The following is a 56,835-nucleotide window of genomic DNA, read 5'->3' as shown; positions in this document are numbered from 1 at the left end:
CCAGGGGGTTGTCGTCGCCGGAGTCACCGCCGCCGCAGGCCGACAGGGCCAGCGCGGCCGCGAGGCCGACGACCGCGCCACGGATCAGTTTCTTCATTGCGTTTTCCTCTGTTTCGGTGGTCAGGAGGAACGGGCGGTGCCGAGCAGGCCCGGCGAGACGACGAGGCGGCGCAGGCCCGCGAAGATCAGCTGGACGATCAGCGCGAGCAGCACCACCAGAACGGTGCCCCCGACGACGAGCTGGTAGTCGTTGCGGGCCAGCCCGTCGATGATGTAGCGGCCGAGGCCGCCGAAACCGGGGTAGGCGGCGATGGTCGCGGTGGCGACGACCTGGATCGCGGACGTGCGCAGCCCCAGCAGGATCAGCGGCAGCGCCATCGGCAGCTCCGCCCGCCACAGCACGCCCCAGCCGGACATGCCCATGCCGCGGGCGGCGTCCTTGGCGTCGGCGTCCACGCCGCGGACGCCCTCGAAGGTGTTGACCAGGATCGGCGGGACGGCCAGCGCGACCAGCGCGACCAGCACCGGCGTGATGCTGTAGTCGATCACGACGATGAACAGCACCAGGCCGAAGGTGGGGATCGCCCGCGCGACGTTGGCGACGCTGACCGCGAGGAAGCCGCCGCGGCCGGTGTGCCCGACGAGCAGGCCGAGGGCGAGGCCGATCACGGCGGCGGCGAACAGCGCCACCCCCGTGTAGTAGAGGTGCTCCAGCGTCCGGTGCGGGATGCCGTCGTCGCCCTCCCACTGGGAGGAGGCGGTCAGCCACGTCCAGAACAGATCGATCTGGTTCCAGAGGTCGTTCATGCTGCCTCCCCGTGGGGGGACGACCCCCCACACCCCCCGCGCTCGCTTCGCTCGTTCATGAGACCTTCCCCCGCACCCGCGCCCATGGGGTGAGCAGCCGCTGGACGGTGACCAGGATCGCGTCGGTGACGAGCGCCAGCAGCACGATCAGGACGGTGGCGGCGATGATCTGCGTCGGGAACGACAGCTGGTAGCCGCGGATGATGTCGTAGCCGAGCCCGCCCTGGCCGATCAGCTGCCCGACCGCGACGAGGCTGATGGACGAGACCGCGGCGACGCGCGTCCCAGCGATGACGATGGGCACGGCGATCGGCAGCTCGACCCGCAGCAGGCGGCGCAGCGGGCCGAACCCCATGGCCGTCGCGGCCTGCCGGACGGGGTCGGACACCGAGGCCAGCCCGTCCACCACGTTCGGGACGAGCACCGACAGGCTGTACAGCGTCAGCGGGATCATGACGGTGGACGCGGTGAGCCCGGTGTACTGGATGAAGATCATGAACAGCGCCAGCGACGGGATCGCGTAGAACACGTTCGCGATGGTCAGCGCGGGCGGGTAGAGCCAGCCCCAGCGGCGGCACAGCACCCCCACCGGCAGCGCGATGAGCAGCCCGAACAGCACCGGCAGCAGCGCGAGCCGCAGGTGGACGAGGGCGTGCTCGCCGAGCGAGTCGGTGTTGCGGGCGATCCAGTCCCAGTCGAACTCCATCAGCCACCGTCCTCGGCGGCCTCGGCAGGACGCGGGTCGGCGCCGGCGCGGGCGATGGCGGTGCTCAGGTCCTGCTGGTCGGCGACGCCCGCGAGGCGGCCCTCGGCGTCCACCCCGACGGCGCGGCCGGACGGCGACAGGATCGCGGCGTCGAGCGCGGCCCGGACCGAGTCGCCCGCGACGTCGAAGGTGTGCCCGATCGGCGCGAGGGACGCGTCGCCGACGACCCCGGACGCGGGCAGGCCGGCCGCGGCGGCCCAGCCGAGCGGGCGCCGGTCGGCGTCCACGACCAGGACCCATCCGCCGGCGGCGTCGCGGGCCCGCTCGATGGGGGCGTCGGCGGGCAGGACGTCCCGTTCGCTCAGCGGCGCCGAGGAGGCGGGGATGAACGACAGCCGCCGGATGCCGCGGTCGTGGCCGATGAACCCGGCGACGAAGTCGTCCGCGGGACGGGCCAGCAGCGTCTCGGGGCTGTCCACCTGGACGAGCTTGCCGCCGGTCTGGAACACCGCGATGCGGTCGCCGAGCTTGATGGCCTCGTCGATGTCGTGGGTGACGAACACGATGGTCTTGTGCAGTTCGTCCTGGAGGCGCAGGAACTCGTCCTGGAGTTCGGCGCGGACGACGGGGTCGACGGCGCTGAACGGCTCGTCCATCAGCATGATCGGCGGGTCGGCGGCGAGGGCCCGCGCGACGCCGACGCGCTGCTGCTGGCCGCCGGACAGCTGGAACGGGTACCGCCGCGCCATCGAGTGCTCGAGCCCGACCCGCTCCATCAGCTCGTGGGCCCGCGTCCGCGCCTCCTTCTTGTTCCAGCGCAGCAGGTGCGGGACGGTCGCGATGTTGTCCTCGATGGTGCGGTGCGGGAACAGCCCGGCGTGCTGGATCACGTAGCCGATGCCGCGCCGCAGCCGGGCGGGCTTGTGCTCGCGGACGTCCTGCCCGTCGATGAGGACGCGGCCGGACGTGGGCTCCACCATCCGGTTGATGGTGCGCAGCGCGGTGGTCTTGCCGCCGCCGGACGTGCCGACGAACACGCTGATGCGGCCGGTGGGGCAGTCGAGGCTGACGTCGTCCAGGGCGACGGTGCCGCCGGGGTAGCGCTTGGTCACGCCCTCAAAGGTGATCAAGGATTCACGTCCTGGTCGGGCGCCCGCGACGCCGATGATCGATTCGGCCTTCTTCCCAACCGTAACCACAGGGTACGGTCGGCGAAGAATCCCAGCTTGTCCTGAACATCGGATGTGGAGCCTACCTACCTGGAATCCGGGGAAAGTAGCCTCGCGGCGTGGAGAACAGCCGAATCGTTATCGACGGCACCGCGCTCACCTGCGCCCAGGTCGTCCGCGCCGCCCGCGAGGATGTGATCATCGCCATAGCCCCCGGCGGCGCCGAACGGGCCCGCGAGGCGTGGCGGGTGGCCGGTGCGGTCGCCGCGTCGCAGCCGGTGTACGGGCGGACGACGGGGGTCGGCGCGAACCGCGTGGTGGACGTGGAGTGGGAGGACGCCGACGCGCACGGCCTGCGGCTCCTGCGCAGCCACGCGGCGGGCGCGGGCCCCCTGGTCGCGCCGGAGATCGTCCGGGCGATGCTGACGGTCCGGCTGAACCAGATCGCGGCGGGCGGCTCGGGTGTCGAGCCGGGCGTGCTGCAGGCCCTCGCGGACGTTCTCAACCTTGGCCTTCTTCCTCCGGTGCCGGTGCACGGGGCGATCGGCACCGGTGACCTCACGGCGCTGGCCTCGACCGCGCTGTGCCTGCTGGGCGAGCGGGCCTGGCTCGCGGAGCCGGACGACGTCCCCGAGCGGGGCCCCGGGTACCGGCTGCGGTCGCCCGACGCGCTGGCCTTCATCAGCTCCAACGCGGCCACGCTCGGGGAGGCGGCGCTCGCGGCGGCCGACCTGCGGGAGATGCTCCGCGCGTCCACCGTCGTCGCGGCGCTGTCGCACTTCGCCGTGCGGGCCTCGGAGGAGCCGTACGCGCAGGCCGTGCAGGACGCGTGCCCGCATCCGGGGCAGCAGGAGGCCGCGGCGGCGATGCGGGCGCTGCTCGCCTTCGACCGGCCCGCGCCCATGCGCATCCAGGACCCGTACGGCTACCGGGCGTTCCCGCAGGTGCACGGCCCCGCGCTGGAGGCCGGCTCCTACGCCGAACAGGTCGTCACCCGCGAGATCAACGCGGCGGCCGAGAACCCGCTCATCGACGTCGCCGGGCGGACGGCCTGGCACAACGGCAACTTCCACACCGGCTACGTCGGCCTGGCCCTGGACTCGGCCCGCGCCGCCCTGTTCCAGACGATGGCCCTCGCCGCCGCCCGACTCGGAACGCTCGCCGAGCCGTCGTTCACCGGCCTGTACCCGTTCCAGGGCGCCACCGAGGCGTCCTCGGGAATCATGATCCTGGAGTACGTGGCGCACTCGTGCCTGGCCGACGTCCGCCGCCTCGCGACCCCGGCGGCCCTCGGCAGCGCGGTCCTGTCGCGCGGCGTCGAGGAGCACGCGGGCTTCTCCACCCAGTCGGCCCGCGCGACGACCGACGCCGTCGCCGCCTACCGGCTGGGACTCGGCTGCGAGCTGGTCGCCGCCGCGCGGGCGCTGCGGATGCAGGGACGCGCGCCGTCGGGCGGCCCGCTCCGGTCGGCGTACGACATGGCCGCCGCCGTGCTCGACCCGCGCGTGGAGGACCGGCCGCTGGACACCGACATCGCCGCCGCCGCCGACCTCCTGCCCGGGCTGGCCCGGCTCCATCCCTGACCCTTATCCCCGCGGCTCGCCCGTCGAGGCGCGCACGCGCAGGGACGGCTCGCGGACCACGCGGCGCTTGCGGGGCTTGCCCTCGATGACGTCCACGATGAGCCGGACGGCGGAGTGCACGATGCCGTCGATGTCCCAGTCGACGGTGGTCAGCGGCGGCGTGAGCAGCGCCGACATCGGATGGTTGTCATAACCGCAGACGGCGACGTCACCGGGGACGGCGAGGCCGAGTTCGCGGGTAGCGGCGTAGACGCCGTAGGCGATGGAGTCGGCGAAGCAGAACACGGCCGAGGGACGGTCGGGAGCGGCGAGTACCCGCATGGCGACCTCGGTGGCGGCGGCGAGCGACTGCGGTACGACGACCACGTCGACGCGCAGGCCGAGACGCTCTGCCTCGGCGTTGACGTGCACGTCGGCGGGACGGTCGGGGGTGCTGGCGCCCGTCGGGGTGAACACGGTGAGGCGCTCGTGCCCGAGGTCGCGCAGATGCTCCAGCGCGAGCGTGACGCCGCGCCGGTTGTCGAACACGACCTCGCCCTGCGCCTGCCCGCCGTGCAGCGCGTCGCCGATGGACACCACCGGGATCGCGGCGGCCAGCTCCGTCCACAGCGCGGCGGACGGGTCGAGCGGCTGGACGATCAGGCCGTCCACCCGCTGGTCGCGCAGCCGGCGGGCGAGGGCCAGCTCCCGCTCGGGTTCGCCGCCGGCGTCCACGATCAGGGCGTAGCGGTCGCGGGCCAGCAGCGCCCGGCCGATGCCGACCGCGAGCGACTGCTGCCAGTAGTCCTCGAGGGAGCCGCACAGCAGGCCGACCTGCGCGGTGCGGCCGCTGGCGAGGGCTCGGGCGATCGGGTGCGCCTCGTAGCCGAGCTCGTCGGCGGCGGCGCGGACCCGCTCCTGGGTCTCCTCGGAGGTCTGGATGCCGCGCAGCGCGTACGACACGGCGGCGGGCGACAACCCCGTCGCCTGCGCCACTTCCCGGATGGTCGCGCGCTTGCGCTTGTCCGACATCTCTCCAACCCTAGAGCCCGCCACCGACAACGCGGCGGACCCCGCTTGACGGGCGCGGCTCTGAACCGGTTCACTGAAGCGGTTAACTGATGCGGTTCAGTGATGCGGTTCAGTAGCCGTGTCCAGCCCGTTCACACAGTGCGGAGATCCCGCGATTCCCACGGATGAACGGTGCCGCGACAACGAGAGAACGGAAAGGAGCGAACCCGTGACATCCGAGGTCCTGCCCCGCGCCGCCTGCTTCGAGACCCTGCCAGGCCGTCCCCTGGACGAGCACGAGCTGCGCGAGCTCGTCGACGACCTGGCGGAGCGGCCGGACCTGTGGCGGCAGCACGTCGCGTTCCCCGGCGGGCGGCGCCACTACGCCTCGCTGTACCGGGACGACCACGTGGACGTGTGGCTGCTCTGCTGGACGCCCCAGAACGACACCGGCTGGCACGACCACGACGTCTCGTCCGGCGCCGTCCGCGTCGTCGCCGGCGCCGTGGAGGAGAACAACCCGCGCATCGGCGGCGAACCCCTGCGGACCGTGGTCGGGGAGGGCCGGTCGTTCTGCTTCGGGCCCGACCACATCCACCGGCTCACCGGCGTGGACGACGCAAGCGTCTCGATCCACGCGTACTCGCCGCCGCTGGAGCGTCTCGGCCAGTACTCCATTGACGAGTCGGGCGTGATGCGCCGCCTGACCGTCGGCTACACCGAGGAACTGCGGCCGCAGGACGACAAGCCCGCAGACGAGCCCGAGGACGGGGAGAGCGGGCCCGCGGCGTCCTGAGGTGGAACCCCCCGGCGGGCCCGACCGGGGGTGTACGGGCCCGCCGGAGGCGGCGCGTCCAGCCGATGCCCGCTCACATCGGCCGAGCGCCCACATCTCCTTCAGCGCGGACCGTCTCGGGAATGTCACACCACCGGTCGGTCAGCGCGCATACGGCCGCCACGACGGCGAAGCAGACCCCTGCCCCTCTGAGGAGTCCCGCCTCGTAGTAGGTGTCCTTCACCACCAGTACGGCCGCATACCCGGCCGCGCCCCCGGCGGACAGCGCCGCGACGGCTTGCGCCGCCCAGAGCACGATTCTTCTCGTCCCGACCCCTGCGAGGGTTTCCCTCAGACTGCACACGGAGGCGACCAGGCACACGACCAGTCCCGCCATTGCCGCGACGACGGGCGCACCGACGTTGGGCCCGTACCGGACGGCCAAGGCCGGGACGAAGAACAGGACCAGCACCCAGCGCAGCCCACCCGCGATGGACGACAACGCGACCCCGGCACCCGCGTCCGACCGCAACCGTGACGCCGTCCAGCGCGCCCCGACGAGAACGCACATCGCGACGATCGCGCCTGGCAGCCGTCCTCCCAGATGACCGAGGTTGTAGAGCAGGGCGGTGTCATAGACGGTCAGCACGAGATGCCCCAAGGCCCAGACTGAGGCGGCGAAGAGAAGCAGTCGCACCGGCGATGTCTCGCCGGCCTCGCTCTCCTCCTGCCCTGCCAGCCACCAGAGCAGCAGTGGTGTCACCACAGCCGAACAGACCCGGATCACGATGTCGTCCATCGTGTAGGGGTTGCGCAGATCCCACTCGACCGCGCAGAAGACGAACGTGTACGAGATCGATGCCGCCCACACCAGCCACGAACGTGCCAGACGCCGGTACAGGCCGCGATCCAGCCACCGCAGAACCGTCACGTACGCGAGCAGCACCAGCGGCAGCTCAAAGAACGCTTGCACCCGCAGGACGGACGGCTCCAGCGACTCCGGCACCGGAAAGCGTTCCGCCACCCCGCGCATGGACGGGCCGTCGGCAAGCGCGAACCATCCCTCGGGCAGATACTTCGCGATGAACGACACATCGCCGTCGTGCACGCGCAGTACGTACACGGTGAACAGCACCTGGTTCACATAGGCGAGCGCGACCACCAAGGCCAGGAACGCCTCTGGACGTGCCCAAGGCCGCCGTCCCGCACCCGGCCCGCGTTCACCTGTGCGCCGCATCAGCCGGGGTGCGATTCCCAGGCTCACCGCCGTTGAGGCTAGTACCGCCGCGTCCACCCCGACCGCCATGACCGACCAACGTAGACGTTTCCGCAGGCGGCCGCATCGGCTCCAGCGACGCGTACAGGCGGCGGCGCATCCAGGCCGCGCCCGGACGTTCGACCAGCCGGTGCACGGCGTAGGCGGCCAGCAGGGACGCGGCGATGACCACCGCGAGCGCCGCCCACCGGTCGATGCCCGGGTACAGCGCGTCCAGCAGTGGCAGCGCGAGCTGCGAATGGACGAGGTACAGCGGATACGTCAGCGCCCCGAGGACGGTCAGCCCGCTCCACCGGAGACGGCGCAGCCGCCCGGTCGCGACGAGGATCACCACCGCGAAGATCCCGGTGATGACGGCGCTGACCACGACCTCGTCGGCCCCGCGGAACACCGTCTCCGCGCGCCAGGCGCCCCAGCGGAGCGCCATCAGGTACGACACGGCCACGTACCCCCACAGCAGCAGCGTCGGCCCGAACCGGTGGATCATGTAGAGCGCCATGCCCGCGATGAAGTACGGGCTCCACGTCGGCACGAGCATCACCTGGAGCAGCTCGTGGTCGGCCTGGTCGGCGAACAGGCCGCCGAACATCCAGGCCGCCATGAAGACGAGGCACGACCGGTACGTGATCCCGATGGCCGCGAGGACGGCGACGAGCACGTAGAAGTGCAGTTCGACCCAGAGCGTCCAGTAGACGGCGTCCACGTTCCGGACGCCGAGCCCGCCCTGCAGCATGGTCAGGTTCGGCACGACCAGGCCGGGGACGCCGTGCCCCTGCCGGAACACCGCGTACACGAACGCGCCGAGCAGCACGCTGACCCAGTACGCGGGCATCAGCCGGACCAGCCGGGAGATCCCGAACTCGCCCGGCCCGCGCCCCCACACGCTCATCAGGATCACGAACCCGCTGATGACGAAGAACAGGTCGACGCCGAGGTAGCCGAACCGGGTGAGCGAGGCGATCTCGGGGAAGACCTCGCGCGCCGGTTCGGGCCAGGGGCCGGCCCCGCCGAACCCGGTGAAGTGGTACAGCACCACCGCCAGCGCGGCCAGGAAGCGCAGGAGGTCGAGTTCACGCAGCCGTTCCCGTCGAGTCACCGCGGAACCCTCTCGGCGGCAGATTGCCCGTCCTGAGCCAGGAGGTTAACGGCGGGTGTAGGCGAGGACGCGATTCCACGTCGGTTCGCCGACGCGCCGCCGTACGGGCGGATCCGGCCCGCCACGCGGGCGCGGACCCGGCCCCGGCAGGCGCGGCGGATCAGTAGTATGCGATGCGTCCCTGAGCCTTTGGCGGCTCCGGATGATTGGTGGTCCTCGATGACATCTCGCCGCGTCCGACGCGGCGCGGCGACTCTCGTCCTGTGCCTGAGCCTGGTGGCGGCCCTGGCCGCGACCGGCTGCTCCCCGCTCGGGGGCTCGGTGCAGCGTTCGGCGGTGGCGGACGCCCCCGGAGAGGGCGGCGAACGGGAGACGCGCGACGCCCCGTCCGTGGTGATGTTCCTCGGCGACAGCTACACGGTCGCCGACGGACGGGCCCGGCCCGAGGCGACGTACGCCTCCGCCACGGCCCGGCTGCTCGGCTGGCAGGTCGTCGTCGGCGGACGGTCCGGTACCGGGTTCGTCACGAAGGGCCGCGGGCGGCAGGCGTTCCTCGCGCTGTTCGAGAGCCAGCTCGGCTGGCGTCCCGCACCCGACATGCTCATCGTGTCCGGCGGCCACAACGACTTCCGCGTCCCGGCGCCGCAGGTCGCCGCCGCCGCGCACGTCATCCTCGAGCGCGCCGGGCAGCGCTGGCCCGGCACCCACATCGTGCTGATGGGCCCGGTCTGGGGGACGGGGACGCCGACGCGGGGCGCGATCGCCGTGCGGGACGCCCTGAAGAACCTGGCCGGGCAGCTCGGCGTCCCGTTCGTCGACCCGATCGGCGAGCGGTGGATCACCGGCGACTCGCTGACCGGCGCCGGCAACGCGCCGCGCTACATCAAGCGGGACCGCACCCATCCGACCCCGGAGGGCCACCGGTACATGGCGACCCGCCTGGCCGGGGACCTGAAGCGGATGGGCCTCGCCCAGCCCGTCCGCAAGAAGTAGCTCCACCGGCGGTGGGGACCGGGGCGGCGGGGACCGGGGCGGCGGGCGTCAGCCGGCGGCGGGGCGGGCGAGGCTGAGGGAGAAGTCGCCCTCCGCGTCCGTCCAGAACTCGGCGAGTTCCATCCCGGCCGCGCCGAGTTCGGACTCCAGCCGTTCCCTCCGGAACTTGGCGGAGACCTCGGTGCGCATCTCCTCACCGGCGTCGAACGACACCTCCAGGTCGAGGCCGCCGACGCGGACGTCCTGGTCGCGGACGGACCGCAGCCGCATCTCGATCCACTCCTCGGCCTCGTTCCAGACGGCGCGGTGCTCGAAGGCGTCCGGGTCGAAGCCGGCGTCCAGTTCCCGGTTGATGACGTGCAGGACGTTGCGGTTGAACTCGGCGGTGACGCCGGCCGCGTCGTCGTAGGCGCGGACGAGCCGGTCCGTGTCCTTGACGAGGTCGGCGCCGAGCAGCAGGAAGTCGCCGTCGGACATGGTGGCGCGGACGCCGCCGAGGAAGCCGACCCGCGCGGCGGGCGCCATGTTGCCGATCGTCCCGCCGAGGAAGGCGATGAGGCGGCGCTCACCGCCCGGCAGCAGGTGCAGGTGCTGCTCGTAGTCGGCGACGACGGTCCGGACGGCCAGGCCCGGATGGTCGGACGCGATGCCCGCCGCCGCCTCCTCCAGGAAGTCGCCGCTCACGTCCACCGGCACGTACGAGCGCAGCGTGCCGGCGAGGGCGTCGAGCAGCAGCCGCGTCTTCTCCCCCGACCCGGCGCCGAGTTCCAGCAGGGTCCGGGCGCCGGTGGCGGCGGCGACCTCGGGCGCCCGCGCGACGAGGATCTCCCGTTCGCGGCGGGTCGGGTAGTACTCCTCCAGCTTCGTGATCTCCTCGAAGAGCGCGCTGCCGCGCTCGTCGTAGAACCATTTGGGCGGCAGGGTCTTGGGCGTGCCGGTGAGTCCCTCCCGGACGTCCTGGCGGAGCGTCTTGGCGAGGTCGTCTGCGGTCAGGAACCGGTCCACGTGGTTCTCTCCTTCGGAGGGGAATCGGTGTTCACAGGGACGTGACGGAGACGCCGGCGGTGAGACCGGCGGTGACGAGTGAGCGGTCGGGGACGGCCCGCCAGGCGGCGTCGCCGTCGAGCGGCTCGGACGCGATCCGGATCTCGTCCGCGTCCTCGCGGACGAACAGGGAGTCGCCCCAGGTCGTGGCGGCCAGGGACGTGCCGTCGGAGGCGAGCAGGTTGTAGCGGCCGGGGGCGAGCGCGGTGATCGCCTCGACGACGGCGGCGAGGCCGTCGCCCAGGGGCAGCCCGTCCCGCCAGTGCCGGACGGCGAGGGCGAACAGCGGCGCGGAGTCGACGGGGGCGCGGGCGTCCGGTACCCCGGCGACGTCGCCGGCCAGTTCGCGGAGTTTGCCTTCGACGCCGCCGAAGTCGTCGATCTTCCCGTTGTGGCTGAACAGCCAGGCCCCGGCGCGGAACGGCTGGGCGCAGGACTCGTCCACGGGGAAACCGGCGGTCGCCGACCGGATCGCCGCGATCGCGCACGACGCCCGGACGGCCCCGGCGACCTCGCGGAACGACTCGTCGGTCCAGATGGGCTGGGCGCGCCGGAACCGGACGGCCTCGCCGTCCTGGTACCAGCCGGCGCCGTACCCGTCGGCGTTGAGGATGCACCCCTGCGTCATGCGCGGCGCGTACGACTGGGTCTCCAGGGAGTGCTCACCGTCGTAGATGAGCGAGTGCAGCGTCCGTTCGGGCCCCAGGTAGCCGAGATGGCGGCACATTCAGCGCGCCTCCCCTGTGAGGGAGCGCGCGCAGCGGAACCCGGAGAAGATCTGCCGCCTGATGGGGTAGTCCCAGTTGCGGAACGATCCGCGTACGGCGAGCGGGTGCGTCGCCCAGGAGCCGCCTCTCAGCACCTTGTACTCGGGGCCGAAGAAGACCTCCGAGTACTCCTTGTAGGGGAAGGAACGGAAGCCGGGGTAGCCGTGGAAGTCGGACGACGTCCACTCCCACACGTCCCCAAGGAGACGCCTGACCCCGTACGCGGACGCGCCCGCCGCGTAGGAGCCCGTCTCGGCCGGGCGGAGCGTGCGCTGCCCGAGGTTGGCGCGTCCCTCTTCGTAGGCCTCGCCCCACGGGTAGCGGCGTGACCGCCCGGCCGCCGGGTCCCAGCGGGCGGCCTTCTCCCACTCGGCCTCGGTCGGCAGTCTCTTGCCGGCCCATCGCGCGTACGCGTCCGCTTCGTACCAGCACACGTGCTGGACGGGCTCGCCGGGCGGGACGGGTTCGGTTCGCCCGAACCGGCGGCGCAGCCATTGGCCGCCCTGCCGCACCCAGAACGCGGGGGCGCGTTTCCCACCGCTGTTGCGCCATTCCCATCCGGCGGGGTCCCACCAGCGGGGATCGTCGTATCCGCCGGCTTCCATGAAGGCGATGTAGGCGGCGTTGGTCACCGGCTCGACGTCGATGTAGTACGCGGGCAGATCAACAACGTGCACGGGACGTTCGTTGTCGTACGCCCATGGGTCGTCCGAGGTGCCCATTCGGAATGGACCTGCCTCGATCAGGACCTCGTCCATCCCGCGGCCCTGGGAAATCCCGCGGCCCTGGGAAGGGGCCTTCTGAAGCGGCTCGGCGGCGGGGTCGAGGAGCGCGGGGGCGCCCTTGCGCAGCTGGTGCGTGGCCAGCATGGTCTCGTCGTGCATGTGCTCGTGCTGGACGACCATCCCGTACACGAACCCACCGGACGTGAGCGGATCCGCCGTGTCGAACCGCACCGACGACAGCGAGTCGAGCACCTTGGCCCGCACCGTGCCGATGTAGGAGCGGGCGTCCTCCGGCGGCAGGAGCGGCAGTGACGGCCGTTCGGCGCGTGGATGCTCGAACGCGTCGTACAGGCCGTCGATCTCGGGTCGCATCGCCTCCGCACCCGCCGCCGCGCGCAGCAGCCACAGTTCCTCGTAGTTGCCGACGTGCGCGAGGTCCCACACGAGCGGCGACATCAGCGGCGAGACCTGGCCGGTGAGGTCGTCCCCGGCCAGGACGTCGGTGGTGAGGCCGAAGCTGCGGTCCCGTACCGCGCCGAGTTCGCCGGCGATCAGCTCTTTGAGCGCGTCCTCATCGCCGGCGGCGACGTGGCCGGCGTACAGGTCGGCCGCGCCCGGGGGGGTCATCGGGGCCATGTCGGGTCCTCCTCGGACAGCGGTAGGGGGAAGTCCGGTGAATCTGGGGCGGGGTCGTCGGCGGGGGTGCGTCCCCGTTCGACGTACCGGCGCGCGTACTCCTCGACCAGCGGGACGAGGCCGGACGCGCCGAGCCGCGGCAGCGCGTCCAGCGCCGCGGCGAAGCAGGCCCGTGCCGCGGCGGCCAGGGGCGGGTCCGACAGCCCGCGCAGGGCGGCCTCCGCCCACCGGTGCGCCACCGGCTCGGCCGCGGCCTCCGCGGCGCGCGACGCGGCCGGGTCGTCCAGCAGCGCGGTGGCGACGGCGACGGGGACGGGCCAGTACGGGCCGGGCAGCGCGTCGATCATGCGCAGTTCGAGCCAGCCGCGCGGCCGGACCGGGGGGAACAGGGTGGACAGGTGGTAGGACAGGTCGTCCTCGCCGGGCTCGCCCTTGTTCAGCCACTCCAGGAACGACATCCCGGGGTCGGACACCCATTCGCCCTCGGCGGTGTGGACGAGCATGACCTGGGCGTCCAGCGCGTACCGCGTCCACGCCTCGGCGGGGTCGGCGTCCACGCCGTCGCGCAGGACGGGGAGGGTGCGGCAGGGGTCGAGTTCAGTCCAGATGCCCTGCCGGGACGAGCGCATCCCGGTGCGGCGTCCGGCGCGCAGCGGCGAGTTCGCGAACGCCGCGACCAGCACCGGGCCGAGCGCGTGAACGAGCCGCCAGCGGCGGAACGCGTCGGTGTGGTCTGCGCCGATGTCCAGGTTGACCTGGACTGACGCCGTGGAGCACATCATGGCCAAGCCCGCGTCGGTGAAGCCGCCCGCGAAGAAGTAGTCGCGCATGCAGGCGTAGCGGGGATGGTCTGCCTGGAAGCGCGGCCTCCGTACGGGGTCGACGCCGTGGCCGACGAGGGCGAGCCCGTCCGGCGAAAGGGCGTCCCGGACGTGCGCGATGTCCCGGTCGAGCGCCGAATGCAGTGCGCCGAGCCCGTCGAACGGCGCGGAGCTGAGCTCCAGCTGCCCGCCCGGCTCGTAGGTCACCCTGCTGCCGCCGGACGGCGGGCCGGCGTCGTCGACGAGCGCGCGCACCCGGTCGCCGGGGACATGGGCGGCGGGGTCGGCCGCGTCGATCACGAACCACTCGGTCTCCGCGCCGACCGTCCCGGGTGGGCCGGTCTTGAAGCAGACACCGCGAATGTGCTGGTAGACGTCGTCCACGGTCAGCCGGGTCACGGCTCACTCCTCACCTTTTCATCGGCGGGTGCCAACCTTCCCTGCTGAACCGCATCAGAAATCCGGCGAATTTCGTGAACTTCCTTAAATCTCCGTGAACGTCACTGTCAGCAGGGCTCTCCGTTACCTTCCGTGCTACTCGACGCATCGCCTAATCTCGGACTTCTCAGGCATTGACCGGAGGCGCTAGAGTCCGTCAACCAGCGGTATGCACTATTTGTACGTACCGTGGCGACGATCGGGAGGTCACATGCGCGGGGACATGGGTTCGCTCTACGACGCGCACGCCGACCGCCTGTACGCGTACTGCTGGTCGCTCGTCGGCGACCAGCTCGCGGCGGCCGCCGTGGGGGACACCTTCACCGCGGCCGTCCACCAGCCGCCGCGCGGCGACCGGGTCCTGTGGCTGCACTCGCTCTCCCGGTCGGCCTGCGCCGAGCGCGGCGCCTTCACCGGCAACCTCGGTGGACGGGGCGGCCTCCTGTTCGCCGATCCCGACCCGCTGCTGCGCGCCGCCGGGGCCCTGCGCTCCGACCACCGCGAGGTGCTGCTGCTGTGGGCGGGCGACTGGCTCGAACCCCACGACATCGCCCGCGTCCTCGGCATCGCGCCGGACACCGTCCTCCAGCTGCTCGACGCGGCGCGGACCCGGCTGGAACGATCCGTCCTCGACATCCTGATGCGCGGGGCGGCCGAGGCGCGCCTCGACCTCATCACCGCGTTCGAGAAGAAGCGGCTGCCGCAGCTGCTCGCCCGGCGGGCACCGGCCCGCGCGCCCGGCTGGCTGCGCGACCAGGTCCTCGCGGCCTGCGAGGACGAGGCCGTCCGGCCGCTGCCGAGCGTCATCTCCCCGAGCCCGCTCGTCGTCATCGGCGCGGACGGACCGCGTTCCGGCCGCTCCGGGCGCTCGGGCCGGGACGGCGACCGGGTGCGGCGCGGGCTGTCCGGCGGCATCTCCAAGGGCCTCGGCGCCGCCGCCGGCGTCGCCGCGTCCGCCGCGGCGGTCATCGGCCTGCTCGCCAGCTGGCCGTCGGCCAAGGGCGGCGGCGGGGCCGCCTCGCTGGTGCCGACGGCGAGCACCGGCCAGACGAACCCGGCGTCCGCGACGAGCGGTCCCGCCCCGCAGCACCCGCTGCCCGGCCTCAGCGGCACCGAGCGGGCGACGGGCAGCGCGCCCGGCACCCCGCGGGACCCGGCCACGGACGACGGCGACCCGGCACGGCAGGGCGCCGGAACCCCGGGCGCAGCCGCTCCCGCCCCGGCACCGCCGGCGGCGTCCCCGGCCGGCACGCCCACACGGGAGACGAGCCCGGCGCCGCCGGCCACGCCGCCGCAGCCGGACCGCCCGTCCACCCCGCCGACCGGCGAGTCTCCGACCACTCCCCCGGACACGCCGGGCGACCCGGCGACCCCGCCGCCCGGCGACGGCACCGCCGACCCGACCACGCCGCCGCCGGACACCCCGTCCGAGCCGCCCGCGGACGACCCGGGCACGCCGAGCCCCAGCCCGACGACCAACCCGGCGCCGTCCCCGAGCGGGAACTGACCGGCCCGCACACCCCGGCGGCGCATCAGGCCGCCGCGGCGCCTTCGACCGGGGAGGTGCCGCGCCGGACGAGCAGGGCCGCGAGGACCGCGACGACGGCGACCGCTCCGGCGACGGTCAGCGAGTTCTGGAAACCGTCCATGAACGCGAGGTGGCTTCCGGTGGTGATGGCCTCGGCGGCCGGGGCCGGTGTGCCCGGCGGGACCGGCGCGACGCCCTGCGAGACGATCCCGCCCTGGCCCGCGAGCTGCTGGGCGGCGGCGCCGGGGACGCCCGCGTCCGTCAGACGGCCGAACAGCACGTCGCCGACCTTGGTGGACAGCAGCACGCCCAGGACGGAGGTGCCGAGGACGCCGCCGAGCTGCGCGGCGGTCTGCTGGAGCCCTCCCGCGACCCCGGCGAGATGGGCCGGCGCGTTGCCGACGATGGCCTCGGTCCCGGCGACGATGACGAACCCGAACGCCATGCCGAGCAGCACGAACCACGGCCACAGCTCGACGTAGGGGGCCTCCACCCCGATGCGCGACAGGCCGAACAGCGCGGCCGCGGTGAAGCCCATCCCGAGGGCGAGCGGCACCCTCGGCCCGAACCGGCTGGTCAGCACCCCCGCCAGCGGTGAGGAGACGATGAACACGGCGGTCATCGGCAGCATCCGCACGCCGGCGTCCACCGGGCTCATGCCGTGCACCTGCTGCAGGTAGAGGGTGATGAAGAAGATCGTCCCGAACATCCCGAAGAAGCCGAGGACGATGAGCCCGGTCGCCGCCGACAGCGACACCGAGCGGAACAGCCCGAGCGGGAGCAGCGGACGCTCGACGCGCAACTCGTTCCGGATGAACCCGGCGAACAGCACGACGGACACGGCGAACGACACCAGCGGGACGGCGTCCCCGAACCCGGACTCGCCGGCCTTGATGAGCCCCCAGACCAGGGCGAACAGCGCACCGGTGAGCAGCGCGACGCCGGGCAGGTCGAAGGAGCCGGTGGCCTCCTCGTCCCGCGATTCGCGGATCACCCACAGGCCGACGGCGAGGGCGACCAGGCCGAGGGGGGCGTTGAGGAAGAAGACCGACTCCCAGCTGACGTTCTCGACCAGCAGCCCGGCGACGATCGGGCCGCCCGCGATGGAGATGCCGACGGTGGAGCCCCAGACGCCGATCGCGGTGTTGAGCCGGTCGGCCGGGAACGTGTTGCGCAGGATGGCGAGGCTCGCGGGCTGGAGCAGCGCCCCCGCGAAGCCCTGCACGACCCGCCAGAAGATGACCATGCCGAGACCGCCGGAGAGTCCGATCATGACCGACGCGGCGGCGAACCCGACCACGCCGGCCAGGAACGTCCGCCTGCGCCCGAACCTGTCGGCGATCTTCCCGGCCGGGATCAGGGTGACGGCGAGCGCCAACAGGTAGGCGTTGGTGACCCACTGCAGGCCGGACAGGTTCGCGCCCAGGTCGCGGGCGATCGCGGGGTTGGCGATGGACACGACGGTGGCGTCGAGCCCGACCATCATCACGCCGAGCGCGACCGCCACGAGGGTGAGCCACGGATGCCCGTGCCCGGCTCTCACGGGACGGCCGCGCTCCTTGTCGCGCGGCGGGACGTGGACGGCGCCGGGCTCGAGTGTTCCGGCGCCTGGGGAGTGAGTCATGGATCGACCTCCGGATGGGGAAGACCCAAAAGTGTCATGGCATGACACTTGTCGTCAACCGACTCAGGTCGCGGTACGACATTAGTTACATCAGGACATTGGTCGCCCGCTGTCTCTTGGCGCGGGACGACGAGATGGTTACACTTCGCCCATGACCGCGACCGACCCCGAGACCGGCGCCACCGGCCCCGGGCCCCAGCCCCCGGGCCGGCGCGAACGCAAGAAGCAGCGCACCCGGGACGCGCTCGTCGACGCGGCGTTCACCCTCTTCGCCGAGAAGGGGTTCGACTCCACCACCGTCGAGGAGATCGCCGACGCCGTGGACGTCTCGTCCCGCACGTTCTTCCGCTACTTCGCCTCGAAAGAGGACGTCGCGCTCACCTTCCAGGAGGAGCAGACCCGCGCCGTCCTGGCCTCGCTGACCGAGCGGCCCGCCGATGAGCCGATCATGACGGCGCTGCGCCGGGCCGTCGTCGGCATCGCCCGCGCCTGCGAGGCCGGCGAACTCGGCTTCGACCCCGAGCGCTTCCAGTGCATGCTGTCGATGATGCACGACAGCCCGTCCCTCATGGCGGGCAGCCTGGAGCACGCCCAGAAGAAGCAGGCCCTGCTGATCGAGTTCATCGCCGAGCGGCTCGGCGTCGACCCCGCCGCCGACCTGCGCCCGCACGTCATCGCCGCCGCCACCACCTGCGGCTTCCAGGCCGCCGCCGACGCGATGCGCCGCCACGGAGGCACGTTCGGCTCGCTCTCCGAGACCGTCGACCAGACCTTCGCCATCCTGGAGACCGGCCTCAACCGGCCCCCCTGCTAGACCTCGGGCCTCAGCGGGGCGCGCGGGGCAGGCCGAGGCCGATCATCGCGATCAGCTCGCGCTGGATCTCGTTGACGCCGCCGCCGAACGTCAGCACGAGCGCGCCCTTGGCGAGGCGGTCGGTGGCCTCGATGAACTCCGCGGTCACCGGGTCGCCCGGATCGCCGTACCGGGCGAGGACGTCCCCGACGATCCGGCCGACCTCCTGGACCCGCTCCGAGCCGTAGATCTTGGTGGCGGACGCGTCCGCCGCGCCGAGCCAGCCGAGGTCCTGGTTTGCGGCGACCTGCCAGTTGAGCAGCTCGTTGACGCGCAGGTAGGCGTAGATCCGCGCGACCGCGCGGCGGACGGCGGGCTCCTCGATGAGCGGCCGGCCGTCCCGCCCGGCGGTCGTGCGGGCCCAGCGCTCGAACCGGACATGGGTGTGGCCGATGTTGCCGGCGGGGCCGAGCGTGACCCGCTCGTGGTTGAGCTGGTTGACGATGAGGTCCCAGCCCTTGTTCTCCTCGCCGATCAGCATGTCCGCCGGGACGCGGATGTCCTGGAAGTACGTCGAGTTGGTGTGGTGCCGGCCGTCCATCGTGATGATCGGCGTCCACGAGAACCCCGGGTCCTCGCAGTCGACGATGAGCATCGAGATGCCCTTGTGCTTCTTCGCGTCCGGGTCGGTGCGGGCGGCGAGCCACACGTAGTCGGCGGTGTTCGCCCCCGACGTGAAGATCTTCTGGCCGTTCACGACGTAGTGGTCGCCGTCCCTGACCGCGGTGGTGCGCAGGGCGGCGAGGTCGGTCCCGGCGCCCGGCTCGCTGTAGCCGATCGCGAAATGGCACTCCCCCGCGAGGATGCGCGGGATGAAGAACTCCTTCTGCGCGTCCGTCCCGTACTGCAGGATCGTCGGCGCGACGGAGTTCAGCGTGATGAGCGGGTAGGTGACCTCGGCGCGGGCGATCTCGTTGGCGAAGATCGTCTGCTCGACGGGTCCGTAGCCGCGGCCGCCGTACTCCTTCGGCAGCGCGACGCCGAGCATCCCGTCGCGGCCGAGCCGCCGGCAGTGCTCCATGTAGGCGGTCCCGAACGGGTCCTCCAGGATCGCGGCGCGCTGCTGCCCGTCCAGGCAGCCCTCGAAGTACTCGCGCAGCTCGGCGCGGAGCCTCTTCTGCTCGTCGGTCAGATCGATGAACATCAGGCCTCCTGAGAAACGAGCGCGCCGAGCGAGTCGAGCTGGTGTTCCGCACCGCCGAGCAGGTGCGCGCACTGCTTGCCCCAGGCGAAGTAGCGGTGCAGCGGATAGGTGACGTCCAGGCCGATGCCGCCGTGCAAGTGCTGGCAGGTGTACAGGGCCTGCACGACGGGGTCGCAGGCGTTGTACGCGGCGACGGCGAGGACCTCGTCGGCGTCGGCGTCGCCCTCCGCGAGGCGCCACACGCCGGCCCAGACGGCCACGTCCAGGGCCCGCTTGGCGATGTAGACGTCACCGATCTGCATCGTCACGGCCTGGAACTGCGCGAGGGCGCGCTCGAACTGCTCGCGCGTCTTCACGTACTCCTTGGTCAGCTCCAGCGCGCCCTCGATGACGCCGGACGAGACGGCGACCGCGCCGGCGACCGCGGAGCGGCGCAGGGTGTCCCAGGCGGCGCCGTCCGCCGTTCCGCCGAGCAGGGCGTCCGGCCCGACCCGCACGCCGTCGAGCGCGACGCGCGACAGCGGCTCGGTCGTCGCCGACGGCTGCCTCGTGATCGCCGTGGCGGCGGGCTCGACGAGGAAGACCCCGACGCCCGCGCCCTCGACGCGGGCCGGGACGAGGATGCGGGCCGCCTCCCGCGCGTACGGGACGAACGTCTTCACCCCGTCGAGGACGAAGCCGTCACCGTCCCGGCGCGCCGTCGTGGAGACCTCGCCCGGCGGGCCGACCTCGCGGTACGCGCCGGTCAGGACCGTCTCGCCCTCGGTCAGCGGGCCCAGGAGGGCACACTGACCGGCGGTGCCGTGCCGCCCGATCGGAACGGCCGCCAGCGCGAGCGACGCGTACACGGGGACGGGCGCGACCGTCAGGCCGGCCTGCCGCAGGATGACCGCCAGCTCGACCTGCCCGAGGCCCGCGCCGCCGGCGTCCTCCGGCACGACGACCCCGAGCAGCCCCGCCTGCGCGAGGGCCTTCCAGGTCACCGCGTCGTAGGACGCACCGCTCTTCTCGAAGGCCTCCAGCCGCTCCTGCGTCGCCTCACGCGCGAGCAGGCCCGCCGCGAGGCCGTTGAGCTCCTGCTGGGTCTCGTCCAGGTTGAAGTCCACTCATCCGCTCCCTTCCAGAAGGTGCAGCCGGCCGCGCCGCTCGAACTCCGCCCGGGTGCCGGCCGCGTCCTCCGCGGTCATCCGGCGGTAGGCGAGGTCCGGGACGGCCGTCGTCCGCCCGCGCTTCCAGCAGTGCCGCGACGCTCATCCCGTCACCTCCGAGGACCCGCCCCACGGCGAAAAAGTAGAACAGATTCTAGTCTGTGTCCAGAGGCATGATCGCCCTCGTTCGCGGGCAGATTCGCCTAGCATGCCAGGGTTCATCGACCGGATGACGGGACCCGGCGGGCCACCCGCCCGCCGACGATCAGATAACACGTTCTCGTGAGAGCTGTATCCTTGGTGGGACACGTCGGGCGACCGCGCCCGCACAGAAGGGATCGACCGTGACCGCAGAGCCGACAGTGACCGGGGGCGAGACCCCGGGTCAGCCCGCGGAACAGGCGGCCGGCCGGCCGGGGCAGAGCGTGCGCTCCCGCAGCCAGCACCAGCGGCGCAAGCGTATCGTGCAGGCGGCCGCGGCACTGGCGTCGCGCGGCGGCATCGAGGCGATGCAGATGCGCACCGTCTCCGAGCGCGCCGGGGTCGCCCTCGGCACCCTGTACCGCTACTTCCCGTCCAAGATGGACCTGGTCGTCGCCGTCGTCAGCGAGGAACTCGACCTCCTCGAACGCAGCATCGAGCGCCGCCCTCCCCGCGCCGGCGACGCACCGCAGCGCGCGGTGGAGGTGCTGATGCGCGCCACCCGCGGCCTGATGCGCGAACCGGAGCTGGCGGAGGCGCTGATCCGCTCCCTGCTGCTGTCCGACGTCAAGACCGACTTCGGCGACCGGATGACCGGGCTGCTGCTGCTCGCCGCGTCCGGCCCGCCGCAGGACATCACCGACGACGATCCGCGCCGCCTGGTGGCGCGGGCACTGGCCGGCATCTGGACCATGGAGATGATCGAGATGCTGCGCGGCAACGCGACCGCGGAGGAGATCCAGGCCCGGCTGGAGATCTCCGCCGCCCGCCTGCTCATCGACTCCTGACGGCGGCGGACGGGCGACCCGATCGCCCGTCCGCCCTCCGGGAGGTCAGAGCCGCTGCCCCGCCTCGTCCACGATGCCCGCCTTGAGGCGGACGGTCAGGTTCATCAGGTCGCCCTTCTCCACCGACATGGTCCCGTCGACGTGACGGGTCCTGTGGTCCTTGATCACAACGGACCGTTCACCCAGGTACCCGTAGGTCTCCGCGTCGAGCAGCAGCTCCTGGTGCAGGTAGCCGTCGGTGACACGTCCGAGCCCCAGGGCCAGGCGTCCCGCCGCGTCCACCCGGCCCTCGGCGAGCGTCACGCCGGGAATCTGCTTGATCGCCCGGAACACCGCCGCCTCGGTCCTGGGCGGCAGGACGTTGTTCCGCAGGATCGCGCCGAACATCGAGTACGCGGTCGAGTACCGCCCCTCCTTCGCCGCACCGAGGCCGCCCGTCTGCTTGTAGATCCACTTCAGCAGCGCGTCCGGGTCGGCCGGCAGCGCGGCCAGCGAGGCGTAGTCGGACGGCGGCGTCGTCGGCAGCATCCCGGTGAACCGCAGCCTCCCGTCCTCGATCGTCGCCGACTTCGTGCCGTCGGCACGCTGCCAGTTCCGCGTCACGACGTCCTTGCCGGGGTCCGTGGAGACGGGGCCGTTCGGCTCGCGTCCTCTCCGCACCCGGGACTCGACGTAGATCCACTGGTCGGGCCGGGGCGGCGTGAACGCGCGCGTCTCCGCCGCGCGTGCCGCCCGTTCGAGCGCCTCGGACGCGTTGGCCACCGGGCCCGCCGGGATCCCCGGCACCACGGGGCGCGGGTTGCCGTCCCGGTCGGTGCCGCCCGCGGTCTGGACGACGGTCACACCGACCGCCACGGCGGCGGCCAGCACGCCCACGGCCACGAGCCGGACACCGAACCGCGACGGCCGGAAGCGCCGCCTCCCGCCACCGGACGCGCGTTCGAGCAGGGCCGTCCGGGCGGCGGCGCGGGACGCCTCCGCGGGCGCCTCGGGCTCGGTCCAGGCATCACGCAGAATTTCCAGGTCGTTCATCGGTCGATGTCCTCTCCAAAGGTCGTGGGGTCGGTCTCGCCCAGTACGGCGCGGATCCTCGTCCGGGCCCGGTGCAGCCGGGAGCGCGCCGTTCCCGCCGGGATCCCGAGCGCCTCGCCCGCCTCCCGCACACCGAGCTGAGCCCAGGCGACGAGCAGCAGGACGTCCCGGTCGCCGCGCGGCAGCCCGCCGAGCGCCGCCGCCAGCGGCCCCCGCGCCGCCTGCGCGTCGACCTGCCCGGCGACCCGCTCGTCGTGGCCCTCGGCGGCCTCGGACGCGCCGGCCCGCGCCAGCGCCCGGTACTGGCGCACCTCCGCGCGGTGATGCCGGGAGATGAGGTTGGACGCGATCCCGTACAGCCACGGCCGCGCGTCGTCCCGCGTCAGGTCGTAGCGGTCGCGCCGGTCGAACGCGATGAGGAACGTCTCGGCGGCCACGTCGTCGGCGGGGCCCCGCCCGAGCCGCCGCGCCGCGTAACCGTGGATGGCGCCGTAATGGCGGTCGAAGAGCGCGGCGAAGCACTCCGGCTCGTGCCGGGACCGCCGCAGGATCTCGGCGTCGCCGGTGGTCACCGCGACCATGCCGGTCTTTCTCGGGTCATGTCGTGCCTTCCTGAGCGTTGGTGGGTCACTCCTGGTTCGCCGAACGCCCGCCAGGCGTTCGCGGCGTTCGGGCGAAACGCAATCAACTGTGAAAAGTCAGTCGGGGGCGATTCGTTGTCCTCGGCGTTCAAGCGGTCCAGCATTCCGGGCATCGGGGCGACCATCCCTCACCCCCACCCCCCAGGAGCGCCCACATGGCCCGCAGAAATCTGGTGTTGGGCGTCATGGCCGTTTCCGGCCTGACCGCGTCGCTGGCGACCCCGGCGCACGCGCACACCAGCCCCACCGTCACCGACCGGCCGCAGGTCACCGCCGCACCCGCCGACCGCGCCGCCGGCATCCAGAAGCAACTGCAGATCTCGCTCGGCGCGGCGTTCGGCGGCGCCTGGGTCGAGCACGGCTCCAAGGTCGTCGTCGCGACCACCGACGCCGCGTCCACCGCCACGATCAAGGCGGCCGGCGCGGTGCCCAAGGTGGTGAAGTACGACGCCCGCGACCTCCACTCGGTCCAGACGAAGCTGAACCGGCACGCCCGGTCGGCCCCCAAGGCGGTGACCGCCTGGTACATCGACCCGGAGACCAACCGCGTCGTCGTCCAGGCGTCGTCCAAAGCCGCCGTGAAGCGGTTCGCCAAGGCCGGCGGCGTCGACGCCGGGGCCGTGCGGTACGTCCACTCGACGGCCACGCCGCGTCCGCTCTACGACATCGTCGGCGGCGAACGGTACTGGACGCCCTCGGCGGGCTGCTCGGTGGCGTTCTCGGTCGACGGGGGCTACGTCACCGCCGGCCACTGCGGCGACCAGGGCGAGACGACCAGCGGCGCCAACCGGGTCGCGCAGGGATCGTTCGGCGGCTCCTCGTTCCCCGGCAACGACTACGCGTGGGTCAACACCAACAGCCAGTGGACGCCGACGCCCACCGTCAACAAGTGGGACGGCTCCTACCAGACGATCCACGGCGCCGTGGAGGCACCGGTCGGCTCCGAGGTCTGCCGTTCGGGTTCCACCACCAACACCCGGATCTGGTGCGGCCAGATCCTCCAGCGCGGCGCGACCGTCCGCTACGCGGAGGGAACCGTCACCGGGCTGATCCGCACCGACATCTGCGCCGACCCCGGCGACTCCGGCGGCGCGCTGTTCACCCCGGAGGGGCAGGCGCAGGGCATCACGTCCGGCGGCTCGGGCACCTGCGACGACGGCCAGGGCGGCGGAGACCAGATGTACTTCCAGCCGGTCGGCGAGGTCCTGCAGATCCTCGCCCAGCAGGGCCGCGAACTCGTCACCTCGGGCGGCGGGCCCGGCGACCCCGGACCGGGCGACCCCGGCACCTGCGACGGCCACGAGGACAGCGCGACGGGCTCGCTGAGCTCCGGCGGCAGCGCCTACCAGCCGGACGGCAGCTACTACCGCAGCACCTCCTCCGGAACCCACTCCGCATGCCTCGACGGCCCCGACGGCACCGACTTCGACCTGTACCTCCAGAAGTGGTCCGGCTCGTCCTGGCAGACGGTGGCGCAGTCCATCAGCCCCACTCCCGACGAGAACATCTCCTACAACGGCACCGCGGGCTACTACCGGTACCGGGTCCACGCCTACAGCGGCTCGGGCCAGTACACACTCGGCTTCGACGCTCCGTGACCCCGCCCCCGGCCGCCCTCCCTCATGGGCGGCCGGGGATCCGGTTCCGGCCTGTCACCGTCCTCTCACGCACTAGCCTTGAGCCCGACAGAGCCAGGACGAAGAAGGTGGGCCAGTGACGGAGCAGGAACCGATCCTCAGCGACGGGGTCATCATCGAGTTCATTGATGGCAAGGACGTTCCCGTCCAGCACAAGGACTTCGGTGAGAGGGCCGTCGTCATGCGCGACGCCAAGAACCCCGCGGGGCCGATCCTCTACTTCACCGAGGCCGAGTGGGACGCCTTCATCGCCGGCGTCAAGGACGGCGAGTTCGACGACCTTCTGGAAGAGGACCCCACCGAGGCCCCCTGACGCACGCGAGCGCCCCCGGCACACCACCGGGGGCGCTCGACGTCCCGGCCGCTTCGGCGGTCCGTCAGACCTCGGGGTCAGACCTTGGCCCCCTCCCCGACCCCGGCCGGTGGAGCCGGCACCGTCACCGGCGCCCGGCGACCGGGCATCCACCAGTTGGCCTTGCCGCACAGTTCCATCACCGCCGGGACGAGGACCATCCGGACGATGGACGCGTCGATGAGCACGGCGACGGCCATGCCAAGGCCGCCCTGCTTGACCGCGACGTCGGGGCCGAGCAGGGAGGTCGTGAAGACGGCGATCATGATGGCGGCCGCGGCGGTGATGACCTTGGCGGTCCGCGCCAGCCCGCGGGTGACGGCCATCCGGGTGTCGCCGGTGCGCTCGTACTCCTCGCGGACCCGTGAGATCAGGAAGACCTGGTAGTCCATCGACAGGCCGAACAGGACCGGGAACATCACCATGGGCACCCAGGTCGTGACCGGCATTTCGGCGGGGAAACCGAGGGCCGGGCCGAACCATCCCCACTGCACGACCGCGACGATCACACCGTAGGCGGCGCCGATCGACAGCAGGTTCACCACGGCGGCCTGCAGCGCGATCGTGACGGACCGGACCAGGGCGATCAGCAGGACCATGGCCATCGCGATGACGACCGCGATCATCAGGGGCAGGCGCGAGCCGACGTCCTCGGCGAAGTCGATGGTGCCGGCGTTCGGCCCGCCGAGGTGCACCCCTTCGCCGCCGGGCGCCCCGGGCAGCACGTCGTCGCGGAGATGGTGCACCAGGTCCGCGGTCGCCTCGTCCTGGTATCCGGTCTTCGGGAAGGCCATGAAGGTGGCGGCCCGCCCGTCCTCGCTCACCTGGGGCGGCGTGACGTGGGCGATGCCCTCGGCCCTCCCGACCGCTTCGACGACGGGGCGCAGATCGGCGTCCCTGGAGCCGACCTCGGTGGCGAAGATCAGGGGTGCGCCGTAGCCAGGACCGAACCCCTCCGAGATGATCTCGTACGAGGTGTAGCTGCTCCGGTCGTGCGGCTGGACGCTGGCGTCCGGCTGGCTCAGCCGCATCGACAGCGCGGGCGCCGCCAGCACCAGCAGGACCGCTCCGGCCAGGAGGGCGGCGACCAGCGGCCTGCGCTGCACCACGCCGGCCCAGCGCTCGGCGGGAGTGCGGCGCTCCCGGAACGGGGCGCCGGCGGCCCCGCGCCGGCGCGAGGTGCGGCGCGGCAGCCGCAGCGAGTTGATCCTGTGGCCGGTGAAGCCCAGGAACGCCGGCAGCAGGGTCAGCGCGGCGATCATCGTCACCAGCACGGTCACCGACGTGGCGACGGCCACCCCGGTCATCAGCCGCTGTCCCATCACGATCAGGCCGAGCAGCGCGATCACCACGGTCGTGCCGGCGAACAGCACCGCGCGGCCCGCGGTCGTGATGGCCGTGACCGTGGCGCCCTCGGGGTCGTCGCCGTCCTGCAGGCGGTCCTTGTAGCGGGTCACGATGAACAGTGCGTAGTCGATGCCGACGCCGAGCCCGATCATCGCGGCGAAGACCACGGTGAAGTCCGGCGCGGGCATCACGTACCCGACCAGCTTCATCAGTGCGATGCCGCCGACGATCGACATCAGCGCGGTCACGATCGGCAGGCCCATCGCCACCAGCGACCCGAAGGCGATGAACAGGATCACCGCCGCCGCGAGGATGCCCACGCTCTCCGCCGACCCCTGCGCGGGCGTCTCGGCCTTCTCGGCCTTCTCCCCGCCGAGCCCCAGCGTCACCCCATCACCGGAGGCGTCCTTGACCGTGTCGACCAGGGGCTTGACCTCGGTCTTCTCCGCGTCCCCGTCGGTCAGCGGGATGGTCGTACGGGCGATACGGCGATCGTCGGTCACCAGATCCCCGTTCTGGTACGGCGACGTCACCGGTCCCGTCACGGGTGAGGCGGACAGATCGGCGATGACCTTCTCGATCTTCCGCCGGGCGGCCGGATCGTCGATCCCCCTTTCCGCTTTGATCGCGAGTGTCAGCGTGTCCCCCTGCCGCTCGGGGAAATGCCTCTCGATCAGCTCCTGCGTCTTGGCGGACTCGGAATCCCCGCCGGAGAAGTCATTGTCGGGTGCCGCGCCGTAGCCGAAGCCGGCGAAAGCCACGGCGATCACGCCGGCGATCCAGGTCAGGAGGACCAGGCGGCGGCGCCGGTAGCAGAACCGGGCCAGACCCGCCAGGACTCCCCCCGCGGCCGGAGTCTCGGTTGACATCATCTCGTCCCCAACTCTCTTCTCTTTCACAATGCGTCCTGATATTGCCCGCAGAACACAATTCCGGTCGTCCCCCGGACGCATGCAATTCGCGCTACCGCCAATGCCGCATTCCGTTACCGCGGAAAGCGCAGGCGCCGCGGAAGTACTGCGGTCGCGGTAGCCGGTTCCTCGTCCGCCAGCAGGAGTCGCAACGCGTCGGCACGCGGCTAGGGTGCGCGTATGAGCACAGGACTTTCGGCTGCCTGGGCCAGGTCCGGGCGCTGGGTGATCGCGGTCTGCGTGACGGTGACGCTGCTGGTCACCGCACTGACCGCGGACCACCCCGGCACGGACCTCGACGTACTCGGCTACGCCCTGCTGGTGACGAGCGGCATGGTGCTGGCCGCGGGCCGCCGGGCCCCCGTTCCCGTCCTGGCCGTCACCGGGCTCTGCGCGCTGGGCTACCAGGCGGCCGGTTTCGACGTACCCGCCGTCGCGTACCTGTTCGCGGTGTACGCCGCCGTACGCGCGGGGCACCGCGTCATCACGCTGGCGGCGAGCGTGGCCCTGCTGGCCGCGCTCCCCTTCGCCGCCATGGCGTCACTGGCGGACGGGCCCGCCTCCGACGCGTTCGCCCAGGCCCGGGGCGCCCTCGAAGTGGCCTGGCTGATCGCCGCCGGCGCCGCGGGTGAGGCGCTGCGGCAGGCCGAGCGGCGGGCGGACGAGGCCGAGCGCACCCGCGAGGAGACCGCCCGGCTGCGGGCGTCCGAGGAGCGGCTGCACATCGCGCGGGAACTGCACGATTCGCTCACCCACCAGATCTCGATCATCAAGGTGCAGGCCGGAGTCGCCGTCCACCTGGCCCGCAAACGCGGCGAGCAGGTGCCGGAGGCCCTGCTGGCGATCCAGGAGGCCGGCCGTGAGGCGACCCGGGAACTGCGCGCGACCCTGGACACGCTGCGGGACGACGACAAGACCCCCTCACATGGCCTCGATCACGTCCCCGACCTGGTGGAGCGGGCTCGCTGGACGGGCCTCAACACCACCCTGACGATCGAGGGCCAACGCCACGACGTACCGACCGCGGTGGACCAGACCGCCTACCGGATCGTCCAGGAGTCGCTCACCAACACCGCGCGCCACGCCGCCGCCTCCACGGCGTCGATCCGGATCGACTACCGTCCGGACACCCTCGCCATACGGGTCGACGACGACGGCAAGGCCATGCCGGGCACGGCTCCGGTGCCCGGCGTCGGGCTGCTCGGTATGCGTGAGCGGGTCACCGCCCTGGGCGGCCGCCTGCGCGCCGAACCGCGCAGTGAGGGCGGCTTCAGCGTCCAGGCCGAACTCCCCGTGGGCGGGCCGCGGTGATCCGTGTCCTGCTGGTCGACGACCAGCCGCTCCTCCGCGGCGGATTCCGCGCGCTCCTCGACGCCGAGGACGACATCGAGGTGGTCGCCGAGGCCGCCGACGGCGAGCAGGGCCTGGCCCTCATCAGGGAGCACCTCCCCGACATCGCGCTCATCGACATCCAGATGCCGGTCATGGACGGCATAGAGACGACCCGCCGCATCGCCGCCGACCCCGCTCTGGCCGGCGTCCATGTCGTCATTTTGACCAACTACGGCTTCGACGAGTACGTCTTCAACGCCCTGCGCGCCGGAGCCGCCGGATTCCTGGTGAAAGACATCGAGCCAGAGGACCTCCTCCACTCCGTGCGCGTCGCCGCACGCGGTGACGCCCTGCTCGCACCGTCGATCACCAGAATGCTGATCAGCCGGTACGTCGCGCAGCCGCTCAACACGGGAGCCGGCACAGAACTGAAGGAACTGACCAACCGCGAACGCGAGGCCGTCGCCCTGGCCGCACAGGGTCTGTCCAACGGCCAGATCGCCGACCGCATGGTGATCAGCCCCGTGACCGCGAAGACCCACATCAACCGGGCCATGATCAAACTCCACGCCCGCGACCGCGCCCAGCTGGTCGTCCTCGCCTACGAATCCGGCCTGGTGACTCCCCGGAACTCCTGAACGAGGGGCCACCACGCCCGAACGGCGTCAGTCGAACAACTCAACGGCGGCCCCCGCCGTCACTGCGCGCGTTGCCCACTCGGTGAGTTGCTCCTCGTCCGTGCAGGCCATGATCCGCTCACGCACCTCATCGGACACACTCAGCCCGCGGGCCGCAAGCACGACGAGCACCATCTTCGCTTCGCCCTCGGCCTTGCCCTCGGCCTTGCCCTCGGCCTTGCCGATGGCTTGGTGGCGGAGGAAGAGGTCGCTCTTGAACTCGTAGCCGGTGGCGCTCACCGCGGTCAGTCGAACAACTCGTCGGCGGTGTCGACCGTGATGGCGCGGGCCAGCCACTCGTCCAACTGCTCCTGATCCCGGCAGGACCGAATCCGCTCACGAACCTCATCCGGAACAGTCAGGTCCCGCGCGGCGAGAACCTTTAGCACCGACTCGGCCTCCCCGAGGGCTTGGTGGCGGAGGAAGAGGTCGCTCTTGAACTTGTATTCGGCGGTGCCAGTGGACACGAGTTCCTCCAGGATGCGGCGCGCCAGCCTCGGCAGCGCGCTGACCACAAGGTCAGTGTACAGGTCGGCGTTTTCGTGGTCCGCGTTCTCGATGGTGGCGAGGGCCGCATGGGTGATCTCCAGGGTCTCCCTGGTATGGCTGCTGACGTTGGCCAGCGTGCTGATGATGGCCAGTTCGGGCATCTGGGCCGCCTGCTCGGTCGTGGTGACGAGCGGCTTGGTGCCCGGGCCGATCACCAGGGGCTCCAGGACGAAACCGGGGTGGCCGATCCTGATCGGCTCGCGTGCCCAGTCGGCGACCGAGCGCTTGGGGCAGATGACGATGAGGTAGCACGGGCAGGCGGTTCTGTGGTGGAGCGCGGTGAGGTAGATGGGCCAGGACTTGCGCTTCCGCAGGTCCTTTGCCTGCTGCATTTCCGCGACGACGGCGAGGGTCGTCTTCCCGGAGCCTCCCTCGCAGATCTCTACGACGTTGTCGGCTCGGTAGGTGGTCGGGGCGATCTGGGTGCACTCTTCGGACGCCGATCTGATCATCAGGTCGTCCCCGACCTCGACGTCGAACGCGGTGCGCAGGATCTGGGCTATGACCTCCGGGTTGTCGCGGATGATCTGGATTGGTCCTTCGTGGACTGCGGTGACCATGCACGGGAAGTTATCGAGCCATCACCATTAGATACCTTGACTATCCAATGACTCAAAGTGTGGCTTCCATCACAGTGAGTTATGGATGGGATGGTTGGGTTACGAGGCGGTTTGGGCGGTAGCGGATGAAGGCCGAGGGGTCGAGGGAGAGGGACTCGGCGGCCTTGTTCAGGGAGCGGGCGGTGGTGTTCGGCCAGTGGCCGGTCTTGACGCGCTTCTCCAGGGCCCGGAGGGAGGCCACGTACTCGGACGCCGTGAAGTTGCAGTGGCCGATGCGGTGGACGTAGGCCTGGCGCAGCAGGTGGGTACGGCCGGCCCGGCGGACGGACGTGGCGTACTCCGCCTGGTGCTCGACCGGGACGAGCTGGTCGGAGATGGTGTGGATGTTCAGAGCCGGAACGTCGACGCGGCCGGTCGGCTGGGAGGTGCGGGCCATCCAGGCGAGGGGGCGTGGTTCGACCTTCTTGGCGGCGGTGGCGGTCAGGCGCGAAAGGTCTGCTTTCAGGTTCAGGCCCGCGGTGCGGTAGAGGGCCTTCACCTGGCGTTGGTTGCCGGACTCGTGGAGCAGGCGCGAGTGGTCGAGGCCTTTGTTCCAAGCGCTGTCGCCGCCGGCGGCCAGGTTGATCCAGTAGCGGCCGCCGAAGACGAAGTTGAGGACGCCGCCGGAGGTGAGCCACTGGTACTGCTGGCGTTCCCGGGCGGCGTGATCATGGCGGGGTGGCGGGGCGTCGCCCGAGAACCAGGATGACTGGTTGAGGAACGCGGAGGCCAGGGCGATGCGGGCGCGGCCGGCGGGGGTGTCCTGGGCATCGCTGACGGCCTGGGTGAGCTGGGCTCCGGCGGCCGCGGCCTCGGCGGGCGTCTCGTAGTCGGTCAGCTTGATGTGCTGGTCAGGGGCCAGGAGCGTGGCCACGGTGTGGCCCGCGTTGAGCTGGTAGTTGTTCAGGTCGACACCGCCGGCGACGATGCCGCAGGCGGTGAGGACGCCGTCCACCGCGCGGGTTTCGGCGATCTTGGCGCTGACGAGGCCGCCCATGGACTGGCCGAGGGCGAGCGTGGTGCGCGGGCGGCCGATGATCTCTGAGACGGCCCTGCCGGTGGCGAGCTGGTCTTGGACGGCGCTGCCCAGTGCCCAGAGGGAGCCCGACGGGTCGTAGGACGAGCCGGCGAGGGCGTAGCCGCGGTCGAGGAGGGCCTTGCCCGCGGCTTCGCTCGGGCGGTTCGCCGGGGCGAGGGGGCCGAATCCGTGGCTGAACAGGACGAGGGTCCCGTTCCAGTCGGCCGGGACGTCGGCGATCCAGGTGGAGCCGTCGGGGAGGGTGCCGGTGTAGTGCGCGGGACCGGCGAGCCCGTGGGCGGCGGTCGGTGTCAGGACTGCGGGGGCGGCGAAGACGGCGGCCACGGCGACGGTCGGCAGTCGTTTCATGGTGATCCTCCGGCCTGGGGGCGGGCCCAGAAATGGATACATGTGCCACGAACGTCAGAATTTTGTCGAGCATCGCAGAATGTAGGCAGAATCACTGCGGCAGTCAATGGTCTGCCTAGTATTGGCCTAGCCGACGATGTGCTCCGGGCGGACCGGGATCCGGGGCAGGGGGCGGCCGGTGGCGTCCCTGATCGCGGCGACGATGGCGGGAGTGGACGACAGCGTCGGCGGCTCGCCGGCGCCGCGCAGCCCGTAGGGCGCCGCGGGGTCCGGGTTCTCCAGGATGTCCAGGCGCATCGGCGGCATGTCGAGGATCGTCGGGATCAGGTAGTCGGTGAAGGACGGGTTGCGGACGAGGCCGTCCGACACGACGATCTCCTCCATCACGGCGAGGCCGAGGCCCTGCGCGGAGCCGCCGTGGATCTGCCCCTCCACCCCCGTCCGGTTGATGATCTTGCCGACGTCCTGGACGGCGGCCAGCTCGACGACCTTGACGAGGCCGAGGTCGACGTCCACGTCGACGACGGCGCGGTGGACGCACAGGGCGAGCTGGGTGTGGCTGGTGCCCTGCCCGGTGACGGGGTCCAGCGCCGTCGTGGGCCGGTGGTGGTACTCGCGGGTCTCCTCGATGGCGGCGTCGCCGAGGACGTCCTCGATGGTGCCGAGCACGCCGTCCGAGCGGGAGACGATCTTCCCGCCCGTGGTGGTCAGATCCGTGGTCAGGTCGGTGGAGGTCGCGCGGCCGAAGTGGCGGGCGGCGAGGGCGAGGAGTTCGGCGCGCACCGCTTCGCAGGCCGCCTTGACCGCGCCGCCCGTCATGTACGACTGGCGGGACGCGCTGGACGAGCCGGCGTCGCCGGCCCGGTCGTCCGCCGGGGCGATGGTGACCCGCTGGACGCCCAGTTCCGTCCGCGCGATCTGCGCCTGGACCGTGACGAGGCCCTGCCCGACCTCGGCGGCGGCGGTGTGCACGAGCACGGTCGCCTCGCCGCCGATGACCTCCAGCCGGACGCGGGCGGTGGAGTAGTCGTCGAAGCCCTCGGAGAAGCAGATGTTCTTGATCCCGACGCCGTACCCGACGCCCCGTACGACGCCTTCGCCGCGGGTCGTCTGGGAGACGCCGCCGGGCAGGTTCCTGAGGTCGGACGGGTCGAGCGGCGCCGGCATCGGCATCGCCTCCAGCCGGGCCAGCATCCCGGCGAGCGGAGCGGGCGAATCGATGACCTGCCCGGTCGCGAGCTTCGAGCCCTGGGAGACGGCATTGCGGCGGCGGATCTCGATCGGGCCGATACCGCAGGCGGCGCCGAGCCTGTCCATCATCGACTCGTAGGCGAAGCACGCCTGGACGGCGCCGAACCCGCGCATGGCGCCGCACGGCGGGTTGTTGGTGTAGACACCGTAAGCGTCGATGCTGATGTTCGGGATCTCGTACGGGCCGACGCCGAGTGAGGCCGCGTTGCCGGTGACGTTCTTCGTGGACGAGGTGTACGCGCCGCCGTCGAGGACGATGTCGACGTCGGCGTAGAGGAGCCGTCCGTCCGATGTGGCGCCGTACTCGTACCGCATCTGCGCGGGATGCCGGTGGACGTGCCCGAAGAACGACTCGTACCGGTTGTAGGACATCTTGACGGGCCGCCCGGTGTGCAGGGCGAGCATCCCGGCGTGGATCTGCATCGACAGGTCCTCGCGTCCGCCGAACGCGCCGCCGACGCCCGCGAGCGACATGTGGATCTGGTCCTCGGCCAGGCCGAGGCAGGGCGCGATCTGCTTGAGGTCGTTGTGGATCCACTGGGTGGACACGTAGAGGTCGATGCCGCCGTCCTCGGCCGGGACCGCCAGGCCGGACTCGGGTCCGAGGAACGCCTGGTCCTGGATGCCGACCTCGTACTCGCCCGACACGACGACGTCCGCCTCGGCCTTCGCGGCGGCGACATCGCCGACGCGAACCGGCTGGTGGCGGGTGATGCCGCCGAGGTCCTGGACCTTCAGGCCCTCCGGGTCGGCGATCACGGCGCGCGGATCGGTGATCGGCTCCAGTACCGCGTAGCCGACGGCGATCCTCTCCATGGCGCGCCGCGCCGTCTCCGGATGGTCGGCGGCGACGAGCGCGACCGGCTCGCCCTCGTGCCTGACCTGGTCGATGGCGAGGACGGGCTGGTCCTCGGTGTGGTCGATGCCGAACATCTTGCGGCCCGGCACGTCCTCGTGGGTGAGGACGGCGCGGACGCCCGGCATCGCGAGCGCGGGCCCGATGTCGATCGACGTGATCAGCGCCCGGGGGTGCGGGCTGCGCAGGGTGGCGCCCCACAGCATCCCGTCCATCCACAGGTCGGACGCGTACGCGAACTCGCCGGCGACCTTGAGCGTCCCGTCCGGCCGCGGCGCGCTCTCCCCGACGCCGCCGAGCCCGGGGGCGGCGACGTGACCCGGAGTCCTCACCGGTGACGTCATCGGAGCACCTCCTCCGCGAGGCGCATCAGGCGGCGGTGGGCGTCGGCGCCGCGCCGCCCGGCCTCGTCCTGCGGGACGGTGACGAGGGAGTCGCCGTCCACGACCGTCCGGCCGCCGACGAGGAGGCGCTGGAGCGGCGGGGTCGTCCCGAACGCGAACGCGACGACGGGGTCGTCGACGGCCGCGTGGAAGCCGTCCACCCGCCACAGCGCGACGTCGGCGAGCTTGCCGGGTTCGAGGGTGCCGATCTCGCCGGCGCGGCCGAGGCAGCGGGCGCCGCCGAGCGTCGCCATCTCCAGGGCCTGCCGGGCGGTCAGCGCGGTCGGCCCGGACCGGGCGCGCTGCATGTAGATCGCCTGCCGGATCTCCCCGGCGAGGGGGACGAGTTCCGCCGACGCCGACCCGTCCACGCCGAGGCCGACGGCCGCGCCCTCCTCCAGGAGGCGGGACACGCGGGCGATCCCGGCGCCGAGGCGCGCGTTGGAACTGGGGCAGTGCGCGGTGCCGGTGCGGGTCTCGGCGAGCCGTTTGATGTCGGTGTCGTGCAGGTGGACGCAGTGCGCGAGCCACACGTCGGGGCCGAGCCAGCCGATCGAGTCCATGTACTCGGTCGGCGTCATGCCGAACTGCTCCGTCGTGTGCTCTTCCTCGTCCAGCGTCTCGGCGAGGTGGGTGTGCAGCCGGACGCCCTTGGCCCGCGCCAGTTCCGCCGACCTGACCAGCAGTTCCCTGGTGACGGTGAACGGGGAGCAGGGCGCGACGGCGACCCGCAGCATGGAGCCGGGCGACGGGTCGTGGTAGCGGTCGATGGCGGCCTCGGTCTCGGCGAGGACCGTGTCGAGGTCTTCGACGACCTCGTCCGGCGGGAGCCCGCCCTGCGACTCGCCCCGGTCCATCGACCCCCGGCACGGGTGGAAGCGGACGCCCATCTCGGCCGCCGCCTCCACTTCGGCGGCGAACAGGTCGCCGCGCCCCTTCGGGAACAGGTAGTGGTGGTCGGTGGACGTGGTGCAGCCCGACTTGGCGAGCCACCCGAGGCCAGCGCTCGCCGCCCCGGCCACGACTTCGGCGTCCATCTTCGACCACGGCCTGTAGAGCGTGGTCAGCCACTCGAACAGGGTGTTGTCGACGGCAAGTCCCTGGCTGGCCCACTGGAAGAGGTGGTGGTGCGTGTTGACCAGGCCGGGGGTGGCGAGGCATCCGGTGCCGTCGATCCGTTCGGCGTCCCCGCCGGCAGACGGGGCGGGGCCGGGGCCGACGGCCGTGATCCGGTCGCCGTCGACCACGATGTGGCCGCCCGGGTGCTCGTCGCCGGAGACGGTGACGACGTGGGCGTTCTCGATGACGATCGTCATTTCGCGGCCGCCTTCCGCTCGGCGGCGAGGCGCACCGCGTCCAGGATCTTCTCGTAGCCGGTGCAGCGGCACAGGTTGCCGGCGAGCGCCTCGCGGATCTCGGCGTCGGCCGGCGCGGGGTTCCGCTCGATCAGGTCGTGCGCCTGGACGATCAGGCCGGGCGTGCAGAACCCGCACTGGACGGCGCCGGTCTCGGCGAACGCCTCCTGGACGGGGTCGAGCCGCTCGTCACCGGGCTGCCCCTCGGCGAGACCCTCCACGGTGCGGACGTCGCGTCCTTCCGCCTGCCCGGCCGCGACCAGGCACGCGCAGGCGGGCACACCGTCCAGGTAGACGGTGCAGGAGCCGCATTCGCCCTGTTCGCAGGCGTTCTTGGAGCCGGGGAGGCCCATCCGCTCCCGCAGCATGTAGAGCAGGCTCTCGCCCTCCCAGACGTCGTCCACGGTCTCCATGGATCCGTTGACGGTGACGTTCACGCGCATCACGAGGCCCCCCTTCCGGCGGCGCGGTGGTCGTTCCAGGCCCAGGTCAGGGTGCGGCGCGCCATCACCGCCAAGGCGTGCGCGCGGTAGCGGCCCGTTCCCCGGACGTCGTCGATCGGCGACGCCGCCCGCGTCACCAGCTCGCCGAACCGCCGCGCCGCCGATTCGGCGAGCGGCCCGCGGCCGTCCCAGTCGAGTTCGCGGGAGATGAACGCCTCGGCGGCGGTGGCGCGGCGCGGTGTCGGGGCGGCCGACCCGAGTCCCGTTCCGACGCGCCGCTCCCCCGGATGCAGGGCGACCGCGAACGAGCAGACCGCGATCACCATCGCGTTCCGGGTGCCGATCTTGGAGAAGTACTGCGGGCCGGACGCGGGCGCCGTCCAGAACGCGCGGATCAGCTCGTCCGGCTCCAGCGCGTTGCGTTTCACGCCGGTGAAGAAGTCCGCCGCCGGGATCATGCGGACGCCGCGCGCCGCCGACTCGGCCTCGATCTCGGCGCCGCCCGCCAGCAGCGGCGGATGGCCGTCCCCGGCGGGGGACGCCGCGCCGAGGTTGCCGCCGGCCGTGCCCCGGTTGCGGATCTGCGGCGACCCGACCGTCCGGGACGCCTGCGCGAGTCCGGGCAGGCGGTCCCCCAGCTCGCCGATCAGCCGGGTGTAGGTGACACCGGCGCCGACGCGCAGCCGCCCGTCCGCCATGCCCCACTCCGCCAGGTCGCGGACGCGGGTCAGGTCGAGCAGCGCCTCCGGCCGCCGCACATCGAAGTTGATCTCGACCATGACGTCGGTGCCGCCCTGGAGGGGCAGCGCACCCGGCCGTTCCGCCTTCGCGGCGAGGGCGTCCTCCCAGGTCACCGGTCGCAGGAAGTCCATATCTCGGTGTCCCTAGCTCCCTCGGTAGGTCGAGTAGGCGAACGGGCTGATCAGCAGCGGCACGTGCAGATGCCGCCCCGGATCGGTGACCGTGAACGCCACCGCGACCTCGGGATAGAAGTCCGACAGGCCCGCCGTGTCGAACGCCAGCCGGTGCACCCCGGCCCCGATCGGGGCGTCCCACTCCCTGATGCGGCCGTCGGCGTCGGTGCGGGCCTCGGCCAGGGGCGTCCAGCCGCCGTCCGCCGCGCGCCGCTCCAGCCGGACGGCGATGCCCGCCGCCGGCAGCCCCTTCGCCGCGTCCAGCACATGCGTCGACAGGCTCACGCGTCCTCCGATCCGTGGGTGACTCCGCTTCGGGCGACTCCGCTTCGGCCGACCAGGAGGTTTCCTCCCCTCACTGCCCGAGTACACACAGCGGCACGGGCGCCGGTCGAGGCACAGGACGTCCGAACTGTGACGCCGCCGAGCCGCCGGCGTTTGTAGGTTGCTACGTGTGAAGCTGCGTTCCCTGCTCGCGATGCCCGCGTTGCGGCTCGAGGTCGTCACCGGGGAGGACGAGCTCGACCGGACGATCCGATGGGTCGTCACCACCGATCTCCTCGACCCCGGCCGCTACCTGCGCGGGCGGGAACTGGTGCTGACCGGGCTCGTCTGGCGGTCGGGGCCCGCCGACTCCGAGACGTTCGTGCGGGCCCTCGCCGGCGCGGGCGTGTCGGGCCTCGCCGCCTGGGACCTCGCGCTGGGGACCGTCCCGGACGACCTCGTCGAGGCGTGCCGGCGGCACCGGATCCCGCTGTTCAAGGTGCCCGAGGACGTCGCGTTCGCGACCGTCACCGAGGAGGTCGTCCGGCACCTGTCCGGCGCCCGCGCCGCGGACCTGACCGCCGTCCTGGACCGGCACCGCCGGCTCGTCGAGGGCACCGGCCTCGGCGCCGTCCTCGACCTGGTCGGCCGCGACCTCGGGATGCGCTGCCACGTCCTCACCCCCACCGGACGGGTCGTCGCCGGCCCGCGCCCCGCCGAACCCGCCGCCCTGGCCAGGGCGTTCCTCACGGCGCCGCGGCTGCCCCGCCACCTCCCCCGGCTCGGCACGTCGATCTTCGCGGTCGCCGAGGACACCACGTCCCGCGTGGCCGACTGGTTCATCGCCTGCGAGGGCGACTTCGCCGACTGGCCCGCGGAGCACCGCACCCTCACCACCGAACTCGCCGCGATCGTCGCGCTGGAAAGGGCCCGCCAGAACACCGAGCACCGTTTCGCGCAGGAGGTCGTGACCGCCGCGGCCACCGGCGCCGAGATCGTCCCGAGGCTGGACCAGGCGGGTTTCGCTCCGTCCACCGGGTTCGTCGCGGTCGCCGCATCGGCCCATGGCACCCTGCGCCCGGGGGAGCTGCGCACCGTCCTCACCGAGGTCCTGCCCGGCACCCGGCCGCTCGTCGGCCTGCTGGACGACCAGGCCGTCGCGCTGGCCGAGGCGGCCGGGCAGGACGTCGCCGGCGAGATCCAGGACGCCCTCGACGCGCTGGCCCCCGGCCTGTCCGCCGACGGCATCGCCGTGGGCGTCAGCGACACGGTGCCGGCGGCCGGCCTGCGCGGCGCCGTCGAGGAGGCCCGCTACGCGCGCCGCCTGGCCGCCACCCGGCTCCGCATCTCCCGGACGCCCGAGTCGCACTCCCCGGTCCGCGTCGTCCGCCACGACGAACTCGCCACCCACGTCCTGCTGCTCGCCAGCGTCCCCGACGACGTCCGCCACATGTTCCATGTCCGGCTGCTGGACCCGCTGCGCGCCTACGACGAGACCCACGGCGCCGACCTCGTCAGCACCCTTGAGACGTTCCTCCAGAACTCCGGCTCATGGACGCGCTGCGCCGAGCAGCTGCACCTCCACGTCAACTCCGTCCGCTACCGCGTTCAGCGCATCCAGGACCTCACCGGCCGCGACCTCTCCCGCCTGGAGGACCGGGTCGACTTCTTCCTGGCCCTCCGCCTGATGTCCGGCTGAGCCGCGTCACGACGTGTGGCGGAGGATCGCCGGGACGACCGTGTCCCACGTGCGGCGCGGGAGTTCGCTGCCGGTGCCGGGCAGGATGATCAGCTCGGCGGCGGGGATCTCGGCGGCGAGGGCCCGGCCGTTGCCGGGCGGGAAGAACGGGTCGTCCTCGCCGTGGATCACGAGGGTCGGCGCGGTGACGGCGCCCAGGCGTTCACGCCAGCGCGGGCCGCTGTCGAGGGCGGCGAACGCGGCCGCCATCTGGTCGGCGCGGTGCGCCTTGCCGGGGTCGGGAGCGGCGGGCGTGCGGTCGTGGACGCGTTCGATGTTCTCCCGGGCCTCGGCCTCGTCGAACGCCCGGCCGGACAGGTGGCGGGCGCTCTCCAGCATGAAGGCGACGACGGACGCGCGGTCCGTCCAGTCGACCTCGGGCGGGTTCATGATGTGGGCCATCAGCTCGGGTGCGTGCCCGGGCAGGTCGGGGTCGGCCGGGCCGGGCGCGGTGGGCCTGGTGGCGATCAGGGTGAGCGTGTCGACTCGGGCGGGATGGTCGAGGGCGAGGAGCTGGGCGATCCAGCCGCCGACCCCGAAGCCGGTGATGTGCGCGCTGGGCAGGCCCAGTGCGTCCAGGACGCCGGTGGCGTCGGTGACCAGGTCGCGCAGCGTGTACTCGGGGGCCTCGGGGTCGGCGGTCGTGGACCGCCCGGTGCCGCGCAGGTCGTAGCGGACGACGTACCGGCGCAGCGCCGCCAGGCGGGCGCAGAGGTCGTCGTGCCAGGTGAGCATCGTGTTGCCCACCAGAAGGATCGGCGCGTCACCCGCCTCGCCGAACGTCTCGGCGCACAGTTCCACCCCGTTGGTCTTGATGAACTTCTCCATGAAGGGTTGGACCGTCCGGGCGCCCGAAACTCATCCCTGCTGGTCGGCGATGGCGTTGACGAACTCGACGGTGCTCGCTTCGGCCTTCGCCTTGTCGATGCCGAGTGCCGACAGGACGCCCGTCCCGTCCTCGAATTCGAGGAGGGCCAGCAGGATGTGCTCCGTGCCGATGTAGTTGTGGCCGAGGCGGAGCGCCTCGCGGAAGGTCAGCTCCAGGGCCTTCTTCCCCTCGGCGTCGTAGGGGATGAGGTCGGGGACGTGCTCGGCCTCCGGGGGAAGCGCGGCGGTGGCGGCCTGGCGGACGGAGTCGAGCAGGACGTCCTGCGCGGCGATCACCTTGGCGGCGAGCGCGTCGGGCTCAGACAGCAGCCCGAGGACGAGGTGGACGGGCCGGATCGCGTCGTTGCCCGCCGCACGCGCCTCGTTCATCGACGCCACGACGACGTTGCGGGCCCGCTGGGTGAACCGGGAGAAGCCCTCGGAGGGGTCGAGGTCGCCCGCCTGCCCCTTGGGGACGAACCGTTTCTGCGCGGCCTGCTTGCTGACCCCCATGCTCCTGCCGATGTCGGTCCAGGAGGCGCCGGAGCGCCGGGCCTGGTCGACGAAGTGGCCGATGAGGTGGTCGGCCACGTCGCCGAGGTGCTCGGCGGCGACGACCGCGCTGGTGAGCTGTTCGAGGGCGTCGGTGTGGACCTTCTTGATGCCGTCGATCAGATCGTCGAGCCGGATCTGACCAACGGGCCGGGTGGGTTCCGTCATGCGTCAACCATAGGTTGACCATCCATGTTCGTCAACCCAGGGTTGACGCTCACCAGCCGGCGGCTCCGGCGAAGGTCGTCGCGTGCGGGTCGTAGCCGAGGACCTCGCGGGCGGCGGTGATGTCGAGGGTGCGTTCGACCGCGAGATGGCTGATGGCGTAGCGGGTGAGGCGCGGCGGTTCGGGCCGCCCGGCCAGCAGGAACGCGCCTTCGGCGACGGCGGCGAGCGGACGGGCGACGGCCGCCGGGACGTAGACGGGCCGCGCCCTCACGCCGCGCTCGCGGAGGATCTCGCGGAACGCGTCGTCGATCGTCACCGGGGCGGCGTCCGCGATGTTGAAGACCCCCGAGGCGATCGGGCCGGTGGCGGCCAGGACGCAGGCCCGGACGAGGTTGCCGATCGAGGTGAGGCTGATCCGCTGCCGCCCCGTCCCGGCGGCGGGCAGGAGCGGCCCCCGCACGGCGGACAGGACGCGCGGCAGCAGGGTCGTGTCCCCCGGCCCGTAGACGGCGTGCGGACGCAGGATGATCGCGTCGCGGGCGGCGCGCAGGACGGCGCGCTCGGCGGCGGCCTTCGACGCCCCGTAGGCGTTGATGTAGCGGCGCACCGGCGCCTCGTCCTCGGCGGCCATGACGCTCGGCCGGAACGGGTCGTACACGCTGGCCGTGCTGACGTGCACGAACCGGGCACCGGGGAACGACGCGAGGGCGTTGCGGGTACCGGTGAGGTTGGCGGCGAAGAGCCCCGCCGCCGGTCCCCAGTCGGAGACGCTGCCCGCGCAGTGCACGACCGCGTCGACATCCGGGGCGTCGTCGAGCACGCCGTCCGTGAGGTCCCACGACCGGTAGACCGCGCCGCCCAGATGGGCCGGGGCCACGGCGGGACGGCGGCCATAGGCGAACGCCGTGACGCCCTCGGACGTGAATGCCCGGCACACGGCGCCGCCCACGAAACCCGAGGCGCCCGTCACCGCGATCCTCATGGGGCCACCAGTTCGCGGAGGCGGTCGCGGTCGAGCTTGCGCGTCCGGCCGGAACGGGGCAGCTCGTCCAGGACGACGATGCGGTCGGGGAGGGCGTCATGGTCGATGACGTCCGGGAGGCCGCGCCGGAGCCGGACGGGCAGGTCGGCGGCGCCGACCACGGCCAGCACGACCTCCTCGTCCCCGGTCTCCGGATCGGGCACGCCCACGATGGCCGCCTCGGCCACGCCCGGCAGGGCGGAGATCGACGGCTCGTACAGGCCGGGGTAGAGGTTGAACTTGCCGCGGATCAGCATGTCCTTCTTGCGTCCCGTGAGGACGAGGCGGCCCTCGTCCAGCCGCGCGAGGTCGCCGGTGGGAAGTTCGTCGAGAGGTTCCGCGCCGAGGTAGCCGCGGCACAGGCCGGGGCCGGACAGCAGCAGTTCCCCGTCGTCGGACAGCCGGGCGCCGACGCCGGGCAGCGGTGCGCCCAGCAGGTCGCCGGCCTCGGTGTGCGCGAGTTTCTCCTCCGCCGACGCGATCGCCACCGGCAGGATCTCGGTCATCGCGTAGACGGACAGGACCTCGGCGGACGGCGCCGCCGCGACCGCCCGCCGCAGGACCGCCGGAGGCGCGGGCGCGGCCCCGAGCAGCACGTACCGCAGTGACGCCGGCAGCTCCGGTGACGCGTCCAGCACCTCGGCCAGGTGGACGGGGACGCAGAACGTGTGCGTGGCGCCCCGTTCCCGCAGCAGCCGGGCGAAGCCGGCGGGCGAGCAGAACAGCGGCGGCATCGACCAGCGCGCTCCGGAGATCAGCGTCGGCAGCCCCAGCATGAGCTGGTCGGTGTGGACGACGTCGCCGGGGCCGAGCGGCAGCCGGGCCCGGAAGAGGTCGAGGGCCGCGGCGAGGGACGCCTGGGTGTGCACGACGGCACGCGGGTCCGCCGTCGTCCCCGAAGTGAAGATCACGGCGGCGGGGGCGCCGGGGTCGGCGTCGGTGCCGGGCTCCGGCGCGTCGCCCCGCACCAGGCGCGCGAACGACAGGGCGCCCCGCGGAACGCCGGGCAGCCGCCGGCCGACGTGGATGTGCCGCATCGGCTCCTCGCCCGGGATCCGGAGGTCGGCGAGGTTCGGCAGCAGCAGCCCGCGCCGCCGCGCATACGCCCGCACGGGACGCAGCCGGCTGCCCGCGTACAGCACCGACTCGGCCGCCGACCAGCGCGGGCGGGCCAGCCGGAGCCGCGCGGTGAACATCTCCGGCCCGGCCCCCGGATCGGCGAACACGACCACTCCCCCGGCCGCGACCACGCCCAGCGCGAGGACGAGCGACTCCGGCGAGGGCCGCACGGAGTACAGCACCCCGTCGCCCGCCGCGAGCCCGGCGGACAGCAGGCCGTGCCGGACGGCCAGCACCTGCCGCCGCAGCTCTCCGTAGGTGAGTTCCGCACCGTCCCCGGAGACGAGCGCGACGTCGCCGGGCGTCCGGGCGGCCTGGTCGAGCAGCCTTCGGACCAGGGTCATCTCGTGCCTCGTTCCGCGCGGACGGTCAGGTGCTCATAGGTGGGGATCAGCACGCCGCGCGCCGCCGCACGCCGCGTGATCGTGAGGGGAGCGGCGGCGAGCACCGTCCGGGCGACCATCCTGATCTGGGCCATGGCCAGCGGATACCCGATGCAGAAGTGCGGGCCCGCACCGAACCACAGCCGCCGCAGCTCCGGCGGGTGGGGGCGGTCGAGGTCGAACGGGCCGTACGCGCGGCAGCAGTTGTGCGTGGCGATCAGCACCCGGTCACCGGGACGGATCGCGACGCCCCCGACCCTCGCGGGACGGTGCACGCTGCGCAGCATGACCGGTGTCGGGGTCGTCACCCGCATGGCCTCCTCGATGGCCCGGTCGAGCAGAGCGCCGTCGCCCGCGGCGACACGGGCGAGCTGCCCGTGGTCGGAGAGAAGGGCGATCAGGCGCGGCAGCAGCGTGGCGACGGTCTCGGTGCCGGTCAGGAAGAACGCCCCCGCGGCTCCCCGCGCCTCGTCCTCGGAGAGGCCGAGTGCCCGCATCCGGCCCATCACGGTCGACTCGTCCCCCGTCAGGTAGGCCTTGGCCGCGATGTCGCCGAGCGGGTCCAGCACGGCACGGGCCCGCCGCACCTGGGACGGGGAGAGCCGGCGCGTCCGCAGCGACACCATGGAGACGATGCGCTCGCCCTGCTCGAACAGGTCCCGGTAGGCCGCCTCGGTCCCGGTGCCGAGCCCGATGACCTCGCCGATCACCGCGCCGGCCATCACCCGCGCGGAGTCCACCAGGTCGACGGCCGCGCCGCGCCCGAGGCGGTCGGTGAGCCGGGCGAGCGGCTCGGCGAGGACGCGGGCGCACAGGGCCTCGGTGTGGGACGGGACGAACAGGTCGGTGAGGCGGCGGCGCAGGGCCCGGTGCGCGTCCCCTTCCATGTTGAGCAGGACGGACGGGCCCAGGACCGGCGTCCACAGATCGCCCGGCGAGCCGGGACCGTCCTTGCGGAACGTCCCGCCGTCCATGAGGACCTCGCGGGCCAGGGACGCGTCGTTCACGACGACGCCGACGCCCGGCACGCGGACGATCGGGCCGCGCCGCGCCGCCGCGCGCAGCAGCGGGTACGCGAACGGATGCGCGGTCAGGTAGAGGCGCCGTTCCCAGTCCATCGGATGTCCGCGCTTCACCGGATGTCCACCACGGGTGGCCTGTAGCGGTGGTCGGCGTACCAGCCGAGCGTCCTGACCAGCCCGAACGCCCGCAGCCGCCGCACCGAGCCGTACATGACGACGTCCTTGCGCAGCCCGTAGGCGTCGGTCACGCGGCGGACGCGGTTGACGAGCTCGCGGTCCTCGTGGACGTCCTCGATGCGGGTGCGGGGGAATCCGCCCGCCCGCTCGTACAGATCGGCGGTGATGGCGAGGTTGCAGCCCGGCATCATCACGTACGGGCCGAGGTAGAGCGGGTCCTGGTTGCCGGGCCGGAAGCGTCCGAAGAGTGCGGCGATGCCGATGACTGCCGGCAGCAGGCGCCGCTCCCAGAACTTCAGGGGGAACTCGTCGGTCCGGGGCAGCAGCGGCCCGCTGACCAGGTCCAGGCCCTCGCCGAACGCGCGCCGCACCGCCGCGATCCAGCCGCGGTGCGGGAGGCAGTCGGCGTCGGTGCGGGCGATGTGCGTGGCCCCGGCGCTGATGGCGTGCCGGATGCCGGTGTCGGCGGCGGCCCCGGTCCCCTTCTCCGGTTCGTGGACGATCCGGACGTCGAACGCCGTGTTCCCGGCGGCGAACTCCTTGACGACCTGGGCGGTCCCGTCGGTGCTGCCGTTGTCGACCACGACGAGCGAGAAGCCGGTGTCGGTCTGCCCGGCGAGGCGGCGCAGCGTCGCGCCGATCGAACGTTCTTCGTCGTAGGCGGGGATGACGACCCACAGGTTCATTTCACAGCTCCGCGAACATGACGCCGAGGCTGACGCCGCCGGCCAGGCCGATGAGCGCGATCCGGTCGCCGGGCCCGCAGCGTCCCTCGGCGCGGGCGGTGGCGATCTGGAGCGGGAGGCTCGCGGACGCGACGTTGCCGTGGCCGCGCAGCGTGACGACGAGCCGGCCGGGCGGGATGCCGAGGATCGAGCGCAGCACCTCCAGATACGGCAGGGTCACCTGGTGGACGGCGACGACGGCGAAGTCGTCCCACGTCAGCCCGGTCTTCTGGAGCGCGGTCGTGAAGATCTCCGGGCCGCTCGCGACGAACGCGTCCTTGAGCCGCCGCCCGTCGCCGCTGAAGTAGGTGGAGTCGGGGTCGCGAGGATGCATCGAGCCGCCCCCGGGAAGCGTCCCGATCTGCCAGGCACTGGAGACGGCGGCGAAGTCGCGGTAGAAGATCCCGCCGTCCGGGGCGGCCTCGACGAGCATCGCGGCGCCGCCGTCGGAGAGGGTGTAGCCGGCGAAGGCGTCGACGAACTGGGCGCGGTCGCGGACCTTCCAGCGGATCGCGCGGGACGGGCTCTCACCCGTGCAGACCAGCACCCGCTCGTGCTGCCCGGTGCGGATCAGCGCGTCCGCCGTCTGCAGGCCGTTCAGGAAGCTGTTGCAGGCGTTCTTCACGTCGAAGACGGGGCAGGTCGCGCCCAGCTTGGCGGCGACGATGTGCGCGGTGGCCGGTTCGATGAGGTCCTGAGAGGCGGAGCCGAAGACCAGCAGGTCGATGCCCGCCGGCTGGATCCCGCGTTCGGCGAGGACGCCGCGGGCGGCGGCGACGGCCAGGTCGGAGGCCTGCTCGTCGTCGCGCATGACATGCCGGGCGCGGATCCCCGTCATCCGTTCGACGATCGTGGGATGCGGCCGGTATCCGCCGTCCCCGGTGGCGCTCTCGGCCGCGACCCGGGCCTCGACTTCGGCGCTGGTGACCGTCCGCTCGGGCAGGTGCGCCGCGACGGCGGTGATGCGGGCTCTCATGGGCTGGGGTCCCCCGGTTCCTCTTGCTCCGTGGACGATCAGACTCGCCGACCCCGGACGCTCCCGGCCAGAGCGACCCTACGGAACACAGGGTGGGCGTTGTACCCCGGTTCGCCGTGAGTACCGCCACTCATCCGGATTGAGTACTACCGCGTTTCCGCCCGGATCCGCCACCCGGCAGAATCGCCGGGATGACCAGCACAAAGATTCGGAACGCGGCGCGGCACGAGGCGCGGCTGCTGTGGGCGGCCAACCCCGGACTGTTCGCGCTGCTGGAGGCGGCGCGCCACACCGGGCCCATCGCGCGCGTGCCGCGGCTCGGCTGGGTGGTGACGGACCCGGTCCTCGCCCGCCGCGTCCTCAACGACCACGCGGGCTTCGGCATGAACGGCGAGGGCGGCGTCGGCCACCTCTGGACCCAGCTCTTCGGGGACGGGATGGCGCGGTTCTTCGGCGGGCCGGGGCACGCGGAGGTCCGGACCCGGGTCCGCGACCTGTTCACCGAGGACGCGGCCCGCACTCTGGTGGAACGTTCCCAGGGCCCGTCCCACACCGTGCTGGCCCGCCGCCTCGCCGCCGGGGAGACCGTGGACGTCGCGGACGCCGCCCGCGTCCTGGCCGGGCGGATGGTCGCCGATCTGCTCGGGCTGCCCGCCGGCCTGGACGACACCGCCCACCGGGACGTCTTCGCGGCCGGGGAGCGGCTGGCCCGGCTGGCGATGGGCACCACCGCCTCGACCGAACTCGACCCGGCGGTCATCGACCGGGCCCGCGCCGTCGTGGACGAGATCACCGCCGGCGTCCCGGACGCCTACCGGACGGCCGGGCCGGACACGCTCCTCGGCCGCTGCCGCGAGATGGGCCTCGGCCTGCCGCTCAGCCGCGGGCTGGCGACCCTGCTGGTGATCGCCGGCACCGAGACGGGCGCGTCGGGGACCGTCCGCACCGTGGCGCTGCTGCACGACACCGGCCGCCAGCGGGCCCTGCTCGGCGACCCGTCGCTCATGGACAACGCGGTGCGCGAGGGCCTGCGCGTCTCGACCCCCGCACCGTTGATCGGGCGGCACGTGTCCCGGGACGCGACCGTCGCCGGGCGCCGGCTCCGCGCGGGCGAGCGGATCCTCCTGCTGACCTACCTCGCCACCAACGGCGCCGGGCCGTTCGACGTCCACCGCGCGTACGTGCCCGAGACCCGTCAGCTGTGGTTCGGCGCCGGCCGCCACCTCTGCCTCGGCGCGGCCGTGGCGCGCACGCAGGTGGCCCGGACGCTGGCGACGCTGCACTCCGCCGGCCGCCCGTACCGGATCGTCTCGCGCCGCGCCGCCCGCCGCGTCCTCGTCCCGGCCTACGCCGAACTGCGGGTGCGGCTCGACTAGATCTCGGGAACCCCGGTCGGGAAATCCCCGGTCGGGCCCGGGGCGGGCGAATCGGGCTCGGCCGGGCCGCCCGGCCCCGGTGCCCCGGGTTCGGGTGCCCCGGGTTCGGACGCCTCGGGTCCCGGCGCCGTCGGGACGACCGGCTGCACCGGCCGCTCGGGTTCCCCGGGGGAGGAGTTCCACCACCAGAGCGCGAACGAGATCGCGAACAGCACCGCGATGGCGCCGATCAGCTGGAGGACGGCCGTCCGGTGGCTCGGGTCGCGGTAGGGACGCCGCCGCCGGAACCGGGCGCCGCCGCCGGCCCGCCGGGCGCGCTTGGCGGCGCGGCGCATGCGCCGCTGCTCGCGCCTGCTCGGCGGCCGGAAGCGCTCTCGCGCGCTCGGCTCGGTGAACGTGGCGCCTCGGACGAAGTTCTCGTCGAACACGGGCTCGTCGAAGTCTGCGGCCATGAGGATCTCTCCGGCGCCGGGGGCGGTCGAACGCCCAGGCTAGTCGACGGCCCCGGGTGAATCTGCATCCACATTTCTAGAACGTGTTCCATCTAAACCTCACCGGGGCCGTGACGGACCTCACCGGCGGCCGATCTTGAGTTCAGCCAGGCTTTCATGCCACGCGCGGGCCGTCGCGTTCGAGCACTTGAGAGCGCCGAAGATCAAAGAGACCTGTGACAAGACCCACGATCAGACTGGAGTCTCATTTTCCCTTGAAGTCCACCTGAAACCAGTTCTACGGTGTGGACGAGCAGCCAGACGTATCGGGAGGAAGCGCGCATGCCCGCCACCACACCTGAGACCGCCGTCCCCGCCGGATTCGACTTCAGCGACCCCGACCTGATGGCCGAGCGCGTCCCCCTCGCCGAGTTCGCGCTGCTGCGCCGGACCGCCCGCCCGTGGTGGAACGAGCAGCCGCGCGGCCGCACCGGGTTCGACGACGACGGCTTCTGGGTGATCAGCAAGCACGCCCACATCAAGGAGATCTCGCGCGACCACGAGCTGTTCTCCTCCAACGCCAACGGCGCGGTGATCCGGTTCAACGAGACGTTCAGCCGCGAGGAGCTGGACGTCCAGCGCGAGAACCTCCTGCTGCACATGGACCCGCCGCAGCACACCAAGCTGCGCCAGATCGTCTCCCGCGGCTTCACGCCCCGCGTGATCAACGCGCTGCACGACGCCCTGCACGAGCGGGCGGGGCGGATCGTCGCCGAGGCCCGCCGGCGCGGCGGCGAGGGCGACTTCGTCACCGAGATCGCGGCCGAGCTGCCGCTGCAGGCGATCGCCGAGCTGATGGGCGTCCCGCAGGAGGACCGGCGCCGCCTGTTCGACTGGTCCAACAAGATGCTCGGCTACGACGACCCGGAGTACAACGACGACCCGGCCTGCGCCGCCGCCGAGATCATCGGCTACTCCATGAGCCTCGCCGAGCAGCGCCGCGGCTGTCCCGCCCACGACATCGTCACCCGGCTCGTCCAGGCCGACGTGGACGGGCGCGGCCTCACCGACGACGAGTTCGGCTACTTCATGATCCTGCTCGCGGTCGCGGGCAACGAGACGACCCGCAACGCCATCACCCACGGCATGATCGCGTTCATGGACGACCCCGGCCAGTGGGAGCGGTACAAGGCCGAGCGTCCCGAGACGGCGGTGGACGAGATCGTCCGGTGGGCGACGCCCGTGACCGCCTTCCAGCGGACGGCCGTCCGCGACACCGAGCTCGGCGGCGTGGAGATCAAGGCGGGCGACCGCCTGGCCATGTACTACAGCTCGGCCAACTTCGACGAGGACGTCTTCGACGCCCCGGCCTCGTTCGACGTCACCCGTTCCCCGAACCCGCACCTCGGCTTCGGCGGCACCGGTGCGCACTACTGCATCGGCGCGAACCTGGCCCGCCTGGAGATCCGGCTCATGTTCGACGCGATCGCCGACCAGATGCCGGGGATCACCCGCCTGGGCGAGCCGCGCCGGCTCCGCTCCGCCTGGCTGAACGGCATCAAGGAACTCCCCGTCCACTACGGCTAGGGCCCTCGTCCTGCTCTCCGGGACGTGGTCTTCCATGAAATCTAGAACCGGTTACAGTTGTAAGCGAATCTCATTCTAGAAGGAGACCGCATGGGCACCCCGGTGATCGTCGAGGCGGTACGCACACCGCTCGGAAAGCGCAACGGCTGGCTGGCGGGCATGAAGGCCCAGGCCGTCCTGGCACACGCCCTGAACGCCGCCGTCGGACGCTCCGGCATCGACGCCGCCGAGGTCGAGCAGGTCTTCGCGGGCTGCGTGACGCAGGCCGGCGAGCAGGGCGGGCACGTGGGCCGCTACTCCTGGCTGTACGCGGGCCTGCCCTGGCAGACCGGGGTCACCACGATCGACGCCCAGTGCGGGTCGGCGCAGCAGGCCGTCCACCTCGCCGCGTCGCAGATCGCCGCCGGCGTCGTGGACGTCGCGATCGGCTGCGGCGTCGAGGTGATGAGCCGCGCGCCGCTCGGCAGCAACGTCCTGCCCGCCAACCCGCGCCCGGACGACTGGTCGATCGACATGCCGAACCAGTTCGAGGCCGCCGAGCGGATCGCCGCCCGCCGCGGCGTCACCCGCGCCGACCTCGACGCGTTCGGCGCCCGCTCGCAGCAGCTGGCCGCCAAGGCGTGGGCGGACGGCCGCTTCGACCGCGAGATCGCCCCGATCACGGCGCCCGTCCTGGACGCCGAGGGCAACGTCACCGGAGAGACCCGCGAAGTCACCCGCGACCAGGGCCTGCGCGAGACCACCGCCGACGGCCTGGCCAAGCTCAAGCCCGTCGCGGGCCCCGAGGGCCTGCACACGGCGGGCACCTCGTCCCAGATCTCCGACGGCGCCGCGGCCGTCGTGCTGATGTCGGAGGAGAAGGCGAAGGCCCTCGGGCTGCGTCCCCGCGCCCGCATCAAGACCCAGGCGCTGGTCGGCTCCGAGCCCTACTACCATCTGGACGGCCCGGTGCAGTCGACCGAACGCGTACTCCAGAAGTCCGGCATGACGATGAACGACATCGACATCACCGAGATCAACGAGGCGTTCGCATCGATCGTGCTGTCGTGGGCATCGGTCCACAAGCCGGACATGGACACGGTCAACGTCAACGGCGGCGCGATCGCCCTCGGGCACCCGGTCGGCGCGACCGGCTCGCGGCTGATCACCACGGCGCTGCACGAACTGGAGCGCCGCGACGCCGGGACGGCCCTGGTCACCATGTGCTGCGGCGGCGCACTGTCGACCGCGACCATCCTCGAACGGATCTGACCGGAACACGACCACGGCCCCGGCCTCCACCGCCGGGGCCCTTTCACAGGCGCGAAAGGCGGTCTCCTTGCAGCCCGAACCCGAAGACCTGGGCGGAGGACTCTGGAGCGTTCCAGTTCCGATCCCGGACAATCCGCTCGCCTACACGCTCGTGTACGCGGTGGAGAGCCCGCGGGGCCCCGTCCTCATCGACGCCGGCTGGCAGCACGAGGACGCCTGGACGGCCCTCCGCGACGGCCTCGGCACGTTCGGCATCGACGTCGCCGACGTCCGCGGGGTGGTCGTCACCCATTACCACCCCGACCACGCGGGACTGGCCGGCCGCGTCCGCGAGACGTCCGGCGCCTGGATCGCCATGCACCACCTGGACGTCGACATCGTCCGGCTCTTCCGCTCCACCGACCAGGGCGGCCGCCGCTCCTTCGAGCTGACGGCCCTGCGCCGCGCCGGAGCGTCCGAGCCGGAGCTGGCCGCGCCCGCCGAGAGCCGCCGGGTCGATCCGCCCGCCCTCCCGGACCGCGAACTGTCCGACGGCGACCTGATCGACCTGCCGGGACGCAGACTGCGGGCCATCTGGACGCCGGGCCACTCCCCCGGCCACATCTGCCTGCACCTTGAGGACGGCGACCGCATCTTCACCGGCGACCACGTCCTGCCGCGCATCACCCCGCACATCGGCCTCTACCCCTACGACATCCCGGACGTCGACCCGCTCAGCCAGTTCCTCGGCTCCCTGGACAAGGTCTCCGCGATGTCCGTGGACGAGGTCCTGCCGGCCCACCAGTTCCGCTTCAACGGCCTCTCCGGCCGCGCCCGGGAGATCATCGACCACCACGAGGAGCGCCTCGCCGAGGTGACCGCCCTCCTGTCGTCGCGTCCCACCACCCTGTGGGACATCACGGCGGCCCTGACCTGGCGCAACCCGTGGCCGGAGATGTCGCAGTTCGCCCGCCGCATGGCCGCCGCCGAGGCCGCCGCCCACATCCGCACCCTGGAGACCCGGGGGGTCGCCCGCCGCGAAGGCACGGACGACCCCCTGCGCTACACACTCCGCTAGGGCTAGGCCCCCGGCCCATCGGTGGCGACCGGAAGGCGGGGCCAGGCTGCGGTGTCCCGCTGAAGCCGCCGGTCGTGGGTCGCGAGGACGACGGCCGCTCCGGTGGCGTGCAGCGCGTCGGTCAGCTCGTCCACCAGGGCGATCGACAGGTGGTTGGTCGGCTCGTCCAGCAGGAGGACGTGCGGACGCGCCGCCAGCGCCATCGCCAGGTCGAGCCTGCGCCGCTGCCCCATCGACAGCTCGCCCACCGGCCTGCCCAGGTCGGCGGGCGACAGCAGGCCGAGAGCCGAGAGCGGGACCGCCTCGTCCTCCGTGAGGACGCCCGTGGTGATCAGGCGCCCGACGTGCGCGGCGAACACGTCGTGGGCGCGCCTGCCGCCGGCGTGCGGCGACTCCTGCGCGAGAAGCTGCACGCGGACGCCGGGAGCGCGTCGCGTCGTCCCGCTCGTGGGGGTCAGGCGTCCCGCGAGCACCGCCAGGAGCGTCGACTTCCCGGCTCCGTTGGGGCCGGTGACGACGAGGCGCGAGCCCGGCTCCAGGGACAGCGACACCTCCCGGTGCAGCCGTGACTCCACGCGAACGCCGTCCGCGGTCAGCAGCGCGGCGCCGGGCCGGGCGGGAAGTTCCGGCATCCTGAAGCGCTGCGGCGGCACCGGCGCGGTCACCGCGTACTTCTCCAGGTCGTCGCGGCGCCGGTGCACGGCCCTGACGACGCCGGGGGCGCGGGTGGCGCGCTGGTGCCTCCCGGTCCCCTTGTCGGGCCGCCAGCTCGTCACGAGCCGGTTCTGCGCCTCCGACAGGTCCCGGGACAGCCGCGCGTGCTCGGCCCTCTGCTGCTCGTATTCGGCCTCCCAGCGCCGCAGTTCCGCCTCGCGGCCCTCCCGGTAGCCGGCGAACCCGTCCCCGTAGACGCGCGGCCGGCCGTCCCGGCTGGGGTCGAGGTCGAGAATCGTCGTCGCCACGTCGGACAGCAGCTCCCGGTCGTGGCTGACGACCACGACACCGCCCGGATGCCCGCGCAGCCTCGCGGTGAGGAATTCCAGGCCGGCCGCGTCCAGGTGGTTCGTCGGCTCGTCCAGGAGCAGGAAGTCGTGCTCGGCGCCGAGCAGGCACGCGAGCCGGACCCGGTAGCGCTGCCCGACGGACAGTTCGGCCAGCGGCCTGCTCCGGTCGGTGACCGCGCCCAGGCTCTCCAGGGCGAGGTCGACGCGCCGGTCGGCGTCCCAGGCGTCGAGCGCCTCCGCGGCGTCCAGGGCACGGACGTAGTCCTCCCCGGCGCCGGGGCGATCCTCCGCCAGGGCCTGCGTGGCGTCGTCGAACGCCTTCAGCGCCGCACGCGCGTCGGCGAGTTCCGTGTCGATGGCCTCGCCGACCGTGGCGCCGGCGCCGGCTTCCATGGCCTGCTCGGCGACCCCGAAGGTTCCGACACGCTGGACGTCGCCTTCATCGGGCACCAGGGCGCCGCTCAGTACGTGGAGCAGAGTCGTCTTCCCTCGGCCGTTCTCTCCGACGACGCCCCAGCGTGCCTGTGGGGAGACCGTGAGGTTCACGCCGTCGAGAACGGCACGCCCACCGCGGACAACGCGGATGCCCTCGGCGGTGAGCTGCGCGCGAGCGCGCGCGGGCAGGGTGATGGAGATGGTCATTCTTCCTCCGGACGGAGGCGCGCACGTGGAGACACGTGTACAGAGGCGCCTTCGAGCTGATCAGGGCAGCGTCAGACCGCCCGCGGCTCGCTCGGCGCGAGGGACGGGCCGTCCGGAGTGGGATCAGAGAAAGAACAGGCGTGGCACGCGATCGAGGTTACCGGCCGTGTCCGAGGACCTCGCAACCCATTTCCGGCTCGGTGGATCAGCTCATTGGGTGTGCCGTGACCCTTGATGAGACTGGAGTCTCATGTTAGAACGTGTTCTAGGTCTGCAGGCCAAGCAAGCGCTCTGTTCACAATCTTGTCGCCTCGAGTTCCGGCGCCGGCACGAAGGATCTTCCCCATGGCACTTGCGACGTCCACCGCCTCGGCAACCCGGACGTTCCGAGCTCCCGAGATCGACATCATCGACCCCGGCGTGTACGAGCGCGGAGGGATCCCGCACCGGCAGTTCGCGTGGCTGCGCGACAACGATCCCGTCCACTGGCATCAGGACCCGAACGAGGGGGTGCCCGGGTTCTGGGCGGTGACCCGGCACGAGGACGTGGTGCAGGTGTCGCGGCGCGCGGACCCGTACTCGTCGCACGCGCGGACGGCGATGTTCGAGGAGTTCACCGACGACGACATCGCCCTGTACGGGCAGATGATGCTGTTCCAGGACCCGCCGGACCACACCCGCCTGCGGGCCCTCGTGAACAAGGGGTTCACCCCCCGCATGATCGGCAAACTGCAGGACCACATCCGGCAGATCTGCCATCAGCTCATCGACGAGGCGGCGCCTTTGGGCGAGTGTGACTTCGTGGAGTACTTCGCCGCGCCGCTGCCCCTCTACACGATCTGCGAGCTGCTCGGCGCACCGCTGGAAGCCCGTCAGAAGATCTTCCACTGGTCGAACAAGCTGGTGGCGTTCAACGACCCGGACTACATCGGGGACCGGACGGAGTCGCAGGTGTGCGCGGCCGAGTTCGCCGGCTGGGCCGGGGAACTGGCGCGCAGCCGCGAGTCGACGCCGCGCGACGACATCGTGACCAAGCTGCTCACGCCGGACGCCGACGGGACGCGGGTCAGCGAGGAGGAGTTCCAGCTCTTCGTGATCATGCTGTCGATCGCCGGGAACGAGACGACGCGGACGGCGACGGCGGGCGGCATGCAGGCGTTCTTCGAGCGGCCCGAGCAGTGGGCGCGGCTGAAGGCCGACCGGAGTCTGCTGCCGGCGGCGGTGGAGGAGATCGTCCGCTGGGTGAGCCCGATCAACCAGTTCCGCCGGACGGCCCTCACCGACGTCGAGCTCGGCGGCAAGCAGATCAAGGCCGGCGACAAGGTCGTGATGTTCTACGGGTCGGCCAACCGGGACGAGCGGGTGTTCGACGACCCGTTCGCGTTCGATGTGGGCCGCGACCCGAACCCGCACCTCGGATTCGGGGGCGGCGGGCCGCACTTCTGCCTGGGCACCCATCTGGCCCGGATGAACCTGAAGATCATCTTCGAGACCATCCTGGACCGGATGCCCGATATCGCGCCGGCCGGCGAGCCCCGCCGGCTCCGGTCGAACTTCGTCAACGGGCTCAAGGAGCTGCCGGTGCGCTTCACCCCGTCCTGATCTTCAGGGACCCGAGGAGGTTCAGGTGACCGCGACCCCCGACATCACCCCCGACATCGAGCTGGTCGATCCCGGCGCGTACGAGCACGGAGGCATTCCCCACGGGCAGCTGGCCTGGCTGCGCGAGCACGATCCGGTGCACCGGCACCACGGGGACCCGGGCAGGGACTTCCCGCCGTTCTGGGCGATCACCCGGCACGAGGACGTCGTGCACGTGTCGCGGCACCCGGAGCTGTTCTCCTCGTGGCGGCGGCTCGCGCTGTTCGAGGAACCGGAGGAGGAGCATCTCGCCCTGCAGCGGATGATGATGCTCAACCAGGACCCGCCGGAGCACTCGCGCAAGCGGAGCATCGTCAACCGGGGCTTCACCCCGCGTGCCATCGGCGCGCTGGAGCAGCACATCCGGGAGATCTGCCGGGAGCTGGTCGCCGAGACCGTGGAGCGGGGGGACGAGGCGGACTTCGTCCGGGATCTGGCGGCCCCGCTGCCGCTGTACGTGATCTGCGAGCTGCTCGGCGCCCCTCCGGAGGACCGGGAGAAGATCTTCCACCTGTCGAACACGCTGATCGGCGGGGACGACCCGGAGTTCCAGCGGACGCCGGAGGAGGGCCAGGCCGCCGCGACGGAGCTGTACACGTACGCGAACGTCCTGGCCGCCGACCGGAGGGAGAACCCGCGCGAGGACATCGTCACCAGGCTGCTCCAGCCGGACGCCGACGGGGAGATCCTGAGCGGGGACGAGTTCGAGCTGTTCGTGATGCTGCTGTCGGTCGCCGGCAACGAGACCACCCGCAACGCGGCGACCGGCGGCATGCTGGCACTGCTGGAGCATCCGGAGCAGTGGGAGCGGCTGAAGGCCGACCGGTCCCTGGTCCGGACGGCGGCGGACGAGATCGTCCGCTGGGTCACCCCGGTCAACCTGTTCAGGCGGACGGCCACCCGGGACACCGAGATCCGCGGCCGCAAGATCGCCGAGGGCGACAAGGTCGTGGTGTTCTACGCGTCCGCCAACCGCGACGAGGCCGTGTTCGCGGACCCGGGCACCTTCGACGTGGGACGCGACCCCAACCCCCACCTGGGGTTCGGCGGCGGCGGGCCGCACTTCTGCCTCGGGTCCCACCTCGCCCGACTCGAGCTCAGTGTGCTTTTCGAAACACTTTTGGACACTGTGCCCAATATTGAACTCAACGGTAACGTACGGAGGCTAAGGTCTAGTTTCATCAACGGCATCAAGGAGATGCCGGTACGCGTGCGGCCGGCGTTCCTCGACTGACGGGAGTGGTGCGTGGGCAGGGGATGGCGTGGGTGAAGCAGGCGAGCCGGGCGGTGATCCACTGAGCCCGGCCGGTTCGTTGCGGATCGCCCTGCTCTCGTACCGGAGCAAGCCGCACTGCGGCGGCCAGGGCGTGTACCTCCGGCATCTGAGCCGGGAACTGGTCGATCTCGGCCACACGGTGGAGGTGCTGTCCGGCCAGCCGTATCCGGAGCTGGACCGCGAGGAGATCGCCCTCACCAAGATCCCGAGCCTGGACCTGTACCGGGACGAGGACCCGTTCCGCATCCCGGCCCTCGGCGAGTTCCGCGACTGGATCGACGTCCTGGAGTTCGCGCACATGAAGACGGGCGGCTTCCCCGAGCCGCTGACCTTCAGCCTGCGCGCGCTGCGGCTCCTGAAGCAACGCTGCCGCGACTTCGACGTCGTGCACGACAACCAGGTCCTCGGCCTCGGCAACCTCGGCATCGCCCGGCTGGGGCTGCCGCTGGTGACCAGCATCCACCACCCGATCAGCGTCGACCGTCGGATCGAGCTGGAGGCGGCGCGCGGCATCAAGCAGAAGCTCGGCAAGTTCCGCTGGTACGGCTTCGTCGGCATGCAGTCGCAGGTGTCGCGGCGGATCGGCCCGGTCATGACGGTGTCGGAGTCGTCCAAGGTCGACATCGTCAAGGACTTCAAGGTCGACCCGCGCGACATCGAGATCCTGCCGCTCGGCGTCGACACCCGCGTCTTCCACCCGCGCGGCGAGCGCGTCCCCGGCCGGATCGTGGCGATGGCCAGCGCCGACGCGCCGATCAAGGGCGTGGACGTGCTGCTGCG

The 56,835-nt window shown here is 72.3% G+C and carries 51 protein-coding genes and 1 pseudogene (2 of these 52 only partly in view); 18 read left to right on the top strand and 34 right to left on the bottom strand.

All coding sequences use genetic code 11. The features are described from left to right. The 4 genes in view from ACGFK0_RS07250 to ACGFK0_RS07235 are tightly spaced (at most 55 nt apart) and all read right to left on the bottom strand, a layout consistent with a single transcriptional unit that may run on beyond the window. Window positions 1-97: the 5' end (the start) of an ABC transporter substrate-binding protein gene (locus tag ACGFK0_RS07250; RefSeq protein ID WP_184887269.1), read on the bottom strand. Its footprint begins 824 nt before the window's first position; the window shows 97 of its 921 coding nt (coding positions 1-97); it begins with the start codon at window positions 95-97; the stop codon falls past the left edge of the window. Between the two features lie 23 nt (window positions 98-120). After that, the gene (locus ACGFK0_RS07245) at window positions 121-807 is read right to left on the bottom strand and encodes an ABC transporter permease (RefSeq protein WP_132047983.1); all 687 of its coding nucleotides are present in this window, start codon (window positions 805-807) and stop codon (window positions 121-123) included. Window positions 808-862: 55 nt separating this feature from the next. Beyond that, complete coding sequence (locus ACGFK0_RS07240) at window positions 863-1,513, bottom strand: ABC transporter permease (protein ID WP_184887271.1); 651 nt, start codon at window positions 1,511-1,513, stop codon at window positions 863-865. Continuing rightward, window positions 1,513-2,643, bottom strand: coding sequence for an ABC transporter ATP-binding protein (locus ACGFK0_RS07235; RefSeq protein WP_392901362.1), 1,131 nt, complete (start codon window positions 2,641-2,643; stop codon window positions 1,513-1,515). The genes ACGFK0_RS07240 and ACGFK0_RS07235 overlap by 1 nt, the downstream gene beginning before the upstream one ends. 158 nt (window positions 2,644-2,801) lie before the next feature. Here ACGFK0_RS07235 and ACGFK0_RS07230 point away from each other — a divergent pair, with 158 nt between their 5' ends. Beyond that, window positions 2,802-4,265: an aromatic amino acid ammonia-lyase gene (locus ACGFK0_RS07230; RefSeq protein WP_392901360.1), complete on the top strand. Its 1,464-nt coding sequence runs from the start codon at window positions 2,802-2,804 to the stop codon at window positions 4,263-4,265. Window positions 4,266-4,268: 3 nt separating this feature from the next. On the opposite strand, the gene ACGFK0_RS07225 is transcribed toward ACGFK0_RS07230, so the two are convergent. Beyond that, window positions 4,269-5,276, bottom strand: a complete 1,008-nt coding sequence (locus tag ACGFK0_RS07225; RefSeq protein WP_392901358.1) for a LacI family DNA-binding transcriptional regulator — start codon at window positions 5,274-5,276, stop codon at window positions 4,269-4,271. A gap of 208 nt (window positions 5,277-5,484) precedes the next feature. On the opposite strand from ACGFK0_RS07225, the gene ACGFK0_RS07220 reads away from it, so the two are divergent. After that, on the top strand, window positions 5,485-6,051 hold the full coding sequence (locus ACGFK0_RS07220) for a cysteine dioxygenase (RefSeq protein ID WP_392901356.1): 567 nt from the start codon (window positions 5,485-5,487) through the stop codon (window positions 6,049-6,051). Window positions 6,052-6,124: 73 nt separating this feature from the next. Here ACGFK0_RS07220 and ACGFK0_RS07215 read toward each other — a convergent pair whose 3' ends face one another. Further along, on the bottom strand, window positions 6,125-7,192 hold the full coding sequence (locus ACGFK0_RS07215; RefSeq protein WP_392901353.1) for a hypothetical protein: 1,068 nt from the start codon (window positions 7,190-7,192) through the stop codon (window positions 6,125-6,127). Between the two features lie 58 nt (window positions 7,193-7,250). Further along, a complete protein-coding gene (locus ACGFK0_RS07210; RefSeq protein ID WP_392901351.1) occupies window positions 7,251-8,402 on the bottom strand; it encodes an acyltransferase family protein in 1,152 nt (383 codons plus the stop codon). Window positions 8,403-8,621: 219 nt separating this feature from the next. Here ACGFK0_RS07210 and ACGFK0_RS07205 point away from each other — a divergent pair, with 219 nt between their 5' ends. Then, a complete protein-coding gene (locus ACGFK0_RS07205) occupies window positions 8,622-9,395 on the top strand; it encodes an SGNH/GDSL hydrolase family protein (RefSeq protein WP_392901349.1) in 774 nt (257 codons plus the stop codon). A gap of 48 nt (window positions 9,396-9,443) precedes the next feature. Here ACGFK0_RS07205 and egtD read toward each other — a convergent pair whose 3' ends face one another. Genes egtD through egtA form a run of 4 tightly spaced genes read right to left on the bottom strand, consistent with a single transcriptional unit; the run spans window position 9,444 to window position 13,787 of the window. Beyond that, complete coding sequence (gene egtD, locus ACGFK0_RS07200; RefSeq protein ID WP_392901347.1) at window positions 9,444-10,400, bottom strand: L-histidine N(alpha)-methyltransferase; 957 nt, start codon at window positions 10,398-10,400, stop codon at window positions 9,444-9,446. A gap of 31 nt (window positions 10,401-10,431) precedes the next feature. Further along, window positions 10,432-11,166 carry an ergothioneine biosynthesis protein EgtC gene (gene egtC, locus ACGFK0_RS07195; RefSeq protein ID WP_392901345.1) on the bottom strand — a complete coding sequence of 245 codons (735 nt, stop codon included), beginning with the start codon at window positions 11,164-11,166 and terminating at the stop codon, window positions 10,432-10,434. Then, entirely contained in the window at window positions 11,167-12,558 is a 1,392-nt protein-coding gene (gene egtB, locus ACGFK0_RS07190; protein WP_392901457.1) for an ergothioneine biosynthesis protein EgtB, read from the bottom strand. Further along, window positions 12,555-13,787, bottom strand: coding sequence for an ergothioneine biosynthesis glutamate--cysteine ligase EgtA (egtA, locus tag ACGFK0_RS07185; RefSeq protein ID WP_392901343.1), 1,233 nt, complete (start codon window positions 13,785-13,787; stop codon window positions 12,555-12,557). Before egtA ends, egtB begins: the two co-directional genes overlap by 4 nt. A 250-nt stretch (window positions 13,788-14,037) precedes the next feature. Between egtA and ACGFK0_RS07180 the strand changes: the two genes are divergently transcribed. Next, window positions 14,038-15,333, top strand: a complete 1,296-nt coding sequence (locus ACGFK0_RS07180; RefSeq protein WP_392901464.1) for a hypothetical protein — start codon at window positions 14,038-14,040, stop codon at window positions 15,331-15,333. Here the strand turns inward: ACGFK0_RS07180 and ACGFK0_RS07175 are convergent. Next, window positions 15,334-16,897, bottom strand: a pseudogene (locus ACGFK0_RS07175) (MFS transporter); the annotation flags it as partial. 232 nt (window positions 16,898-17,129) lie between these two features. On the opposite strand from ACGFK0_RS07175, the gene ACGFK0_RS07170 reads away from it, so the two are divergent. Further along, entirely contained in the window at window positions 17,130-17,792 is a 663-nt protein-coding gene (locus ACGFK0_RS07170) for a TetR family transcriptional regulator (protein ID WP_392901341.1), read from the top strand. A gap of 10 nt (window positions 17,793-17,802) precedes the next feature. Here ACGFK0_RS07170 and ACGFK0_RS07165 read toward each other — a convergent pair whose 3' ends face one another. Together ACGFK0_RS07165 and ACGFK0_RS07160 are read right to left on the bottom strand one after the other, a co-directional pair. Beyond that, window positions 17,803-18,975, bottom strand: a complete 1,173-nt coding sequence (locus ACGFK0_RS07165; RefSeq protein WP_392901340.1) for an acyl-CoA dehydrogenase family protein — start codon at window positions 18,973-18,975, stop codon at window positions 17,803-17,805. Further along, window positions 18,975-20,081, bottom strand: coding sequence for an acyl-CoA dehydrogenase family protein (locus ACGFK0_RS07160; RefSeq protein ID WP_392901338.1), 1,107 nt, complete (start codon window positions 20,079-20,081; stop codon window positions 18,975-18,977). The genes ACGFK0_RS07165 and ACGFK0_RS07160 overlap by 1 nt, the downstream gene beginning before the upstream one ends. 386 nt (window positions 20,082-20,467) lie before the next feature. On the opposite strand from ACGFK0_RS07160, the gene ACGFK0_RS07155 reads away from it, so the two are divergent. Next, entirely contained in the window at window positions 20,468-21,112 is a 645-nt protein-coding gene (locus ACGFK0_RS07155) for a TetR family transcriptional regulator (RefSeq protein WP_392901336.1), read from the top strand. A 45-nt stretch (window positions 21,113-21,157) separates the two neighbouring features. Here the strand turns inward: ACGFK0_RS07155 and ACGFK0_RS07150 are convergent, their stop codons facing one another. Together ACGFK0_RS07150 and ACGFK0_RS07145 are read right to left on the bottom strand one after the other, a co-directional pair. Further along, window positions 21,158-22,144: a CU044_5270 family protein gene (locus tag ACGFK0_RS07150; protein WP_392901334.1), complete on the bottom strand. Its 987-nt coding sequence runs from the start codon at window positions 22,142-22,144 to the stop codon at window positions 21,158-21,160. Then, window positions 22,141-22,725 (bottom strand): RNA polymerase sigma factor, encoded by a 585-nt coding sequence (locus ACGFK0_RS07145; protein WP_392901332.1) that lies wholly within the window; start codon window positions 22,723-22,725, stop codon window positions 22,141-22,143. The genes ACGFK0_RS07150 and ACGFK0_RS07145 overlap by 4 nt, the downstream gene beginning before the upstream one ends. Before the next feature lie 215 nt (window positions 22,726-22,940). Here ACGFK0_RS07145 and ACGFK0_RS07140 point away from each other — a divergent pair, with 215 nt between their 5' ends. Then, on the top strand, window positions 22,941-24,383 hold the full coding sequence (locus tag ACGFK0_RS07140; RefSeq protein WP_392901330.1) for a S1 family peptidase: 1,443 nt from the start codon (window positions 22,941-22,943) through the stop codon (window positions 24,381-24,383). 115 nt (window positions 24,384-24,498) lie between these two features. Continuing rightward, complete coding sequence (locus ACGFK0_RS07135) at window positions 24,499-24,735, top strand: DUF397 domain-containing protein (RefSeq protein ID WP_358454994.1); 237 nt, start codon at window positions 24,499-24,501, stop codon at window positions 24,733-24,735. Between the two features lie 77 nt (window positions 24,736-24,812). On the opposite strand, the gene ACGFK0_RS07130 is transcribed toward ACGFK0_RS07135, so the two are convergent. Further along, a complete protein-coding gene (locus tag ACGFK0_RS07130; RefSeq protein WP_392901327.1) occupies window positions 24,813-26,990 on the bottom strand; it encodes an MMPL family transporter in 2,178 nt (725 codons plus the stop codon). Window positions 26,991-27,212: 222 nt separating this feature from the next. Here ACGFK0_RS07130 and ACGFK0_RS07125 point away from each other — a divergent pair, with 222 nt between their 5' ends. Next, window positions 27,213-28,343, top strand: coding sequence for a sensor histidine kinase (locus ACGFK0_RS07125; RefSeq protein ID WP_392901325.1), 1,131 nt, complete (start codon window positions 27,213-27,215; stop codon window positions 28,341-28,343). Further along, on the top strand, window positions 28,340-29,002 hold the full coding sequence (locus tag ACGFK0_RS07120; RefSeq protein WP_392901323.1) for a response regulator: 663 nt from the start codon (window positions 28,340-28,342) through the stop codon (window positions 29,000-29,002). The genes ACGFK0_RS07125 and ACGFK0_RS07120 overlap by 4 nt, the downstream gene beginning before the upstream one ends. A 27-nt stretch (window positions 29,003-29,029) precedes the next feature. On the opposite strand, the gene ACGFK0_RS07115 is transcribed toward ACGFK0_RS07120, so the two are convergent. The 8 genes from ACGFK0_RS07115 to uraH all read right to left on the bottom strand — a co-directional run bounded on the left by ACGFK0_RS07115 (window position 29,030) and on the right by uraH (window position 37,063). Then, the gene (locus ACGFK0_RS07115) at window positions 29,030-29,281 is read right to left on the bottom strand and encodes a hypothetical protein (protein ID WP_392901321.1); all 252 of its coding nucleotides are present in this window, start codon (window positions 29,279-29,281) and stop codon (window positions 29,030-29,032) included. A 5-nt stretch (window positions 29,282-29,286) separates the two neighbouring features. After that, complete coding sequence (locus tag ACGFK0_RS07110; protein WP_392901319.1) at window positions 29,287-30,150, bottom strand: hypothetical protein; 864 nt, start codon at window positions 30,148-30,150, stop codon at window positions 29,287-29,289. Window positions 30,151-30,229: 79 nt separating this feature from the next. Then, the gene (locus ACGFK0_RS07105) at window positions 30,230-31,576 is read right to left on the bottom strand and encodes a hypothetical protein (protein ID WP_392901317.1); all 1,347 of its coding nucleotides are present in this window, start codon (window positions 31,574-31,576) and stop codon (window positions 30,230-30,232) included. 126 nt (window positions 31,577-31,702) lie between these two features. Continuing rightward, window positions 31,703-34,027 (bottom strand): xanthine dehydrogenase family protein molybdopterin-binding subunit, encoded by a 2,325-nt coding sequence (locus ACGFK0_RS07100; protein ID WP_392901315.1) that lies wholly within the window; start codon window positions 34,025-34,027, stop codon window positions 31,703-31,705. Further along, window positions 34,024-35,382, bottom strand: a complete 1,359-nt coding sequence (locus ACGFK0_RS07095; RefSeq protein WP_392901313.1) for an 8-oxoguanine deaminase — start codon at window positions 35,380-35,382, stop codon at window positions 34,024-34,026. The genes ACGFK0_RS07100 and ACGFK0_RS07095 overlap by 4 nt, the downstream gene beginning before the upstream one ends. Further along, on the bottom strand, window positions 35,379-35,864 hold the full coding sequence (locus tag ACGFK0_RS07090; protein WP_392901311.1) for a (2Fe-2S)-binding protein: 486 nt from the start codon (window positions 35,862-35,864) through the stop codon (window positions 35,379-35,381). Before ACGFK0_RS07090 ends, ACGFK0_RS07095 begins: the two co-directional genes overlap by 4 nt. Beyond that, window positions 35,864-36,736, bottom strand: coding sequence for an FAD binding domain-containing protein (locus ACGFK0_RS07085; RefSeq protein WP_392901309.1), 873 nt, complete (start codon window positions 36,734-36,736; stop codon window positions 35,864-35,866). The genes ACGFK0_RS07090 and ACGFK0_RS07085 overlap by 1 nt, the downstream gene beginning before the upstream one ends. A gap of 12 nt (window positions 36,737-36,748) precedes the next feature. Next, window positions 36,749-37,063, bottom strand: a complete 315-nt coding sequence (gene uraH, locus ACGFK0_RS07080; RefSeq protein WP_392901307.1) for a hydroxyisourate hydrolase — start codon at window positions 37,061-37,063, stop codon at window positions 36,749-36,751. A 169-nt stretch (window positions 37,064-37,232) separates the two neighbouring features. Here uraH and ACGFK0_RS07075 point away from each other — a divergent pair, with 169 nt between their 5' ends. Further along, a complete protein-coding gene (locus ACGFK0_RS07075; protein WP_392901305.1) occupies window positions 37,233-38,741 on the top strand; it encodes a PucR family transcriptional regulator in 1,509 nt (502 codons plus the stop codon). Between the two features lie 6 nt (window positions 38,742-38,747). Here ACGFK0_RS07075 and ACGFK0_RS07070 read toward each other — a convergent pair whose 3' ends face one another. Genes ACGFK0_RS07070 through ACGFK0_RS07040 form a run of 7 tightly spaced genes read right to left on the bottom strand, consistent with a single transcriptional unit; the run spans window position 38,748 to window position 45,790 of the window. Next, on the bottom strand, window positions 38,748-39,608 hold the full coding sequence (locus ACGFK0_RS07070) for an alpha/beta fold hydrolase (protein WP_392901303.1): 861 nt from the start codon (window positions 39,606-39,608) through the stop codon (window positions 38,748-38,750). A gap of 30 nt (window positions 39,609-39,638) precedes the next feature. Beyond that, window positions 39,639-40,367, bottom strand: a complete 729-nt coding sequence (locus ACGFK0_RS07065) for a Clp protease N-terminal domain-containing protein (protein WP_392901301.1) — start codon at window positions 40,365-40,367, stop codon at window positions 39,639-39,641. Between the two features lie 49 nt (window positions 40,368-40,416). Next, window positions 40,417-41,349, bottom strand: coding sequence for an NAD-dependent epimerase/dehydratase family protein (locus ACGFK0_RS07060; RefSeq protein WP_392901299.1), 933 nt, complete (start codon window positions 41,347-41,349; stop codon window positions 40,417-40,419). Further along, a complete protein-coding gene (locus ACGFK0_RS07055) occupies window positions 41,346-42,851 on the bottom strand; it encodes a class I adenylate-forming enzyme family protein (RefSeq protein ID WP_392901297.1) in 1,506 nt (501 codons plus the stop codon). Before ACGFK0_RS07055 ends, ACGFK0_RS07060 begins: the two co-directional genes overlap by 4 nt. Next, window positions 42,848-44,026, bottom strand: a complete 1,179-nt coding sequence (locus ACGFK0_RS07050; RefSeq protein WP_392901295.1) for a cytochrome P450 — start codon at window positions 44,024-44,026, stop codon at window positions 42,848-42,850. The genes ACGFK0_RS07055 and ACGFK0_RS07050 overlap by 4 nt, the downstream gene beginning before the upstream one ends. Continuing rightward, complete coding sequence (locus ACGFK0_RS07045; RefSeq protein WP_392901293.1) at window positions 44,023-44,775, bottom strand: glycosyltransferase family 2 protein; 753 nt, start codon at window positions 44,773-44,775, stop codon at window positions 44,023-44,025. Before ACGFK0_RS07045 ends, ACGFK0_RS07050 begins: the two co-directional genes overlap by 4 nt. 1 nt (window position 44,776) lies before the next feature. Further along, window positions 44,777-45,790, bottom strand: a complete 1,014-nt coding sequence (locus ACGFK0_RS07040) for a 3-oxoacyl-ACP synthase III family protein (RefSeq protein ID WP_392901291.1) — start codon at window positions 45,788-45,790, stop codon at window positions 44,777-44,779. A gap of 191 nt (window positions 45,791-45,981) precedes the next feature. On the opposite strand from ACGFK0_RS07040, the gene ACGFK0_RS07035 reads away from it, so the two are divergent. Then, a complete protein-coding gene (locus ACGFK0_RS07035; RefSeq protein ID WP_392901289.1) occupies window positions 45,982-47,166 on the top strand; it encodes a cytochrome P450 in 1,185 nt (394 codons plus the stop codon). Here the strand turns inward: ACGFK0_RS07035 and ACGFK0_RS07030 are convergent. Then, a complete protein-coding gene (locus tag ACGFK0_RS07030; protein WP_392901287.1) occupies window positions 47,163-47,618 on the bottom strand; it encodes a hypothetical protein in 456 nt (151 codons plus the stop codon). The genes ACGFK0_RS07035 and ACGFK0_RS07030 overlap by 4 nt on opposite strands. A gap of 321 nt (window positions 47,619-47,939) precedes the next feature. Between ACGFK0_RS07030 and ACGFK0_RS07025 the strand changes: the two genes are divergently transcribed. The 3 genes from ACGFK0_RS07025 to ACGFK0_RS07015 all read left to right on the top strand — a co-directional run bounded on the left by ACGFK0_RS07025 (window position 47,940) and on the right by ACGFK0_RS07015 (window position 51,492). Further along, the gene (locus ACGFK0_RS07025; protein ID WP_392901285.1) at window positions 47,940-49,184 is read left to right on the top strand and encodes a cytochrome P450; all 1,245 of its coding nucleotides are present in this window, start codon (window positions 47,940-47,942) and stop codon (window positions 49,182-49,184) included. A gap of 90 nt (window positions 49,185-49,274) precedes the next feature. Beyond that, window positions 49,275-50,435, top strand: a complete 1,161-nt coding sequence (locus ACGFK0_RS07020) for a steroid 3-ketoacyl-CoA thiolase (RefSeq protein ID WP_392901283.1) — start codon at window positions 49,275-49,277, stop codon at window positions 50,433-50,435. A 67-nt stretch (window positions 50,436-50,502) separates the two neighbouring features. Further along, window positions 50,503-51,492, top strand: a complete 990-nt coding sequence (locus ACGFK0_RS07015; protein WP_392901281.1) for an MBL fold metallo-hydrolase — start codon at window positions 50,503-50,505, stop codon at window positions 51,490-51,492. Between the two features lie 2 nt (window positions 51,493-51,494). Here ACGFK0_RS07015 and ACGFK0_RS07010 read toward each other — a convergent pair whose 3' ends face one another. Beyond that, entirely contained in the window at window positions 51,495-53,138 is a 1,644-nt protein-coding gene (locus ACGFK0_RS07010; protein ID WP_392901278.1) for an ABC-F family ATP-binding cassette domain-containing protein, read from the bottom strand. A 345-nt stretch (window positions 53,139-53,483) separates the two neighbouring features. Here ACGFK0_RS07010 and ACGFK0_RS07005 point away from each other — a divergent pair, with 345 nt between their 5' ends. The 3 genes in view from ACGFK0_RS07005 to ACGFK0_RS06995 are tightly spaced (at most 28 nt apart) and all read left to right on the top strand, a layout consistent with a single transcriptional unit that may run on beyond the window. Beyond that, the gene (locus ACGFK0_RS07005; protein WP_392901276.1) at window positions 53,484-54,740 is read left to right on the top strand and encodes a cytochrome P450; all 1,257 of its coding nucleotides are present in this window, start codon (window positions 53,484-53,486) and stop codon (window positions 54,738-54,740) included. 25 nt (window positions 54,741-54,765) lie between these two features. After that, window positions 54,766-56,013 (top strand): cytochrome P450, encoded by a 1,248-nt coding sequence (locus tag ACGFK0_RS07000; RefSeq protein WP_392901274.1) that lies wholly within the window; start codon window positions 54,766-54,768, stop codon window positions 56,011-56,013. Window positions 56,014-56,041: 28 nt separating this feature from the next. After that, window positions 56,042-56,835 carry the 5' portion of a glycosyltransferase family 4 protein gene (locus ACGFK0_RS06995; protein WP_392901272.1) on the top strand. 514 nt of this gene lie beyond the right edge of the window, so 794 of the gene's 1,308 nt are visible here — the first part of the coding sequence; the start codon lies at window positions 56,042-56,044; its stop codon lies beyond the right edge, outside the window.

Origin of the sequence: Spirillospora sp. NPDC048823 (assembly GCF_043198445.1) — a bacterium.
In the GTDB taxonomy this organism is placed as follows: Bacteria; Actinomycetota; Actinomycetes; order Streptosporangiales; family Streptosporangiaceae; genus Spirillospora.
Note: the sequence above shows the minus strand (reverse complement) of the source record. Positions and strands in the feature narration are given on the sequence as shown.

Coding starts and splice junctions, on each gene's coding strand:
- ACGFK0_RS07245 (WP_132047983.1), bottom strand. CDS start 807: ATGAACGACCTCTGGAACCAGATCGATCTGTTCTGGACGTGGCTGACC.
- ACGFK0_RS07240 (WP_184887271.1), bottom strand. CDS start 1,513: ATGGAGTTCGACTGGGACTGGATCGCCCGCAACACCGACTCGCTCGGC.
- ACGFK0_RS07225 (WP_392901358.1), bottom strand. CDS start 5,276: ATGTCGGACAAGCGCAAGCGCGCGACCATCCGGGAAGTGGCGCAGGCG.
- ACGFK0_RS07205 (WP_392901349.1), top strand. CDS start 8,622: ATGACATCTCGCCGCGTCCGACGCGGCGCGGCGACTCTCGTCCTGTGC.
- egtC (WP_392901345.1), bottom strand. CDS start 11,166: ATGTGCCGCCATCTCGGCTACCTGGGGCCCGAACGGACGCTGCACTCG.
- egtB (WP_392901457.1), bottom strand. CDS start 12,558: ATGACCCCCCCGGGCGCGGCCGACCTGTACGCCGGCCACGTCGCCGCC.
- ACGFK0_RS07180 (WP_392901464.1), top strand. CDS start 14,038: ATGCGCGGGGACATGGGTTCGCTCTACGACGCGCACGCCGACCGCCTG.
- ACGFK0_RS07170 (WP_392901341.1), top strand. CDS start 17,130: ATGACCGCGACCGACCCCGAGACCGGCGCCACCGGCCCCGGGCCCCAG.
- ACGFK0_RS07165 (WP_392901340.1), bottom strand. CDS start 18,975: ATGTTCATCGATCTGACCGACGAGCAGAAGAGGCTCCGCGCCGAGCTG.
- ACGFK0_RS07150 (WP_392901334.1), bottom strand. CDS start 22,144: ATGAACGACCTGGAAATTCTGCGTGATGCCTGGACCGAGCCCGAGGCG.
- ACGFK0_RS07145 (WP_392901332.1), bottom strand. CDS start 22,725: ATGGTCGCGGTGACCACCGGCGACGCCGAGATCCTGCGGCGGTCCCGG.
- ACGFK0_RS07140 (WP_392901330.1), top strand. CDS start 22,941: ATGGCCCGCAGAAATCTGGTGTTGGGCGTCATGGCCGTTTCCGGCCTG.
- ACGFK0_RS07130 (WP_392901327.1), bottom strand. CDS start 26,990: ATGTCAACCGAGACTCCGGCCGCGGGGGGAGTCCTGGCGGGTCTGGCC.
- ACGFK0_RS07125 (WP_392901325.1), top strand. CDS start 27,213: ATGAGCACAGGACTTTCGGCTGCCTGGGCCAGGTCCGGGCGCTGGGTG.
- ACGFK0_RS07110 (WP_392901319.1), bottom strand. CDS start 30,150: ATGGTCACCGCAGTCCACGAAGGACCAATCCAGATCATCCGCGACAAC.
- ACGFK0_RS07105 (WP_392901317.1), bottom strand. CDS start 31,576: ATGAAACGACTGCCGACCGTCGCCGTGGCCGCCGTCTTCGCCGCCCCC.
- ACGFK0_RS07100 (WP_392901315.1), bottom strand. CDS start 34,027: ATGACGTCACCGGTGAGGACTCCGGGTCACGTCGCCGCCCCCGGGCTC.
- ACGFK0_RS07095 (WP_392901313.1), bottom strand. CDS start 35,382: ATGACGATCGTCATCGAGAACGCCCACGTCGTCACCGTCTCCGGCGAC.
- ACGFK0_RS07090 (WP_392901311.1), bottom strand. CDS start 35,864: ATGCGCGTGAACGTCACCGTCAACGGATCCATGGAGACCGTGGACGAC.
- ACGFK0_RS07085 (WP_392901309.1), bottom strand. CDS start 36,736: ATGGACTTCCTGCGACCGGTGACCTGGGAGGACGCCCTCGCCGCGAAG.
- ACGFK0_RS07070 (WP_392901303.1), bottom strand. CDS start 39,608: ATGGAGAAGTTCATCAAGACCAACGGGGTGGAACTGTGCGCCGAGACG.
- ACGFK0_RS07065 (WP_392901301.1), bottom strand. CDS start 40,367: ATGACGGAACCCACCCGGCCCGTTGGTCAGATCCGGCTCGACGATCTG.
- ACGFK0_RS07060 (WP_392901299.1), bottom strand. CDS start 41,349: ATGAGGATCGCGGTGACGGGCGCCTCGGGTTTCGTGGGCGGCGCCGTG.
- ACGFK0_RS07055 (WP_392901297.1), bottom strand. CDS start 42,851: ATGACCCTGGTCCGAAGGCTGCTCGACCAGGCCGCCCGGACGCCCGGC.
- ACGFK0_RS07045 (WP_392901293.1), bottom strand. CDS start 44,775: ATGAACCTGTGGGTCGTCATCCCCGCCTACGACGAAGAACGTTCGATC.
- ACGFK0_RS07040 (WP_392901291.1), bottom strand. CDS start 45,790: ATGAGAGCCCGCATCACCGCCGTCGCGGCGCACCTGCCCGAGCGGACG.
- ACGFK0_RS07035 (WP_392901289.1), top strand. CDS start 45,982: ATGACCAGCACAAAGATTCGGAACGCGGCGCGGCACGAGGCGCGGCTG.
- ACGFK0_RS07030 (WP_392901287.1), bottom strand. CDS start 47,618: ATGGCCGCAGACTTCGACGAGCCCGTGTTCGACGAGAACTTCGTCCGA.
- ACGFK0_RS07025 (WP_392901285.1), top strand. CDS start 47,940: ATGCCCGCCACCACACCTGAGACCGCCGTCCCCGCCGGATTCGACTTC.
- ACGFK0_RS07020 (WP_392901283.1), top strand. CDS start 49,275: ATGGGCACCCCGGTGATCGTCGAGGCGGTACGCACACCGCTCGGAAAG.
- ACGFK0_RS07010 (WP_392901278.1), bottom strand. CDS start 53,138: ATGACCATCTCCATCACCCTGCCCGCGCGCGCTCGCGCGCAGCTCACC.
- ACGFK0_RS07005 (WP_392901276.1), top strand. CDS start 53,484: ATGGCACTTGCGACGTCCACCGCCTCGGCAACCCGGACGTTCCGAGCT.